The following is a 57,671-nucleotide window of genomic DNA, read 5'->3' as shown; positions in this document are numbered from 1 at the left end:
TATTGAATGAAGGTGGGATAATAGTTACAGATAACGTTTTGTATCATGGTTTTGTTTCTGATATTTCCGAAGTGAGAAGTAGAAATGTTAGACAAATGGTAAAAAAAGTACAAGAATATAATGAATGGCTTATGGCTCAACCTCATTTCACAACTAATTTCCTTAATATGGATGATGGTCTAGCTATTTCGATTAAAGGAGAATCAAAATGACAGAATTATTAGTAACACCAAAATCTGTTAAACATATTGAGACACTAATTGAAAAAGGTGCAGATGCTTTTGTAATTGGTGAGCAAAGATTCGGCTTAAGATTAGCAGGAGAATTTAAAAGAGAAGCATTGATAGAAGCAGTGGAATTAATACATAATCATGGTAAAAAAGCCTACGTAGCAGTAAATGGTATTTTTCACAATTATCATTTAAATGCACTAAAATCATATATAGATTTTTTACACGAAGTAAGCGTTGACCGCATCATATTTGGCGATCCAGCAGTAGTTATGTATGTGAATGAACAACCAAATCCGATTCCATTAAATTGGGATGCCGAAGCACTAGTCACAAATTATTTCCAGTGTAACTATTGGGGGAAAAAAGGTGCACAACGTGCGCAATTAGCTAGAGAATTAAGTTTAGATGAAATATTAAATATAAAACAAAATGCAGATGTAGAGATTGAAGTACAAGTACATGGTATGACTTGCATGTTTCAATCAAAACGTATGTTATTAGGTAACTATTTTACTTTCCAAGAAAGACAAATGAAAATTCAACGAAATAAAGAAGCGAATGAGTTGCTTTTATATGATGAAGAACGGGATAACAAATATCCTGTTTTTGAAGATTATAATGGAACGCATATAATGTCACCTAATGATATTTGTTTGATTGAAGAGTTAGATCAGCTTTTAGTAGCCAATATTGATGCATTCAAGATCGATGGTGTATTACAAACTGAAGAATATATCAATGTATGTACAGAGCAATATAGAGAAGCGATTGATTTGTTCAAAGAAGATCCTGAAACCTATGATGATGAAAAATTTATGCTTGTAGATCCGATTGAGGCCATTCAGCCTGAGCACCGTCCGTTTGATGAAGGATTCTTGTATAAACAAACAGTCTATTAAAGGAGGTTTAAGTAATGGAATTATTAGAAAAAGTTGAAAATCGTACTAATAATAAGATTAAAAAACCTGAACTACTTGCACCAGCAGGTAATTTAGAAAAACTCAAAATAGCAGTACATTATGGTGCTGATGCTGTATTTTTAGGTGGACAAGCATATGGTTTAAGATCGAATGCAGATAATTTTACGTTGGAAGAAATAAACGAAGGTGTGACATTCGCTCAGCAATATGGGGCGAAAATTTACGTTACGACGAATATTATTGCTCATGATGAAAATATTGAAGGATTGGACGAGTATTTAAAAAATATTGAGTCAGCAGGCGCCACTGGTATTATTGTTGCAGATCCACTTATTATTGAAACCTGCAAGCGTGTAGCGCCGAACTTAGAAATTCATTTATCAACACAACAATCTCTTTCGAATTATAAAGCTGTAGAATTTTGGAAAAATGAAGGTCTAGATCGTGTAGTATTAGCACGTGAAACTGGTGCTATGGAAATGAAGGAAATGAAAGACAAAGTAGATATTGAAATTGAATCATTTATACATGGTGCGATGTGTATTGCGTATTCTGGTAGATGTACATTAAGTAATCACATGACTGCTCGAGACTCTAACAGAGGCGGTTGTTGTCAAAGTTGTAGATGGGATTATGATCTTTTGGAAGTTGATGAAGATGGTGAATTAGATTTATATTATGACGAAAATGCAGTGACTCCATTTGCAATGAGTCCAAAAGATTTGAAACTTATTGAATCAATCCCTAAAATGATGGATATTGGTGTGGATTCACTTAAAGTTGAAGGACGCATGAAATCAATACACTATATTGCAACTGTAGTGTCTGTATATCGCAAAGTCATCGATGCTTATGCAGAAGATCCTGATAACTTTAAAATTAAGCCAGAATGGTTAACTGAGCTGGAAAAATGTGCTAATAGAGATACTGCTTCTGCATTTATTGAAGGCACACCTGGATATGAGGAACAAATGTTTGGGCAACAAAATAAAAAGAACTCAGCTTATGATTTTTGTGGATTGGTTCTGGCTTATGATGAAACAACTAAGCTTGCTACGATTCAACAGCGGAACAAATTTGAACCTGGAGACGAAATAGAGTTTTTTGGTCCTGAAATCGATACATTTAGACAAGTTGTTGACACTATCTATGATGAAGAAGGTAACCAACTTGATGCTGCACGACATCCATTGCAAATCGTGCAAATTAAAGTTGATCATCCAATTTATACCAACAACATGATGAGAAAGGAAATTGGATAATGAAACGTACGACTATTATTGGAATCGCTGGTGGTTCGGGTTCGGGCAAAACCTCAGTGACAAATGAAATTATGAAAAATTTAGAAGGCCATAGTGTTGCATTATTGGCACAAGACTATTATTATAAGGACCAATCGCATTTAAGTTTCGAAGAACGTTTAGAGACCAATTATGATCATCCTTTTGCTTTTGATAATGACTTATTAATAGAAAATTTAAACGATTTGAGAAATGGCAAACAAATCGAAGTACCAACATATGATTATACAAATCATACTAGAAGTGAAGAAACGATTGCATTTAAACCAAAAGATGTTATTATCGTAGAAGGCATATTTGCGCTTGAAAATAAAACGTTAAGAGATTTAATGGATGTCAAGATTTATGTTGATACAGATGCAGATTTACGAATTTTACGTCGCTTACTTCGTGATACAGAAGAAAGAGGACGAACAATGGATTCTGTAATAAGTCAATATCTAAATGTAGTTCGACCAATGCATAATCAATTTATAGAACCCACAAAAAGATATGCAGATATTATCATTCCAGAAGGTGGAAGTAATAAAGTTGCGATCGATATAATGACGACGAAAATTCAGACTTTAGTAAGTAAACAATAGTATTATAGTAAAGGAAGATGACAATATGGAAAACCAAAAACAATATCCTATGACGCAAGAAGGTTTCGAAAAACTAGAAAATGAACTTGAAGAGTTAAAAACGGTTAAGAGACCAGAAGTCGTAGAAAAAATAAAAGTAGCACGTTCATTCGGAGACTTATCTGAGAACTCTGAGTATGATGCTGCGAAAGATGAACAAGGATTTATCGAACAAGATATACAAAGAATTGAGCATATGCTACGTAATGCCCTAATAATCGAAGATACTGGTGATAACAACCAAGTACAAATTGGTAAAACTGTAACTTTTGTAGAATTACCTGGTGAAGACGAAGAGGAATACCAAATTGTTGGATCAGCTGAATCTGATGCATTTAATGGTAAAATTTCAAATGAATCACCAATGGCAAAAAGTTTAATCGGCAAAAAATTAAACGAAGAAGTTCGTGTTCCACTGCCAAATGGTGCAGAAATTAATGTCAAAATTGTAAATATTAAATAATATAAAAATCCCCTTAACACTTAATGTTAGGGGGATTTTACACTTTATAAATAAAAACATATACTTATCTTCAACTATTTGATAAATTTATATCATTGATACAATAATTGAAATATTGAGATAATTTCGGATTAATTTGTATTTAACAATAGTAGTTTATTATCGACAATTATAACTATTTTTAATTAAACATAGTCTGACAGTTAATGATACAATTATAATGTTGCACACATATTAATGTTTGAATCATAGTTTAATGTATAAAATACAAAGGGGGAAATGTGTTGGAATATAAATTGATCAATGAAGAGACAATTATGATTTACTTTGAACAACAAATCAATCCTTCGACATTTAAGGAAGTTCAAAAAGTTGAAAATTATATTAAAGATCAACAACATAAAGCAATTATTGAAGTGATACCTTCTTATCGGGCAATTATGCTACATATAGATATTACAAAACAAAGTTTAGCGGAAGTAGTTAAAGCGCTGAATCTAGAACAATTAAATCAACTGGATTTTGATGAAAATAATAATGAAGTAAAAATAATTAGTTTACCAGTTCTTTATGGTGGTGATTATGGTCCAGATATTCAAGAAGTAGCTACACATCATCAATTATCAATAGAGGACGTCATTAATTTACATACAGAAAATCGATATTTAATTTATATGCTTGGATTTATGCCAGGCTTTCCGTTTTTAGGTGGTTTAAATCCAGAGCTGGCTACACCTAGACGCGAAGAACCAAGAACGAGCATTCCTGCGGGTTCTGTAGGTATTGCGAATAATCAAACAGGTTTATATCCAAAACAATCTCCAGGTGGTTGGCAAATCATCGGACGTACACCAATTACTGTATTTGATATTTCAAAAACACCTATGTGTTTATATGAATCTGGTGACTATATAAAATTCTATCCTATCGATGAATCAACGTTCGAACAGATTATAGAAGAACAGCAAGGTGAATTTGATATTAAGAAATGGGTGAAAATTCAATATGAGTATTAAAATAATTAATCCAGGGTTATTTAGTACGATTCAAGATTTAGGAAGAATCGGCTATCAAGACCAAGGATTTTCTACTGCAGGTGTTTTAGATCGGTACGCTTATCGAACTGGACAAGCACTCATTGGCAATGAAGGGCCAGCAATTGAATGTACAATAATTGGCCCAACAATTGAATTCTTAGAAGACAATGCTTTTGTATTAATAGGTGCTGAGTTCAAAGCAACTGTTAACGAAGCAATTATTGATGAATCTACTGTAATAGCAGTAAAAAAAGGTGACGTTTTGAAAGTTGGACAGGTCACTAAAGGGGCTAGAGGGTACTTATTATTTGGTAAACCTTTGACAATTCATAAAGTAGCAAATAGTTATTCTACACACACACGAAGTCAAATTGGTGGTTTTAAAGGGCGCGCATTAAAATCTGGTGATGTAATTGAGTGCGAAAACGATTATCCATATGCACAAAATCTTGGATTGAGTGTACCAAAAGATGTTGGTGAATTTGAAGAAAAACCTATTCAAATCATCAAAGGGCCTCAATTTGATAGCTTTAGCGAAGAGGCACAACAAAAACTAGTAGCTAATGAATTTAAAATATCAGAAAAGTCAGACCGTATGGGATATCGGTTACAAGGTGAAGCGATTTCACCAAACACATCGGCTGACATAATATCAGAGCCTGTTGCCTTAGGCAGTATACAAGTGCCAAATGATGGCAATCCGATCATTTTATTAAATGATAAACAAACAGTAGGCGGTTATACAAAAATAGCAACTGTTTGCGCATCTGATTTACATAAATTAGCTCAAATGCAACCTAATGATACGATTCGTTTTGAATGGACGACAATCGAAGAAGCAGTTAAAAAATTAGAGCAACAAGAAGAAGCGTTTAAAAATACAATCAATAATATTAAAGAGCAACCAATTTTTGATATTTCACAATTGAGAAATACATCTGCTCGTATTAATCATTTATTGAAAGGGGAATTATAATGAATTTTGAAAAAGTAGAACAATTAATAAAGATGGTAAAAGATAACGGGGTTAAAAAATTTAATTATAAAGATTATGAAAATGAAATCACTATAGATTTTACCGATAATACATCTGCATCAACTGCGCAACAACAATTAGTTTCAAATAATGAATCAAGTTTAAATGAACAAAGTGCATCAAATGAAGAACAATCCGATCAAGTTGTCAAATCACCAATGGTTGGAACATTTTATTTACAAGACGAGAAGGAATTAACAAATCCCCTTATTCATGAAGGTGATGAAATTAAAAAAGGAGATACCATTGGTTATATAGAAGCGATGAAAGTCATGAATGAAGTAAAAAGTGATGTGAGTGGTGTAGTCGACACAATACATGTCAATCACGGCGCAAATGTTGAGTATGATCAAACGATTATAACTGTGAAATAAGTATAAAGGGGGTATTTGAGTTGTATCGTTGTTTAATTGCAAATAGAGGAGAAATTGCTGTAAGAATCATCCGCGCTTGTAGAGAAATGGATATTGAAACTGTAGCTATCTATGCTTTAGGGGATGAGTCTAGCCTACATGTCAGCTTAGCTGATCAAGCGATATGTATTGGTGAAGCCAATGCATTAGATAGCTATTTAAACCAAGATAGAATTATTAGTGCAGCAAAAATTAGTGGTGCAAATGCAATTCACCCAGGATATGGTTTTTTATCAGAAAGTACTTCATTCGCTAAAAATGTTGAAGAAAACGGTATTTATTTTATAGGGCCAACTGATCAAACTATGGAGATGATGGGTGATAAAATAACAGCACGACAAACAGTAGACCAAGCTAATGTGCCTATCATACCAGGATCTACTTCTGCTGTAGAGTCAATCGAAGAAGTTAAGGAAATTGCGCAAGATATTGGTTATCCACTTGTATTAAAAGCTGCCAGTGGTGGTGGCGGCAAAGGGATAAGGATTGTCAAAAAAGAAGAATCTTTAGAAAAGTCATTTAAAGAAGCCAAAAGTGAGGGGCAAAAATATTTTAATGATGATCGCGTATATGTGGAAGCGTTTATCCCAGTAGCTAAACATGTGGAAGTTCAGGTGTTAGGAGACGGTAAAGAAAATTACATACACTTAGGTGAACGTGATTGCTCAGTTCAGAGAAAAAATCAAAAATTAATTGAAGAATCGCCTTGTGCTGCATTATCTGAACATATGAGAACATCTATGTGTAATGATGCTGTGAAAGTAGCAAGAGCATCTGGTTATAGAAGTGCAGGTACTATCGAATATTTAGTGACAGAAGATGCTTATTACTTCATAGAGATGAATGCGCGTATCCAAGTAGAACATACAGTAACTGAAATGAGATCAAATCGTGATTTACTACACGCACAGCTCTATTTAATGAAACACGGTACATTACCGTTCAATCAAGACGAAGTGATATTTGATGGTCATGTCATTGAAGCAAGAATCAACGCAGAAAATCCTCAGAAAGGATTTCAGCCTTCACCAGGTAAAGTAAAAGCATTACATTTGCCTCAAGGCTTTAACGTCCGTATCGACAGTTTACTTTATCATGGCTATACGGTATCGCCAAATTACGATTCACTTGTAGCTAAAGTGATTGTAAAAGCACCAAATAGAGATTCAGCAATAAAAAAATTAAAAGTAACATTGGATGAAATGGTAATCGATGGCTTTACTACGACAGCTGATTTCTTATATGCTGTTTTATCGTATCCGCAATATGCTAATGGTGATGCAAAAGATGTAGATATTAAATTCTTAGATAGACATCAAATAATTAAGGAGGAATCATGATGAAAGTTGATTTAAACTGTGATTTAGGCGAAGCTTTTGGAAATTATTCATTCGGTGGAGACAATCAAATTATTCCGCTAATTACTTCAGCTAATATTGCATGTGGTTTTCATGCTGGTGACCAACATGTCATGAATCAAACGGTGGAATTAGCTAAAGCAAATGGTGTTGGTATAGGTGCTCATCCTGGCCTCCCAGATTTACAAGGATTTGGACGTAGAAATATGGACTTGTCACCCAAAGAAATTTATGATATCGTCATTTACCAGCTCGGTGCATTAAGCGGATTCTGTAATGTTCACCAAGTTAAAATAAATCACGTGAAACCACATGGAGCACTTTATCAAATGGGGGCGCGTGATAAAGCAATTGCTCATGCGATTGCACAAGCTGTATATGATTTTGATAAATCATTAATTTATGTTGGATTATCAAATACACTACTTGTTACAGAGACGCAAGCTGTTGGTTTAACTACTGCTGCCGAAGTGTTTGCAGATAGACGCTATGAAGATGATGGTCAATTAGTTAGTCGTAAAGAAAGTGATGCATTGATCACTGACACTGAAGAAGCTATTGAACAAGTTGTCAAAATGGTTAAGTCACAAAAAGTCGTTACGAAAAATAACAAGGAAATTGATATTCAAGCAGATACAATTTGTGTTCATGGAGATGGTGAACACGCACTAGAATTTGTTACAAAAATAAGAGACAGATTATCGAAAGAAGGCGTTTCTATATCTAAGCTGGGAGGCTAACACATGGGAGAAAAATTAAAAACAGAATCAAAGGATTTTGAATTTACAAAAAATCATAAAAGATTATTATTAGGTTCTGTATTCTTAATGGCTACATCTGCAATTGGACCCGCGTTTCTAACTCAGACAGCAGTATTTACTGCTCAGTTTACTTCAAGTTTTGCTTTTGCAATTTTATTATCAATATTGATTGATATAGGGGCGCAAATTAATATTTGGAGAGTGTTGGTAGTTACAGGTAAACGTGGACAAGAAGTAGCTAATGAAATCTTTAAAGGATTGGGTACTTTTATATCGATATTAATTGCAATAGGAGGACTTGCATTTAATATCGGTAATATTGCTGGTGCTGGATTAGGATTAAATGCAATTTTTGGCTTAGATGTAAAGATTGGTGCAGCTATTACAGCTGTATTATCAATACTTATTTTTGTAAGTAAAAGTGGTCAAAAAATTATGGATGTTGTCACGATGTTTTTAGGCGTTTTAATGATTGTAGTTGTTGCATTTGTAATGTTTAAGGCAAACCCACCATATGCAGACGCAGCTAAACATCTCGTGATGCCAGAGCAACCATTAGCGCTTGTCTTACCGATTATCACATTAGTAGGAGGAACAGTTGGTGGTTATATCACTTTTGCTGGTGCACATAGAATATTAGATTCAGGTATCAAAGGTAAACACTATTTGCCATTTGTCAATAAGGCGGCAATTTCAGGAATATTAACAACGGGTGTACTTAGAACCTTATTATTCTTAGCGGTACTCGGTGTGGTCGTTACAGGTGTAACTTTAAATGATACTAACCCACCAGCTTCTGTATTTGAACATGTATTAGGACCAGTCGGTCGAAATATTTTTGGTGTCGTTTTATTTGCTGCAGCAATGTCTTCAGTTATTGGTTCAGCATACACAAGTGCAACTTTCTTAAAAACATTGCATAAATCTATCTATAATAAAACAAACATTATTGTAATTTCATTTATAGTCATTTCAACTTTTGTTTTTCTATTTTTAGGAAAACCAGTTACATTATTAATCGTTGCAGGTGCTTTAAATGGACTTATCTTACCAATTATATTAACGACAATACTAATTGCTAGTAAACGAAAATCAATCGTCGGAGATTATCATCATCCAACATGGATGTTAGTCTTTGGAGCAATTGCTGTGATCGTTACAGTTGTTACAGGTGTTTATTCACTACAAGGATTGACAGAATTAATGGGTAGTTAACAAAACAATTATAGTGACAAATAAACCATTCTCTAGTTCTTAATGCAAAACAAGGACTTAGGGAATGGTATTTTTTATGATGATGTTTTCTATAAATAGCCTCGAATAGTTTGAAATATTAAACAACAAATTTACAGATTAATTCAATTTAAAGCAGAGAAATTATTCTTATGTTTCTTATGGAAAAGAATGAAATAATAAATTGATATAAATATCGTTCAATCGTCGAGCTATTGGTTTAAATGTGGTAGAATAACTAAGGTTAGGATTTTAAATTGAGGTGAAAAACGATGATCGGTATTATAGGAGCTATGGAAGAAGAAGTAGCAATCTTAAAAGATAAACTTGTTGACTTTGAAGAGATTAATATTGCACATGTATATTTTTATAAAGGGTATATAAATGATAAAGCAATCGTATTAACTCAAAGTGGTATTGGTAAAGTGAATGTTGCAATTTCAACAGCATTATTAATTGAAAAGTTCAAACCTGATTTAATTATAAATACTGGTTCTGCAGGAGCATTGGATAAATCATTAAACGTAGGAGATATCGTGATAAGTGATATGGTTGCTTATCATGATGCTGATGCTAGAGCATTTGGTTATCAATTAGGACAAATTCCACAAATGCCAGCGCAATTCGTAGCAGATAAATCATTGATTGATAAAGCGACACAAGTAATTACTAATCAACAGTTAACTGCAAAGACAGGCTTGATTGTAAGCGGCGATAGTTTTATTGGAACAAAAGACCAACGAATGAAAATTAAAACAAATTTCCCTCAAGCGATGGCTGCAGAAATGGAAGCAACTGCAATTGCTCAGACTTGCTATCAATTTAATTTACCATTTATTATCACGCGCGCAATTTCAGATTTAGCTGATGGCGACGCAGGTATCACATTTGATGAATTTTTAACAAAAGCAGCAAAGTCTTCTAGTACAATGGTAGAAAATTTAATAAAAAAAATATAAAAAAGGTGAATAGAAATAATGGGTATAATAAAGAAATACTTTATGCCAAATGAATATGTACAGTCAATTTTTCAAATTGATATAGATAAGCTTGCAGAATCTGGCGTAAAAGGTATCGTTACTGATTTAGACAATACACTAGTAGGATGGGATGTAGCCGATCCTACTGAAGCGGTTAAAACATGGTTTGAAGAAGCAAGACAAAAAGGGATTACAATTACAATTGTGTCTAACAATAATGAAAAAAGAGTCGGTAGTTTTTCAAAATCATTAAAAGTAGATTATATTTTTAAAGCTAAAAAACCTAGAGGACGTGCGTTTGATCGTGCAATGCATTCTATGAATTTAAATCCATCAGAGATTGTAGTGATTGGTGATCAAATGTTAACGGATGTATTTGGTGGGAATAGACGCGGTTTATTTACTATTATGGTAGTACCTGTTAAACAAACGGATGGTTTTATTACTAAATTTAATCGCCTTATTGAACGCAGATTATTACAACATTTTAGAAAAAAAGGATATATAAAATGGGAGGAAAATTGATTGAGTGAAGTGGATGTATTGAAATGTATAGGGTGTGGTGCACCATTACAATCTGAAGATTCTGATGCACCTGGTTATGTTCCGGAACATAATTTATTTCGTGAAGATGTTGTATGTAAAAGATGTTTTAGATTAAAGAATTACAACGAGGTACAAGATGTAGGTTTAGATAGTGATGACTTTTTAAATTTACTTAACGGTCTAGTAGATAAAAAAGGAATAATAGTAAATGTTGTAGATGTTTTTGATTTTGAAGGATCATTTATTAATGCAATCAAACGTATTGTTGGCAACAAAAAAATTATTCTCGTAGCTAATAAAATAGATCTACTGCCAAAACAAATAAATAAACGTCGTGTAAAAGAGTGGTTGAAGAAATCAGCCAAAAAATATGGACTTGATGCCGAAGACGTAGTACTTATTTCTGCTGACAAAAATGAAGGTATTGAAAATCTATTAACTTCTATTAACAATATTAGAAATGATGAGGATGTATATATAGTAGGAACTACAAATGTAGGTAAATCAACTCTAATTAACAAATTAATAGAACGCAGTGTAGGAGAAAAAGATGTTGTTACTACTTCAAGATTTCCTGGCACAACATTGGACATGATTGATATTCCACTTGATGAAACAACATTTATGTATGATACACCAGGAATTATTCAAGCGCACCAAATGACACATTTAGTATCTGAACATGAACTTAAAACAATTATGCCAAAAAAAGAAATTAAACAACGTGTGTACCAACTTAACGAAGGACAAACATTATTTTTCGGTGGACTCGCACGTATAGACTATATAAGTGGTGGTAAAAGACCGTTAGTCTGTTACTTTTCTAATGATTTAAATATTCATCGAACAAAAACAGAAAAGGCTAATGAATTATGGCGAAATCAATTAGGATCTGTATTAGCACCACCGCATAACCCTGAAAATTTTGATTTGAGTAATGTTAAAGCCGTAAGATTAGAAACAGGTAAGGAAAAACGTGATGTGATGATTTCGGGATTAGGTTTTATCACAATTGATGTAGGTGCAAAAGTAATTGTACGCGTGCCAAAAAATGTTGATGTTATTTTAAGAAATTCAATTATGTAAGGTGTGAAGAGTATGAAATATGCAGTAATAGGCCACCCTATCGATCATTCTTTATCTCCAGTGATGCATAATGCCAATTTTGAAACTTTAAATTGCAATGCAACATATGAAGCGATTAATATTCCTGAAGATAAATTCAACCAAATAAGAGAAATTATTTCAGATAAAGCACTCTCAGGTTTCAATGTAACAATTCCTCATAAGGAACGCATTATACCTTTTTTAGATGAAATTGACGAACAATCTGAAACTGTAGGTGCCGTGAATACAGTTAAAATAGAAGACGGCAAATGGACTGGTTATAATACAGACGGCATCGGCTACGTTAAAGGATTACAACGCGTGTACCCAGATTTAAAACAGGCTTATATTTTAATATTAGGTGCAGGCGGTGCTAGTAAAGGTATTGCGAATGAATTAACCAAATATGTACAACCGAAACTTACTATAGCCAACAGATCTTTAGACAGGTTTGATCAATGGCATTTGAATGTAAATAAAATCCGCTTATCAGATGCTGAATTAGCTTTATCTGAATTCGACATTATTATAAATACGACACCAGCAGGGATGAATACAAATCAAGAAATACCAATTAGTTTGAAAAATTTGGACCCGGAAACTTTAGTAAGTGATATTGTGTATATACCCTTTAAAACACCCATTTTAGAACAAGCTGAAGCCCAAGGTAACCCAATTTATAATGGTTTGGATATGTTTGTTTATCAAGGTGCAGAAAGTTTTAAGATTTGGACAGGTACAGAACCAGACGTGGAAGTAATGAAACGCACAGTATTAGATTATTTATAAAAGGAGCATTTTATGTTAACAGGTAAACAGAAAAGATTTTTGAGAAGTAAAGCACATAATATTGATCCAACGTTCCAAATCGGAAAAGCAGGTGTTGGTGAAAATATGATAGAACAATTAAAAGATATTTTAGAAAATAGAGAATTAATTAAAATACATGTATTACAAAACAACTTTGAAGATAAAAATGACTTAGCACAAACTTTAAGCGATGCAACTCATAGTGAAATTGTTCAAGTAATCGGGTCTATGATTGTCTTGTATAAAGAATCACATGATAATAAACAAATTCAATTACCATAATGTCTAAAACGATAGTCTTATATGGTGGGCAGTTTAACCCGATTCATACGGCTCACATGGTTGTTGCTAGTGAAGTGAATCATGTTATTAAACCAGATTTGTTTTATTTTATTCCAAGTTATATGTCGCCGCTCAAAGCGCATGATGATTACTTAGATGCAGCATATAGAATCGATATGATTCGGTGTGCAATTAACGAACTAGGGTTTGGCTTTGTTTATTTAGATGAAGTAGAACGCAAGGGACAAAGTTACACATATCTCACAATTAAACACATTTTAGAAAAGCATCCTAATGCACAACTATATTTTGTTATAGGGACCGACCAATATATACAATTGGAAAAATGGTATGAGATTGATAAATTGAAATCGATGGTAACCTTTGTAATTGTGAATCGTGGAAAAGCAAAGCAAGAAGTTTCAAATAATATGATTGCAATTAATATTCCACGCATAGATATAAGTTCAACGCTGATTAGGGATAGAGTGAAACAACAGGGAAATATTCATACGCTTGTTCCTCAAAGTGTAGAAAAATATATCAGAGAGGAAGGATTATATGAAATTTGATGAAGCAGTCTCGTTAGTAAAAGATAAATTACCGGAGAAAAGATTTAATCATTCACTAAGAGTAGCAGAAACGGCTGTTAAATTAGCTGAATTATATGATGGGGATAAAGATAAAGCTGAACTTGCAGGTATCTTACATGACTATAGTAAATATGATGATTTAGGATCTATGTATCAGATTGTTAGACAAAATGATTTAGATAGTAACTTGTTGAGCTATGGATCAGAAATCTTACACGGGCCAGTCTGTGCAGTTATAATGGAACAAAAATTCGCTGTGAATGACGAAGAAGTTTTGCTTGCCATTAAAAATCATACTACTGGTCGTGCTCAAATGACTAAAACAGAAAAATTAGTTTTTATTGCAGATTATATTGAACCTGGTCGTCAAACCCCAGGCGTTGAAGAAATTCGAGATTTAGCATACAATCAAGGTAGCTTAGATAAAACCATTTATGAAATATCTAAGCGAACTGTTTTATATTTAATCACGCAAGATATTACCGTTTATGATGCCACGATTGCCTGCTTGAATTATTACAATTATAGTAACGAAAGAGTAAAGGATGATTAAATGAAATCAGATCAATTATTAAAATTAGCTGTCAATGCAACTGAGAATAAAAAAGCAGAAGATATAATTTCTTTAAATATGCAAGGTATTAGCGATATGACCGATTATTTTATCGTATGCCACGGCAATAATGAAAGACAAGTACAATCCATCGCACGCGCAGTAAAAGATGCTGCTAACGAAGCGGAAATTGAAGTGAAACGAATGGAAGGTTTTAATGAAGCAAGATGGATTTTAATTGACTTGGCCAATGTAGTCGTACACGTATTCCATAAAGATGAACGTGATTATTATAACTTGGAGAAATTATATCGTGATGCACCTTTAGAATCTTATGGACAGGCAGTTTATTAATAATGGTTCAATATGAAGAAATGAGCTATTACTATGATCAATTAACTTTAGATCAGCCTTACGAATCATGGCTTGATATTGTAGAATTTTATGCTAAAAATAAATCAACCATCTTGGATATAGGTTGTGGTACAGGCAGTTTCACCTCGAAATTAAATGATTTTGATTATATAACTGGTATGGATTTAAGTGTTGATATGCTTTCGATAGCGATGCAAAAATCTAGTGAAGTAAATTGGATTGAAGGCGATATGACTGATTTCGACCTAAACCAACAATTTGATGTAATAACTATTTTTTGTGATTCTTTAAATTATTTAACAGAATATGAAGATGTGTTGTCCACTTTTCAGCAAGTATATCATCATTTAGAGCCGAATGAAGGTATATTTATGTTTGATGTGCATACAGAACATAAAATGAATACTTTATTCAATAATCAAAGTTATATTGATGAAACTGAAAATGTATTTTTAGCTTGGGAAGCTGTTCGCGGGGAAGAACCATTAAGTGTATGGCATGATATGACGTTTTTTATAAAACAAGATGATAAGCATTATAAGAGATTTGATGAGTCACATTATCAAAAGACTTATTCAAAAGATGTTTACACTAAAATGTTAGAATCATGTGGCTTTAAAAATATAACAACATTCGTTGATTTTGAAATCAATAACCATAATCAAAAAGGAGAGCGCTTGTTCTTCGTTGTAAAAAAATAAAAAGTAAAATCACTCCTTTATGCGTGTAAAGTATAAAGGAGTGATTTTTTGTTACCATTATGGGAATTATTCAAAGAAAGATTCAGTCGATGTAATTTAAAAATAAAGGCCTGTGTTATGCTAATTATAATAGTGATTGCAGTGCTAACACTATCATTTTTGATGAATCGTGGTGTTGATCAAATCAAGCAAAATGATGAATCTGCACTAATTGAAACATCTGACCATAATCAATCATTACCACATGTGAAAAGTGAACGGTCATCTAATAAAACTACTGCAAAAATCAATAATGATAGTAAAGATTCATTTGTTTATGTTGATATTAAAGGTGCAGTAAAACATCCTAATGTTTATAAAATGAGCAGTAATGATAGAATTAAACAGTTGATGGACAAAGCTATTGCTACAGAACGTGCTGATTTAACGAACATTAACTTATCCGAACGATTAATCGATCAAAAAATGATATATGTTCCAGAAAAAGGGGAACAAACTAATAATCCATTGAATAAAAATAAAACTGTTACAAATTTATCAGAAAATAAGGATGCTGATGTAGCAAAAGTAAATATAAATACTGCAACAGAAAGCGAACTCACAACGATACCAGGGATAGGAAAGGTTAAAGCCAAATCTATCATTGAGTATCGTGAGCAGAATGGAAATTTTAAATCTATTGATGAGTTAAAAGAAATTAATGGTTTCGGTGCTAAAACGATAGAAAAATTAAGTTCACATTTAACAATGTAAAATTTTGTTGTATTTTTCTAAAAGCGATATAATCTATAATAAACATATTAAAGAATACATAAATTGGAGGCTAAGTATCATGGATCGTATTAAATGGGAAGAATACTTTATGGCGCAAAGTCACTTATTAGCATTGCGTTCTACATGTCAAAGACTATCTGTAGGGGCAACGATTGTAAAGGATAATAGAATTATAGCAGGAGGGTATAATGGTTCTGTGTCTGGCGAAGTACATTGTATTGATGAAGGATGTCTATTGGAAGATGGTCATTGTATTCGTACGATTCACGCAGAAATGAATGCTTTATTACAATGCGCAAAACAAGGGGTGTCAACAGAGGACGCAACGATTTATGTTACTCACTTCCCTTGTTTAAATTGCACCAAGTCTATTATTCAAGCAGGTATTAAAACAATTTATTATGCTGAAGATTACCATAATCATCATTATGCTTTAGAATTGTTAAAACAATCAGGTATTGTGTATAAAAAAATTCCATTTAATCAAGAACATGTAGCACAATATTTAATAAATAAATAAAATTGATTTATTATGCTTTAGCTTATTTAGCTGGTAACTTATTACTTTTTAATAAAGTTTTATCTCTTATTTTAATATTGGGCCTATTTATTATAATGAAAAGAAAAAGATTTAATGTAATTCATTTTATAATGGTTGCCATCATATCTTTAAGTAGTTATATGATGTTTCAAAATGCTTTAAAATTAGAAAAAAATAACCATGCTTTACTTTTGAACAAAGCATTTCAAGGAGAAGCAAAGTTAATTACAAAACCAATTTTGGAGCATCATAAGCTTAAAGGTAAGATTGAAATAAATAAAAAACATTATACTTACGTTTATAATTTACAAACATCAAAAAATATAGATTTAAAAAAAGTTTCTGCTTTTTTATTACAAAAAACCTGTAAAGTCAATGGGAAGTTTAATACTATAAAAAACGAACCAAATTCTAATCTTATTTTTATGATTCAAAATATTCATCTTTCAAGTTGTAAAACTAACAATAATAACTTTACTGATATTTTAAATAAACATAAAGCATTGATTTACGAAAGAATGCAACAATGGAAAATAATTTCACCTGAAAAAACGATTGCATTTATAACGGGTGATACATCACTTATGAATAAAGATGAATTAGATAGAATAAAAGAAATTGGCATAGCGCATCTTCTGGCTATTAGCGGGACACATATTGCTATTATTATTACAATTATATGCTATATACTTAACAGATTAAAATGCCCATTGTTTTTAATTAAAATAATATTAATCATATTATTACCTATCTATTGCATGTATACAAACATGTCGGCAAGTGCCGTCAGAGCAATATTAATGAGTTTGATAATAATCATTTTTCCAAAATACATTATAAAGCATTCAATGAACGTTTTAGCTTTTTTATTTATTTGCTTAACAATTTTAACCCCCTCGTTAATTTATCATATCGGATTTCAACTTTCGTTTTTAATTACTTTTTCAATCCTTTTTGCCAGCCCATTACTAAAGAATTTAGGTATCTTTAAATCTTTATGCGCTATCACATGGATAGCACAATTAAGTTCATTTATTTTAAGTTGTATCCATTTTCACCAAATTCAATGGATTGGCTTGATATCTAATATCTTTTTTGTTCCATTTTATTCTTTCATACTATTTCCTTTTGTTATTTTTCTTACTTTTATAATACATTTACCATTCAAACCTATTATTATAACCAATTTATATAACTTATTAATTATTTTTCATGATAAAATGGTTGAACTTTTTGATAAACTCAACTTTTTTAAATGGTATATTCCTACATTAAATAATCTTCAAATAGCTATAATAACTATCGTTGCATTTTTGACCTTAGTTCTATTCGTTCATAAATGCTATAAACTAATGTCAATTACTTTAATTACTTTGTATGTTGTCTCTACAATGCTACCTCAAGTGCATGCATATCAACTTACTATGTTGGATGTAGGGCAAGGGGACTCACTTTTATTTGAAACTCAATACCACGAATCACTATTAATCGACACGGGTGGTAACTTTAATTCGAAACAAAAAGTTGCGAATCATAATATTTCTAGATATCATATCTTACCAACTTTAAAACGACATAATGTAAAAGAACTTGATTACGTTATAATTACTCATCCTCATCTAGATCATATGGGTGAACTAAGTTATTTAATTAAGCAACTCAAAATTAAAAGTATCATTATCAATGCTAATAGTTTTAAAATGAAAGAATTAAATCTTTTAAAAGTGAAATGTATAAAAAAAGGCATAAAGTTAATAGATTTTAAAAATAAATCACAATTTTTTATGAATAAAGCGAAACTTAATCTGTTAGATGCTACTATTCCTAACTCTAATAATTTAAATGAACAATCAATTATAATATTGATACAGTACAATAGTTATAAAATATTACTGATGGGTGATGCTACAAATCTTAACGAAGAGAAATTGATACATAAATATCATTTATCCAATGTTAATATTTTAAAAATTGGTCATCATGGTAGTCGTACGAGTACAAGTAACAGTTTATTGCAATCAATTAGACCAAAAATAGCTCTAATTTCGGTAGGAGAAAAAAATAAATATGGTCTTCCTAATCGTCAAATTATTGATAGATTAAGATATAATAATATTAAAGTTTTTCAAACAAATGTAAATGGAGAAGTGAACATTTTATTTAAAGATCAAATAGAAATAAAATCTCAATACCATTGAAATTTTTTAGTTAGTGAGAAACTATTAGGCGTGTTATAATTACAAAATGTGTAATAGAATTGAAAGGGTGCCGAGAATGAGTAGCAACATAATAACGATATATGGTGAAGTACCTGAATTAATTGAAAAAAAAGCTTCTGAAGTTATTGAACAATATTTAGATGCACCAAAAGATGAATTCAACTTCGTTAAATATAACTTATATGAAAATGATTTAGCTCCAATTATTGAAGAAACGCTTACCATGCCATTTTTCTCTAATAAAAAAGCTGTTCTAGTACAAAATGCATATGTTTTTACTGGTGAGAAACCGCCTAAAGAATTAAATCATAACATTGATCAACTGATAGAATTTATAGAAAAATATGATGGTGACACTTTAATATTGTTTGAAGTTAATCATTCTAAATTAGATGAGAGAAAAAAAGTTGTTAAATCATTGAAAAAACATGCGCAAATTAAAAAGATAGAACAAATGTCAGAAGAAGAAATAAAACATTGGATAAAAAGTCAACTGCATGAGAATTATAAAGATATTAAGCAAGATGCGCTTGATTTAGTTATTGAATTAACAGGAGTTAATTTTAATGTTGTTAAGCAAGAGATAGAAAAACTCATTTTATTTTTGGGTGATAGAACGACTATTAATAAAGATGATGTTCATCAAATTGTAAATAGAAGTCTAGAACAAAATGTTTTTTTGCTCACTGAATATATACAAAAAAATAAAAAATCAAAAGCCATTCAACTAGTTAAAGACTTAATAGCAATGAAAGAGGAGCCTATAAAATTATTAGCACTGATTACAAGTAATTATCGACTTTTTTATCAAAGTAAAATATTGGGACAAAAAGGCTATAGTGGCCAACAAATTGCTAAAACAATCAACGTTCATCCCTATAGGGTGAAGTTAGCTTTAAACCAAGCAAGGCATTATGAATTAGAAAGTTTATTAAATATTATTGATAATTGTGCAGAAACAGATTATAAATTAAAGTCATCTTATATGGATAAACACCTTATCCTCGAATTGTTTATTTTGTCCTTATAAATGTGAAGCTTTTTGTTTTCGTCTAGTCATTTCACTGGATAGATTTCTGTAGATGAATTATAAAGCATGTTGATAGTTATGATGCTAAAACTAATAAATATTAAAGTTGTAAAAAAGCCCAGAAATGATTTCTCTTATTATAAATCATTTCTGGGCTAAACTTATGTAGCAGGTCGCATGAAATATTGAAATAAAAAAAGTTCAAGCGTAGGCTTGAACTTTAGTTTATTTAGCAGCTGTCATTAAAGAAGATTTAATTCTAGCAGCTTTGTTAGAATGTATTAAGTTGCGTTGCGCAGCTTTATCTACTTTTTTCAATGCAAAGCTAATTAATTCAGCTTTGTTGTCAGCGTTAGTGTCAATTGCTGTATGAGCTCTTTTCACAGCTGTACGCATTGCATTTTTTTGTGAAATATTACGTTCCTCAGTTACACGAGTAGTATTAACACGTTTAATTGCAGATTTAATGTTTGGCATGTCTGTCACCTCCTAAAAGTGTGATCTTCGCTATCAAAAATTAATTTGATTACAACAAGAAATATTTTATCAAAACAACCAAGTTTCTGCAATCATTTATTTATAATAAGGCGCGTAAACTCGCGATAAATGATACAATAATAATTATAACAAGAAAAGATATTAGTAAAAATAGTAACATAGCGACGAAAGATAAACATAAATTCAAATTTTACTATTAATTTTATCAAGTTTGCAATTAGTAGATAAAAACGTTATTATATCAAAGAATGTCATACATATTACGGGCTAGAATTATGAAAGTGAGACTGATAATACATGGATAAAGAAAATCGTTTAAACAAGCGTGAAAATATAAGAAACTTTTCTATTATTGCACATATTGATCATGGAAAATCTACATTAGCAGATAGAATTTTGGAAAATACTAAATCTGTTGAATCACGTGAAATGCAATCACAGTTATTGGATTCCATGGATTTAGAGAGAGAACGTGGTATAACAATAAAATTAAATGCGGTACGTTTAAAATATGATGCAAAAGATGGTGAGACTTATACGTTTCATTTAATTGATACACCTGGACACGTAGATTTTACATATGAAGTTTCAAGATCATTAGCTGCATGTGAAGGCGCTATATTAGTAGTAGATGCTGCACAAGGCATAGAGGCCCAAACATTAGCCAATGTTTATTTGGCATTAGACAACGATTTAGAGTTATTACCAGTTGTGAATAAAATAGATTTACCAGCAGCGGAACCTGAACGTGTAAAGCAAGAAGTAGAAGATGTCATAGGACTAGATAAAGATGATGTTGTATTAGCTAGTGCAAAATCAAATATTGGTATTGATGATATATTAGAAAAAATTGTAGAAGTCGTGCCACCACCACAAGGAGATCCAGACGAACCATTAAAAGCATTGATTTTCGATTCAGAATATGATCCCTACAGAGGGGTTATTTCATCAATTAGAATTGTTGAAGGTACTTTGAAAACGGGTGATGAAATAAAAATGATGGCTACAGGAAAATCTTTTGAAGTTACAGAAGTAGGCATCAATACACCAAAACAATTACCAGTTAGCGAGCTAACTGTTGGAGATGTTGGTTATGTCATTGCTAGTATCAAAAATGTAGATGATTCACGTGTCGGGGATACAATTACCCATCTACACCGTCCAGCAGCTGAGCCGTTAAAAGGATATAAGAAAATGAACCCAATGGTTTTCTGCGGTTTATTCCCTATAGACAATAAAGACTATAACGATTTACGTGAAGCATTAGAGAAGTTACAGTTGAATGATGCTTCATTAGAATTTGAACCTGAGTCTTCTCAAGCATTAGGTTTTGGATACAGAACAGGGTTTTTAGGCATGTTGCACATGGAAATTATCCAAGAACGTATTGAACGTGAATTTGGAATAGAATTAATTGCTACAGCCCCATCTGTAATTTATGAATGTATTCTTAAAAATGGTGATGAAATCTCAGTCGATAATCCAGCGCATATGCCTGAAAGAGATCAAATTGATACGATTTATGAACCTTTTGTAAGAGCGACAATGATGGTACCAAACGATTATGTGGGTGCAGTTATGGAATTGTGTCAACGTAAGCGTGGCCAATTTATTAATATGGAGTATTTAGATGATATACGCGTCAATATTATCTATGAACTGCCTTTATCTGAAGTAGTGTTTGATTTCTTTGATCAGCTAAAATCAAATACAAAAGGTTATGCTTCTTTTGACTATGAATTTATTGATAATAAAGAAAGCGACTTAGTTAAAATGGATATATTACTAAATGGAGAGAAAGTAGATGCACTTAGTTTTATAGTTCATAAAGACTTCGCATATGAAAGAGGGAAAGCGTTAGTTGAAAAGCTTAAAACGCTAATACCTAGACAACAGTTCGAAGTACCGGTACAAGCAGCAGTTGGACAAAAAATAGTTGCTCGTACAAATATAAAATCAATGGGTAAAAACGTTTTATCTAAGTGTTATGGTGGCGATATTAGTCGTAAAAGAAAATTATTAGAAAAGCAAAAAGCTGGTAAGGCAAAAATGAAAGCAGTGGGTAATGTTGAAATACCACAAGATGCTTTCCTTGCAGTGCTTAAGATGGACGAAGATTAATATGATTTTTTAAACATTGGGGCCTTAAATCCATTCGATTTATGGCCCAGTTTTTGTTATATGAATCTATTTTATTTAACGAAAGAAGGTCATTTCAAAAATGGAAGTGAAAAGTGCTTATATCCATATCCCTTTCTGTGTCAAAATTTGTACTTATTGCGATTTCAATAAATACTTTATACAAAATCAACCAGTGGATCAATATTTAGATTGCTTAATTAACGAAATGAAACAGAGCGAAGTTAGATCTTTAGAAACCGTTTTTGTGGGTGGTGGGACACCTACCGCTTTATCTTATGAGCAACTGGAAAAACTATTAACTGCAATTACAGATATTTTTGAAATTAAAGGTGAATTTAGTTTTGAAGCCAATCCGGACGAACTAACTTTAGCCAAAGTACAACTTTTAAGAGATTATGGTGTAAATAGATTATCGATGGGCGTTCAAACATTCAAACCCGAATTACTAGCGATATTAGGACGTTCTCATAAGACAGAGGACATTTATAGAGCAGTGAACAATGCAAGGAAAGTTGGTATACCTTCTATAAGTTTAGATTTAATGTATCATCTACCCCAGCAAAGCCTAGAAGATTTTCAAGAAAGTTTAGAAAAAGCGTTAGCGATGGATATTGATCATATTTCAAGTTATGGATTGATTTTAGAGCCAAAAACTCAATTCTATAATATGTACCGTAAAGGTCAATTGAAAATTCCAAACGAAGATGTTGGTGAAGAAATGTACGAATATTTATTAAAGCGAATGCACGAGACTGAATTACACCAATATGAGATTTCAAATTTTGGTAAAAAAGGACATGAATCAGAGCATAATAAAGTATATTGGAAAAACGAAGGCTATTATGGATTTGGCGCAGGGGCAAGTGGTTATGTAAATGGCGAGCGATATAATAATGTAAACCCTGTGAATCATTATATAAATAAGATACAAAATAAGGAAAGGCCCGTTCTTGACTCAGTTTATCCAACAGAAAGTGAACAAATGGAAGAGGAAATGTTTCTAGGTTTAAGAATGAATCAAGGCGTTAGTAGAAAACGGTTCGAACAAAAATTTAATAAAACAATTGATGATGTTTATAACGACACAATCAAAGATTTAAAGCAACGAGAATTAATTAATGATACTGGCGGATATATTTCTTTAACAGAGAGAGGTAAAGTAATTGGAAATCTAGTATTTGAGTCGTTTTTACTAAATGTTTAATTTTTTTCAAAAACTAGGGCTTTAACATTGACTTACTTTGACCAATTTGATAAATTATAATTAGCACTTGAAACAAAAGAGTGCTAATGAGGTGAAAACATGATTAGTGATAGACAATTGAGCATTTTAAATGCAATTGTTGAAGATTATGTTGATTTAGGTCAACCGATTGGTTCCAAAACACTGATTGAAAGACATAATTTAAATGTTAGTCCTGCTACTATTAGAAATGAAATGAAACAACTAGAAGAACTACAGTTAATAGAGAAGACACATACTTCATCAGGACGTTCGCCGTCAGAGTCAGGCATCAGATATTATGTGAATCAATTATTGCAACAAACATCTCATCAACAACACAAAAAAATACAACGTTTAAGAGACTTACTGGTTGAAAATCATTATGATATCTCCTCAGCTTTGAGTGAGTTCGCAAATGAACTTTCAATCGCTTCTCAGTATACAACGTTGGTAATGCGTCCAAATCACAAAAAAGATATTATTAATAACATTCACTTGATTCGAGCGAATGCATATTTAGTAATCATGGTTGTTGTTTTTACTTCTGGCCATGTTGAGCATTTACATTTAGTATCCAAAGCGCGTTTATCGAGTGATGAATTGACTAAAATAGCTAACTTTGTGACTGCAAGATACAATGCATTAAATCAACAACGCTTAGAAAATGAACTTAATGCTTTTGCGAAGTCGGATTTTGAAAAAGACTTTATAAAAGAAATGTTAGATACGATAGATGTTCATTTTGATAATCAAAGTAATGGCATTTACATGGGTGGAAAGGTTAAACTAATTGATGCACTTAATGAATCAAATGTTTCTTCTATTCAACCTATCTTGCAGTATATTGAATCAAACAAAATTACTCAGCTACTTGATGAAATGTCAAATTCATCAATTAATGTTAAGATTGGACAGGAAATCGAATCAAGCTTGAGCGATATTTCTATCGTCACTACAGAATATCATATTGATGATAGACTTAAAGGTCAAATTGCGGTTATCGGACCAACGGCAATGAACTATCAGAATGTAATACAATTACTAAATACGATTTGGTAATTAAGAATTGTATTGGAGGGCAGAAAATGACAGAAAAAAATGAATCAGTATTCGATGAAAACGAAAAAACTGAAGATATTATTCAAGAATCACAGAACGACCAAACTACTTCAGTTGAAGATGCTGATGAAATGAATAATGAATCACAAGATAATCTGCAAGAAGAAAATTCTGAAGATACTGAGGCAGATATCGATCCTAAAGATGAAGAAATTCAACAATTAAAAAATAATGTTCAAGAAGAAGAAGAAAAATATTTAAGATTATACGCAGAATTTGAAAATTATAAGCGTAGAATCCAAAAAGAAAATCAAACGATGAAAGCATATAAAGCTCAGGATGTTTTAAATGACATTTTACCGACTATAGACAATATAGAACGAGCTTTACAAATCGAAGGCGAAGATGAGCAATTTAAAGCATTACAAAAAGGTGTGGAAATGGTTTATGAAAGCTTATTGAACGCATTGAAAAATAACGGTTTAGAAAAAATTGAGGCTGAAGGTCAACAGTTTGATCCAAATATACATCAAGCTGTAGTACAAGACGACAATCCTGATTATGAATCAGGTCAGGTCACTCAAGAACTACAAACTGGTTATAAATTGAAGGAACGTGTTTTAAGACCTTCAATGGTTAAAGTAAATCAATAGTTATATTGATGAAAATACCAAATTTTCAAAACAAACAGGAGGAATTTAGTTATGAGTAAAGTAATAGGTATTGACTTAGGTACAACAAATTCATGTGTAGCAATTTTAGAAGGTGACGAACCAAAAGTTGTTCAAAATCCAGAAGGTGCTAGAACAACACCATCTGTTGTTGCATTTAAAAATGGTGAAACTCAAGTAGGTGAAGTTGCTAAGCGTCAAGCAATTACTAACCCTAATACGATTCAATCTATCAAACGTCATATGGGTACTGAACATAAAGTAGATGTAGAAGGTAAATCATATACACCACAAGAAATATCTGCGATGGTATTACAAAACCTTAAAAGTACAGCAGAAGATTATTTAGGTGAAAAAGTAGAAAAAGCAGTTATCACTGTTCCTGCATACTTTAATGACAGTGAACGTCAAGCTACAAAAGATGCTGGTAAAATAGCTGGCTTAGAAGTTGAACGTATCATTAACGAACCAACAGCAGCAGCATTAGCTTATGGTTTAGATAAAACTGAACAAGACCAAAAAGTCCTAGTATTTGACTTAGGTGGCGGTACATTCGACGTATCTATTCTTGAATTAGGTGACGGTGTATTTGAAGTACTTTCTACTGCAGGTGATAATAAACTAGGTGGAGATGACTTTGACCAAGTTATTATCGATTATTTAGTAGCAGAATTTAAAAAAGAAAATGGCGTAGATTTATCACAAGACAAAATGGCATTACAACGTCTAAAAGATGCAGCTGAAAAAGCTAAAAAAGATTTATCAGGTGTTTCTCAAACACAAATCTCATTACCATTTATTTCTGCAGGTGAAAATGGTCCATTGCACTTAGAATTAAGTTTAACACGTTCAAAATTTGAAGAATTAGCTGATTCATTAATCAGAAGAACAATGGAACCAACACGTCAAGCTATGAAAGATGCTGGTATTAGTAGTTCTGATATCGATGAAGTTATTTTAGTTGGTGGTTCAACAAGAATCCCTGCTGTTCAAGAAGCTGTGAAAAAAGAAGTGGGTAAAGATCCTCACAAAGGTGTTAACCCAGACGAAGTAGTAGCAATGGGTGCTGCTATCCAAGGTGGCGTTATCACTGGTGACGTTAAGGATGTAGTATTATTAGACGTAACACCTCTATCATTAGGTATTGAGATTATGGGTGGACGTATGAATACATTGATTGAAAGAAATACTACTATTCCGACATCTAAATCACAAGTGTATTCAACAGCAGCAGATAATCAACCAGCAGTTGATATTCACGTATTACAAGGTGAACGCCCAATGGCTTCTGACAACAAAACACTTGGCAGATTCCAATTGACTGATATTCCACCAGCTCCACGTGGCGTACCACAAATCGAAGTAACTTTTGATATCGATAAAAATGGTATCGTTAATGTTACTGCAAAAGATTTAGGTACTAATAAAGAGCAAAATATCACTATTCAATCAAGCTCTTCACTTTCTGACGAAGAAATCGATCGTATGGTTAAAGATGCTGAGGAAAATGCTGAAGCAGATAAACAACGTCGTGAAGAAAGTGATTTAAGAAACGAAGCAGATAGCTTAGTATTCCAAGTTGAAAAAACAATTACTGATTTAGATGAAAACATCAGTGAAGATGATAAAAATAATGCAGAAGAGAAAAAAGAAGCTTTAAAATCTGCGCTTGAAGGCGAAGATATTGATGATATTAAAGCTAAAAAAGAAGAATTAGAAAAAGTAGTTCAAGACTTATCTGCTAAAGTTTACGAACAAGCTGCTCAAGCACAACAACAAGCACAAGGTGAACAAGCAAATGGTTCAGATGATAGCAATGTTGAAGATGCTGATTTCACAGAAGTGAACGAAGACGATAACAAAGACGATAAAAAATAAGTTTAGTTATTAATTGCTATTAAAAGCAAAATATGACACAATTGCTTAGCCAAATTAAGTCAAAGTCAATTGAACATTGGCTTTGACTTTTTCCTTTTTAATAAGTAATTTAATCCATCGTAAAAGGAGAGATAAAAGTGGCCAAAAGAGATTATTATGATATCTTAGGTGTCAGTAAAGACGCTTCTAAAGATGAAATAAAAAAGGCTTACCGTAAATTATCAAAAAAATATCATCCTGACATCAATAAAGAAGAAGGCGCAGACGAAAAATTTAAAGAAATCTCAGAAGCATATGAAACATTGAGTGATGAAAACAAACGTGCAAATTATGATCAATTTGGTCATGATGGACCACAAGGTGGTTTTGGCGGCCAAGGATTTGGTGGTCAAGACTTTAGCGGTTTCGGTGGTGGCTTCGAAGATATATTCAGTTCATTCTTTGGTGGTGGACGTCAAAGAGACCCAAATGCACCTAGAAAAGGTGATGACCTACAATATACAATGACTGTTAACTTTGAAGAAGCCGTATTCGGTACAAACAAAGAAATTTCAATTCGCAAAGATGTAACTTGTCATACCTGTGATGGCGAAGGTGCTAAACCGGGTACTAAGAAAAAAACGTGTCATTACTGTAATGGTTCAGGACATGTTGCAGTAGAACAAAATACGATTTTAGGTAGAGTTAGAACTGAAAAAGTTTGTCCAGTATGTAGTGGTTCTGGTCAAGAATTTGAAGAACCTTGTCCAACATGTCATGGTAAAGGTACTGAAAATAAAACAGTTAAAATTAATGTGACAGTACCTGAAGGTGTAGATAATGAACAACAAATAAGATTAGCAGGTGAAGGTGCACCAGGAGAAAACGGTGGACCACAAGGTGATTTATACGTTGTATTTAGAGTTAAACCATCTGAAACTTTTGAAAGAGACGGCGACGATATTTACTTTTCACAAGATATTAGTATTGCGCAAGCAACGCTTGGTGATGAAGTCAAGGTTCCAACCTTAAAAGGTCATGTAATGTTAACAATTCCTGGCGGAACACAATCAGGTAAACAATTCCGTCTTAAAGAAAAAGGCGTTAAAAATGTTCATGGATATGGTTATGGTGACTTGTTTATCAATGTAAAAGTTGTTACACCTACTAAGATAAATGAACGTCAAAAAGAATTGTTAAGAGAATTTGCTGATATTGATGGTGAATCATTAACTGAACAACCATCAAATTTTAAGGACAAAGCAAAAAGATTCTTTAAAGGAGAATAAAAAAATGAACTGGACTGAAATATCAATCACTGCAAATCATGATACGATACCTATTATTTCTAATATTTTAGAAGAATTCGGGTCAAACGGGGTTGTTATCGAAGATTCATTAGATCTTCAAAATGGTTTTGCTGATAAGTTTGGTGAAATTTATGAGTTAAACCCTGATGATTACCCAGTTAACGGCGTAAGGGTTAAAGCTTATTTTAATGAAATGAAATATACTCAAGACTTTAAAAAAGATCTGATTCATGAAATTAAAAGCATTGAATCTTTGGATACAAACATATTTGAATATCAACAACAAACGATTCAAGAACATGACTGGGAAAATGAATGGAAAAATTATTTTCATCCTTTTAGAGCTTCTGAAAAATTTACGATTGTTCCAAGTTGGGAAACCTATCAAAAAGAAGACGAAGCAGAAATGTGTATTGAATTGGATCCGGGAATGGCTTTTGGTACAGGAGACCACCCAACCACTAGCATGTGTTTGAAAGCGATTGAACACTTTGTAAAGCCAGATGATTCAGTGATTGATGTTGGTACAGGTTCAGGTATACTTAGCATTGCATCATATTTATTAGGAGTAGAACGCATAAAAGCGATTGATGTAGATGAAATGGCTATTAAAGTTGCGAAGGAAAACTTCGAAAAAAATAATTGTGTTAAAGCAATTGAAGCTGTGCCAGGTAATTTACTAACAGAAGAAACTGAAAAATTTGATGTCGTTATTGCGAATATTTTAGCTCATATTATTGAAGAAATGATTGAAGATGCTTATAATACTTTAAATAAAGATGGTTATTTTATAACTTCTGGTATTATAACAGAAAAGCATGAAACAATTTTAGCACAGATGAAGCGTGTTGGGTTTAAAATCATTTCTATTAATCATGAAAACGGTTGGGTATGTATCGTTGGACAGAAAGTGAGCGATTAAGCAATGCAGAGATATTTTATTGACCAAAACGCTGATGTAAATCAGCGTTTTTTTATTACTGATCAAAGTGATATACATCACATTACAAATGTAATGCGATATCAAAATGACGATCAAATTATTATTACTTTTTCAGATCAAAAGGTTTATAAATGTAAAATTGAAAATATAACTATGGATCAAATCGAAATTGTATTAATAGAAAAAATGGATATCAATACAGAGTTACCACAACATGTAACAATTTGCAGTGGTTTAATTAAAGCAGATAAGTATGAATGGATGATACAAAAATCAACAGAGTTAGGCGCAAGCCAATTTATTGCTGTTGGTATGCAAAGGTCAGTTGTAAAACTTAATGAAAATAAAGTAACTAAAAAATTAGAACGTTGGCAAAAGATTATAAAAGAAGCTGCTGAACAAAGTTATAGGCTAATTATTCCAGAGATAGAGTATAAGTCGAATTTAAAGGAAATCTATGATATTATTGATGAATATGATTATGTATTGATTGCTTATGAAGAATCTGCTAAGTGTGGGGAAAAAAGTACTTTTAAAGCAGTTGTTCAAAAATTTGAACCTGGTGATCGTGTGTTAATCATTTTTGGACCAGAAGGTGGTTTGTCTGAATCAGAAATTAAGTTATTTGGAAGTTCAGCATATCAAGTCGGTCTAGGTCCTAGGATATTAAGAGCTGAAACTGCACCTTTATACACATTAAGTGCTGTAAGCTTTCAAAAAGATTTATTGGGGTGATATTTATGTCAACGGTTGCATTTCATACATTAGGATGTAAAGTGAATCATTATGAAACCGAAGCAATTTGGCAATTATTTAAAGAAGCAGAATACGAGCGTGTTGACTTTGAAACAAATGCTGATGTATTTGTTATCAATACATGTACGGTTACGAATACAGGTGATAAAAAAAGTAGACAAGTTATCAGACGTGCTATAAGACAAAATCCAGACGCAGTTGTATGTGTTACAGGTTGTTATGCACAAACATCTCCTGCTGAAATTATGGAAATACCTGGTGTAGACATAGTAGTCGGCACACAAGATCGAACGAAGTTAATCGGTTATATCAATGAGTTTAAAAAAGAAAGACAACCAATCAATGGTGTAGGAAACATCATGAAAAATCGTACATATGAAGAATTAGAGGTTCCATACTTTACAGACAGAACAAGAGCTTCATTGAAGATACAAGAAGGATGTAATAATTTTTGTACTTTCTGTATTATTCCTTGGGCACGTGGATTAATGCGTTCCAGAGATCCTGAAAAAGTGATAGAACAAGCAACAACACTTGTAAATTCAGGATATAAAGAAATTGTTTTAACTGGTATCCATACAGGTGGATATGGCCAGGATTTAAAGAATTATAATTTAGCACAATTACTACGTGATTTAGAAACGATAGATGGATTAGAACGTATCAGAATTTCATCAATTGAAGCCAGTCAATTAACGGATGAAGTCATTAGTGTAATTGAACAGTCAAACAAAGTTGTGCGTCATCTGCATATTCCTTTACAATCTGGATCTGATTCAGTATTGAAGAGAATGAGAAGAAAATATACTATGGCTCATTTTTCAGAGCGATTGACGCGTTTACATGAAGCGCTACCTGGATTGGCAGTTACAAGTGATGTCATTGTTGGCTTCCCAGGTGAAACAGAAGAAGAATTCCAAGAAACATATGATTTTATTGTTGAACATCAATTTTCAGAACTACATGTATTTCCGTATTCTTCTAGAATTGGTACACCAGCTGCAAGAATGGATGACCAAGTGGACGAAAATATTAAAAATGAACGTGTACATCGTTTAATTCATTTAAGTGATCAACTGGCTAAATCATATGCATCTAAATTTGACCAAGAGGTACTTGAAGTCATTCCAGAAGAAGTTGGCAGTGAGCAAGGGACTTTAATAGGTTTTGCGGATAATTATATGAAAGTTCAATTTGAAGGTGATGAATCACTGATTGGGGAGCTTGTAAAAATTAAAATTACTCAACCTGATTACCCAATCAATCATGGGGAGTTACTAAGAGTAGTGGATCATGCTACCAATACAACAGAACATTCAATTACTGTTTAAATTTTAATGAACAATGATTTAACTGCAAACATCTTTTGATGGTGTAAAATGAATCATGAAATTAAAATTTTACTAATTGACCACATTAATCAGATATATTATACTAATTAATACATGGTAATTACCGTGTAATGATTATAAAGTTTCGTTGATATTTGGAGGGAGGGAAATACACATGTCTAAAACAGTAGTCAAAAAGAACGAATCACTTGAAGATGCGTTACGTCGTTTCAAACGTACAGTTTCTAAAAGCGGTACAATTCAAGAAGTACGTAAACGTGAATTTTACGAAAAACCTAGCGTTAAACGTAAAAAGAAATCAGAAGCTGCACGTAAACGTAAATTCAAATAATTAATTGTTTCGTTGACTCCCTCAACACCAACATTAATTATAAACCATAATAGCCTTAGTTGTTTATTCAGCTAAGGCTATTATTTTTATATGTTAAGAAAGTGACTATCTATAATCCTTCTCCCTATACAATGATGTCATAAACATTGAAATAACATGATACATATTTAAGAAAACAACCACGTTTACATTATGAACAAATATTAATGTTTGCTTCTTTTACAGTAGATTGAAAAAGACTATATTTATATTTCTAGCATTTAATTAAAAATGAATAACATTATGAATTTTATTGTGTAAACGGTATAATCATATATTTATTTCATGTATAATTAAATTGAGAGTGAGGTGATATAGTGATTCCTTCGATAAGTAATATACATACAATCTTTTCAACTAGACTTGTTGAAAACGGAAACTGGATAGACAACGTTTCTAACTTTATTGTTAGTCCAATAGGTGCTTTGATATTAACTTGTATTATCTTCTTAGGCTTTTTGTATCAGTTATATTCAAATAGGATAAATATTATCGGAATTATATCAACATTAGCGTTATTCATCTTCTTTTTAGGATTTTTTATAAAAGGCGATGTTAACTTTTATTCAGTTGTCTTATTTGCTATTGGTGTGATATTCGTCATTATTGAATTATTTGTAGTAGGTGCAATTATAGGCATTATAGGTATGGCATTAATCGTTTTTAGTATTGTTACTTTAGGTGACAATTTAGTGTACATGATTGCTAATGTTGTCGTTGCCTTAATATTATCAATCATAGAGTGGGTGATACTTGTGAAATTTTTCAAACGTAAAATACCGTTTTTAGATAAAGTTGTATTGAAGGATTCTACAAATGCAGAAGCAGGTTATACATCACATGAAGATCGCTCTCATTTAGTTGGAGAAGTTGCAGTTACATCTACAGATTTAAGACCAGCAGGAATTATTATTTATAACGATGAACGTATCGATGCAGTTTCAGACGGTTCTTTTATATTACGCAATAAAAAAGTAACTATTCTTGAAGTTGAAGGTACCCGAGTTGTTGTGAGAGAAATAGAAACATAAAGGAGAATGAGTATGATTGGAATTTTAATTATAGCAGTTATAGTCGTAATTGCATTATTGTTATTATTTTCATTTGTACCTGTTGGATTGTGGATTTCAGCAATCGCAGCGGGTGTAAAAGTAGGCATTGGTACCCTAGTAGGAATGAGATTACGTAGAGTTTCTCCACGTAAAGTAATATCACCTTTAATTAAAGCTCATAAAGCAGGATTAAACTTGACAACAAATCAACTTGAATCACATTATTTAGCAGGTGGTAATGTTGATCGTGTTGTTGATGCAAATATCGCTGCACAAAGAGCAGATATTAATTTACCTTTTGAGCGTGGTGCAGCTATAGACTTAGCTGGCCGTGATGTGTTAGAAGCTGTTCAAATGTCTGTAAACCCTAAAGTAATTGAGACACCATTTATCGCTGGTGTAGCTATGAATGGTATCGAAGTTAAAGCAAAAGCAAGAATTACAGTACGCGCAAATATTGCAAGATTGGTCGGTGGTGCTGGAGAAGAAACAATTATTGCACGTGTTGGTGAAGGTATTGTATCTACAATTGGTTCTAGTGAACATCACACACAAGTGCTTGAAAACCCTGATAATATTTCTAAAACAGTTTTAAGTAAAGGTTTAGATTCAGGCACAGCTTTCGAAATCCTATCGATTGATATTGCAGACGTAGACATTAGCAAAAACATCGGTGCAGACTTACAAACTGAGCAAGCGCTTGCTGATAAAAATATCGCACAAGCAAAAGCCGAAGAACGTCGTGCAATGGCAGTAGCACAAGAACAAGAAATGAAAGCAAAAGTACAAGAAATGCGCTCTAAAGTTGTTGAAGCGGAAGCAGAAGTTCCACTAGCTATGGCCGAAGCATTGCGTTCAGGAAATCTTGGTGTGAAAGATTATTATAATCTGAAAAATGTTGAAGCAGATACTGGTATGAGAAATTCTATTAACCAACGTACAAAAAAAGAAGATGATGAATCACCGGAATAATAAATAGGGGTGATTAAATGAATATAGGTATTATTATCTTTGTAGTATCTGTCATTTTTACAATAATTGGAGCTATTAACGATGATAGTCATAAAAAACGAAAAAAACAACAACCGCCATCTAACAAACAGCCAAATCAATCTGAAGCACCACCACAAAAACGTGGTTTCCTTGAAGAAATCGGTAAAACATTTTCTGAGTTAGAAAAACAATTTAATGATGGTACTTTTTCTCAAGAAGAACATACACCAAAGCAGAATAAACCTGCTGAGACACGAGCTGAAAAGATGGAAACTGAGACACCTCAACAAGAATCATCATCAGCTCCTAAACATAAGGAAACAGAAGCTGAAAAAGTAAAACGTGAGCAAAAGCAACAAGATGATAAACTTCAAAAAGAGCTTGAAGCTGATTTAATGGGTCAAATAGAAGACGTGCGTAATGAGATTGATCGTGAAACTGAGAAAAAAATACAAAGAACTGAGAAAAAAGCACGAGATATTATTTCTGATAAATATTTATCAGAGAGAACTAAGCGTTATCGTTTAAAACAGTTAATGAATGCGCATTCTGTTCAAAGCTCTGGCACAAATGCTCAATATAGATTTGCAGATGATGAAGTTGTTAATGGCATTATTTGGTCTGAAGTTTTAGAACGACCAAAACAATTATAAATTTATTTAAACTCAACTTATAAAGTTAGAATCTTGACTTTGTGAGTTGAGTTATTTTTAATTTCAAAGTATTTAATGCTTGATAAATTTCACGCAGTCTATCACAATGCTTTGCTTTACATAAAAATAACAATTAATGTCAATTTTTAATTCACTTTGAAATAATATGAGATTATTTCATGATATAATAATATTGAAGTTGCAGTATGATTTATTCAAATTATTATTTTTATAATAATGCTTATTTCATATCATGCATCATAATTATTTTTTGTAACTTAAAATCTAATAGGATAAAATAATAGAAACGAATATATTTGTAAAGGAGCAACTATATGCCTGGAATTATTCAAATAGATGACATCAATGAAGCACAAGCACTCATTGGTAACAATGATGAAAATCTAAAATCAATAGAAGAGGGATTTGATGTCATAATACATGCTCGAGGACAAGAAATAGCCGTTAAAGGTGAAAAAGTTGAGCATGTAGAACAAGCAGAATCAGTACTAATTAATTTATTGAAAGTCATACAGCAAGGCGTTACAATATCGCTCAAAGATGTAGAAGCTGCTGTTAAAATGGCAAAAAATGGTACGATTCATTACTTATTAGATTTATATGAGGACGAAATTACTAAAGATGCGTTTGGTAAAACAATAAGGGCTAAAACTATGGGGCAAAGACTTTACGTCAATGCTATGTATCATAATGACTTGGTATTTGGTGTTGGACCAGCAGGTACTGGGAAAACATTTTTAGCTGTTGTTTATGCTGCCAAGCAATTACGAAAGGGTAATGTTAAACGTATCGTCTTGACTAGACCTGCAGTAGAAGCTGGGGAATCATTAGGATTCTTACCTGGTGATTTGAAGGAGAAAGTTGATCCTTATTTACGTCCATTATATGATGGTTTAAATACCGTTTTAGGAAGAGAACAAACTGCTAGATTTATCGAGCGTGGTGTTATAGAAATAGCACCGTTAGCATATATGCGAGGGAGAACGCTTGATGATGCATTTGTTATTTTAGATGAAGCACAAAACACTACACATGCTCAAATGAAAATGTTCTTAACAAGGTTAGGTTTTGGATCGAAAATGGTTGTTACCGGTGATAAGACACAGATTGATTTACCTAAAGGTGTTAAAAGTGGTCTTAAAGAAGCAATAGCAAAGTTACACAATGTAAAAGGTCTAAGTATCCATCATTTAGACCAAAACGATGTTGTGCGTCATCCACTTGTAAGTAAAATAATTGATCGCTATGAGGGAGAAGAATAAATGTTCACAATAGATTTTAATGATCATACTGAATTAGTCGATAAAAAATGGTTTAAGCAAATAGACGACCTTCTTTCTTTTGCAAAAGAACAAGAAGGCATAGAAAATGATGCCGAATTATCTGTGACATTTGTAGATAAAGTGGAAATTCAACAAATTAATAAAATGTATCGAGATAAAGATAAGGCGACAGATGTAATATCCTTTGCATTAGAGGAAGATGAACCTGAAATCAGTGGGTTAGATATACCAAGAGTACTCGGAGATATTATCATATGCACTGAAGTTGCTCAATCACAAGCAGATGCATATGGGCACTCTTTTGAAAGAGAACTTGGTTTTCTCGCGCTTCATGGCTTTTTACATTTATTGGGTTATGATCATATAAATGAAGCTGATGAAAAGGTAATGTTTGGTCGACAAGATGAAATTTTAAATGCTTATGGATTGCCAAGAGATTAGAGATAGTTATGAAACGTTTTAAGTACGCTTTTCAAGGTTTACTGGTCCTCTTTAACAAAGATAAAAAGTTTTTAATCCACATTATTTTTGCATGTTTTGCAATTTTACTGAGTTTTTATTTTAAAATAAATATAGTTGAATGGTTTTTAATCATCATCGCTATAGGATTTGTGTTAACTTTTGAAGCCATGAATACAGCACTAGAATATGTAGTGGATTTGATTACAGATGAATATCATGAACTTGCAAAGAAAGCTAAAGACACTGCAGCTGCTAGTGTTATGCTTGCTTCGATAATTGCGTTGGTAATAGGACTTATTGTTTTTTTACCATATTTTATAAAATAGAAAATACGATTTTTAATCTATCTATATATTAAGCAACATTTAGTTTGGAAAAATACTATAATAATTAAAAATTGAATAGGAGTGTTAAATTATGGCTTACCAACCCGATTATTTCAAGGAAGTAAGAACAGCACAAAGCAAAGCTTATGCGCCATACAGTAATTTTAAAGTAGGTGCGTACTTAATTACGAAAGATGGTAAAACTTATCACGGCGCAAATGTAGAAAATGCCGCTTATCCATTAGGTATATGTGCAGAAAGATCAAGTCTGGTTGCAGCTATTGCTGATGGATATCGACCTGGCGATTTTGAATCAATCACTGTAACCGTTGATGCAGAAACACCTTCTTCGCCATGTGGTTCTTGTAGACAGGTTTTAAAAGAACTTTGTGATGACGAAATGCCTGTATATATGACTAATCACAAAGGTGACATGATTCAATCTACAGTTAGTGATTTATTACCTCTAGGATTTTCTGGAAAGGATTTAAAATAATGACAGCACATAAATCAGGATTTGTAACAATAATTGGTAGACCTAATGTAGGTAAATCTACCTTTGTTAATCGCGTCATCGGACATAAAATTGCTATTATGTCTGATAAAGCACAAACGACAAGAAATAAAATTCAAGGTGTCATGACTCAAGAAGATGCACAAATTATTTTTTTAGATACACCGGGTATACACAAACCTAAACATAAATTAGGCGACTATATGATGCGTGTTGCAACAAACACACTATCTGAAATTGATGCCATTATGTTTATGGTTAATGTTAATGAAGATATTGGTCGAGGCGATGAATACATAATGGAAATGTTGAAATCAGTCAAGACACCAGTGTTTTTAGTGTTAAATAAGATTGACCTCGTCCATCCGGATGAGCTCATGCCAAGAATAGAAAAATATAAAAAATATATGAATTTCACCGAAATTGTCCCTATATCTGCTTTAGAAGGATTAAATGTTGAGCATTTTATCAATGTTATTAAATCATATTTACCTGAAGGGCCAAAATACTATCCGGATAATCAAATTTCTGATCACCCAGAACAGTTTGTAGTGAGCGAACTCATTCGTGAAAAAATATTACACCTAACGAATGAAGAAATTCCACATGCGATAGGCGTCAATGTTGATCGTATGATTAAAGAAGATGAAGAACGTGTGAGGATTGAAGCAACGATTTTTGTAGAACGTGATTCACAAAAAGGAATAGTGATTGGTAAAGGTGGTAAAAAACTTAAAGAAGTAGGGAAAAGAGCACGTCAAGATATTGAAGGCTTGTTGGGGTCTAAAGTGTACTTAGAACTATGGGTAAAAGTTCAAAAAGATTGGCGAAATAAAGTAAACTTTATTCGTCAAATGGGCTATTTAGAAGATCAAGATTAAGTTGAGAGTCGGTGAGCTAAAATGTTAATCAAACAAAAAGGTATCATTATTAAAACGGTTGATTATGGCGAATCCGATAAAATTATTACAATTTTAAATGAATACGGTGCAAAAATTCCACTTATGGTTCGCCGTGCCAAAAAGAGCAAGAGTGGTTTGCAAGCTAATACGCAATTATTTGTTTATGGCTTGTTTATTTATTCTAAGTGGAAAGGCATGGGAACTTTAAGTTCAGTAGATGTCATCGATCAAAATTATCATCTTCGATTAGATATTTATGAGAGTAGTTATGCTAGTTTATGTACTGAAACGATAGATCGATCTATTGATAATGATGAACTGTCACAGTTTAGCTACGAATTATTACATTTTGTATTAGATAAAATTAAAAGTGGTGTATCCGCACAGTTGATGTCGGTAATTGTATTAATTAAATCAATGTCAAAGTTTGGGTTTAGCGCAATTTTCAATCATTGTGTAGTCACTGGTGATGATGACCAAGCTAAACTCATTGGCTATAGTTTTAAATTTGATGGTGCAATTTCAAATCATGCAAAATCTCAAGATCCAAATGCTTTACTACTATCCAATAAAACGCTTTACTTATTAGATGTGCTACAAAATTTACCTATCAGTAAAATGAACGCCTTGAGTATACATCAAGATATTATTAATGAAATGTCGCAATTAATGATAATGTTATATAGTGAATATGCAGGTATGTATTTCAAAAGTCAAAAGCTTATTAATCAATTACAAAGATTAGATCATTCAAATTAATATAGTCAAAATTAATGAGAAATAAATTTTTATAAGTAAAAAACGTCAATTTCTATAAATTATATAGAAATCGACGTTTTCATTTTGTACTATTATTTTCAAAGTATAACTTGAAAAAGTAAAATTAAAATTTCACTTTTTCAGTTAAGAAACTTTCTAATTCAGCAATCGGCATACGTACTTGTTCCATCGTATCTCTGTCACGTACAGTTACTTGTTGATCTTCTAGTGAATCAAAGTCAAATGTTATACAGTATGGTGTACCGATTTCATCTTGACGGCGGTAACGTTTACCAATTGATTGTGATTCATCAAAATCAATTGCAAAGTTAGCACTTAATTGTTCAAATATTTTAATTGCATCACCAGATAATTTTTTACTTAATGGTAAAACAGCAGCTTTATAAGGTGCTAATGCAGGGTGGAAGTGTAATACAGTTCTTGAATCCTTACTACCTTCAACACCTTCTTCAGCATACGCATCACAAAGGAATGCTAATGTAACACGGTCTGCACCAAGTGATGGTTCAATACAATATGGAAGGTATTTTTCACCAGTTTCTTGATCATGATATTGGAAATCTTCACCAGAATGTTCGCTGTGTTGTTTTAAATCATAATCTGTTCTACTTGCAATACCCCATAATTCTCCCCAACCGAATGGGAAACGATATTCTATATCAGTTGTTGCATTTGAGTAGTGGGATAATTCATCTGCATCATGGTCACGTAAACGTGTTGCCGATTCACTTAAATTTAAGTCTTTTAACCATTGGCTAGCAAAAGTTTTCCAATAATTTTGCCATTCTATTTCTTCACCAGGTTTACAGAAAAATTCTAATTCCATCTGTTCAAATTCACGTGTTCTAAAGATGAAGTTACCAGGTGTAATTTCATTACGGAATGATTTACCGATTTGACCAATCCCGAATGGCAATTTTTTACGCATTGTACGTTGAACATTTTTGTAATTGACAAAAATACCTTGCGCAGTTTCAGGACGTAGGAAAATTTCATTTGTAGAATCTTCCGTCACACCTTGGAAAGTTTTGAACATTAAGTTAAATTGACGAATATCTGTCCAATTAGCAGTTCCACTTACAGGACAAACAATACCTTCTTCATCAATAATACGTTTCATTTCATCGAAACTTAAACCATCGGCTACGAAATTTTCGTCTCCTTTTTCATTCGCCATGTAGTCTTCTATTATTTTATCTGCACGATAACGAATTTTACTATCTTTATTGTCTATCATTGGATCGTTAAAGTTTCCTAAATGACCAGATGCTTCCCAAGTTTTTGGATTCATTAAAATAGCTGCATCAATCCCTACATTATATGGAGATTGCGTGATAAATTTTTGCCACCATGCTTTTTTAATATTATTTTTTAATTCTACACCTAATGGGCCATAGTCCCATGTATTTGATAAACCACCATAAATATCACTGCCAGGGAATACAAATCCTCTGTGTTTTGCTAACTGAACAATTGTTTCCATATCTTTTGCCAAAAAAAAACACTCCTTTTAACATAAAAACGCCCCAAGACAAAGAAAAAGAAAAAAACTTAATCATTGCCTTGGGACGAGTTAATTATTTTTAATCACATATAATTATGTGTTTTTAATAAAATATTATTAACCCGCGGTTCCACCCAATTTAGTGAGTACACTCGCCTTTGAAACTTCTTTTTAAATTTTTAGCCAATTGTTATGTTAAGCTTTCACCACCCTTAACTCGCTTTAAATATAATTTTAATGTATTGGTTGATTATTAGCAAGTAAATATATGTATTTGTAGCAATTTATAATTCAATGTATAATTAAATGTAATGAGTAAAGGGGTGAAGTCTTATAGAACTGAATAAAAGACAACAACAAATTGTTGATATTGTCAAAAATAATGGACCTATTACTGGTGAACATATAGCAGAACATCTTAGTCTTACAAGAGCGACCTTGAGACCAGATTTAGCAATACTTACAATGTCTGGTATTTTAGAAGCACGCCCACGCGTAGGCTACTACTATTCTGGAAAACCCAAAAATAAATTAATTGCTGATCAATTAAAACAATATATTGTTAAAGATTATGCGTCACACCCTGTAGTAGTGAAAAGTGAAATGTCAGTTTACGATGCGATTTGTACTATATTTCTAGAGGATGTTAGTACGTTATTTGTTATAAATAATGAAGGAGATTTTATAGGCGTTTGTTCTCGGAAGGATTTATTACGTGCTTCGATGATAGGTAAGGATATACATACTATGCCTGTTAATATTATAATGACTCGTATGCCTAATTTAAGCTTTGTATTGGAAGACGAACGTGTCATATTTGCTGCAAACCTAATGATTGAAAAGGAAATTGATTCTTTACCAATTGTGAATAAAAAAGAAAATGGAAAATATGAAGTGAAGGGCCGTATTTCTAAAACAACAATTACTAAAATTTTTGTCTCTTTACTAAATGAATAGGTGGTATGTATTAAATGGAAAATATTAAAATTATTGTTGCTTCTGACTCAGTAGGTGAAACTGCTGAACTTGTAGCAAGAGCATGTATTTCACAATTTAACCCAAATCAATGTGAAAGTGAAATTAGTAGGTATCCGTATATAGAAGCTTTAGAAAACGTAGATGAGGTAATCTCAGTTGCTAAAGATACTGAAGCGATAGTTGTTTATACATTAGTTAAACCAGAAATAAGAAAGTATATGGAAGCAAAAATTAAAGAATTTCAAATTAAATCTGTAGATATTATGGGCCCATTGATGAATATATTATTAGATAAAATAGATGAGCAACCATATTTTGAACCCGGACTCGTGCACCAATTAGATGAAGCATATTTTAAAAAAATTGACGCTATAGAATTTGCAGTAAAATACGATGACGGTAAAGACCCAAAAGGTTTAGATAAAGCTGATATCGTTCTATTGGGCATATCTAGAACTTCAAAAACGCCTCTTTCACAGTATCTTGCACATAAAAGTTATAAGGTGATGAATATTCCTATTGTGCCAGAAGTCACACCCCCAGATAATTTATTTAATGTTGATACTTCAAAATGCATTGCCTTAAAGATAAGTGAGGATAAATTAAATCGCATCAGAAAAGAAAGATTAAAGCAATTAGGCTTAGGTGATAGTGCAAGATATGCTACCGAGCAACGTATTGAAGAAGAATTAAATTATTTCAATGAATTAGTTGAAAAAATTGGATGTCCTGTTATAGACGTAACTGATAAAGCGATTGAAGAAACTGCAAATGACATCATTAGTATTATTGAGCAAAACAGTTTCTTAAAATAAGAATTTCTATTATAATATTATAACTACTGTCTAATAGGTGATAATTTTGCGAATTGAACAAGCAACCATTAATGAAATAAAAGAGAAAACAGATATTCTCGATTTAGTAAGTGAATACGTTAAATTAGAAAAAAGAGGGCGCAATTACATTGGGTTGTGTCCTTTTCATGATGAAAAAACACCGTCATTTACTGTTTCTGAAGATAAACAAATTTGCCATTGCTTTGGTTGTAAAAAAGGAGGAAACGTCTTTCAATTCACTCAAGAAATTAAAGACGTTTCTTTTACTGAAGCTGTAAAGTTATTAGGTGAACGTGTAAATATTGAAGTGGAAACACCTCAAGCAACGTCAGAACAGCATACTAATCATCAAATTGCTTCTGAAGATTTGCAAATGATTGAGATGCATGAATTAATGCAAGATTACTATCATTATGCATTAAAAAAAACCGTTGAAGGAGAAGCAGCGTTAAACTATTTAAAAGAACGTGGGTTTACAGATGAACTCATAGATCGTCGGAAAATAGGTTATTCACCTAAAAATGCACATTTTTGCCATGACTTTTTACAGAAAAAAGGTTATGATATTCAATTAGCATATGAAGCGGGTTTATTGTCTAGGAATGAAGAGAATTTCAGCTATTATGATCGTTTCAGGGATCGAATTATGTTTCCATTATCAAATGCACAAGGTCGAACAGTTGGTTATTCAGGAAGAACATATACAAATCAAGAGCCTAAATATCTCAATAGTCCTGAAACACCGATATTTCAAAAAAGAAGATTGTTATACAACGTTGATCAAGCTAGAAAAGCAATTCGTAAAAATGATGAAATTATACTACTTGAAGGTTTTATGGATGTGATAAAAGCTGATTACGCAGGTTTGCATCAAGTTGTGGCAAGTATGGGAACTCAGATTTCTCAAGAACATATCGCATTTATGAAAAAACTCACTTCAAATGTGACATTAATGTTTGATGGTGATTTTGCGGGTAGTGAGGCCACTTTAAAATCTGGGCAAATATTATTGCAACAAGGATTTAATGTTTTTGTAGTTCAACTACCAAAAAACATGGACCCGGATGAGTATATTGGAAAACACGGTGCAGATGCGTTTAATTATTTTGTGGAACATGAAAAAAAAGCATTTATTCTTTATAAAGTCCATATGCATCAAGAAGAAATAGAAAATAATGATTTAGCATATGAAAGGTATTTAAAAGAAATCACAAATGATATTTCATTAATGAAGTCATCGATTTTACGCAAAAAGATATTGCAAGACGTGTCAGAATTGTTTAAAGTAAGCATGGATAGTTTAAATAATGAAGTAGGACTACGTGAAGATTATTATCAACCACAGTCGTATCAAATGCCTAGTGTGCCACAATTCACTCATTTAAATAAGCAAGAAAAAGCAGAACGTGCATTATTAAAACATTTTATGAATGATAAGGATATTTTTTTAAATTATCATAAATTACTTCAAACAGAAGACTTTACAAATCAGTATTTTAAGCGTATATTTAATGTTTTACATGAGTTTTATTCTGAGAATGATACGTTTAATATTAGTGATGTTTTACAATATATCGATACAAATGACATTAAAGAAGCATTTATATCATTGGATAACTATTTGATAAATGAAGAACCATATGAACATGAAATCGATGATTATTTAGACACACTTTTAACAAATAGAAATGAAGAAACGATTGAATCGCTTAATCAAAAGTTACGGGAGGCTTCTAGATTAGGTGATTTAGAGTTGCAGAAATATTACCTAGAAAAAATTGTAAACTTCAATAAAAATAGAATGAATTAAATTAAAAATGAATATATCTGTAGATTATTGGGTTTAACAACTTGAATAAACCGTATGATTTATGGGTAGATAGTATTAAGATTATCTATCAAATGATATCATGGTTTCAAGTTGATATTATATTCGGGAGGCCTTTTCATGTCTGGAAATAAAGTTACACTTAAAAAGCAAACAATAGACCCATCTCTAACTTTAGAAGATGTAAAAAAACACTTAATTGAAAAAGGTAAAAAAGAAGGGCATCTTAGCCATGAAGAAATTGCAGAGAAATTGCAAAACTTCGAGATGGATTCTGATCAAATGGATGAACTATTTGATCAATTAACAGATAACGATATCAGTTTGGTAAACGAAAAAGATAGTTCTGACAAAGATGCAAAATTAAATCCTAATGATTTAAGTGCTCCTCCAGGTGTTAAAATTAATGACCCTGTTCGTATGTATCTTAAAGAAATCGGACGTGTCGATTTATTAAATGCGCAAGAAGAAATAGAATTGGCGAAAAGAATTGAACAAGGTGACGAAGTTGCTAAGTCAAGATTAGCTGAAGCAAACTTGCGTTTAGTAGTCAGTATAGCCAAAAGATATGTTGGCCGTGGCATGCTTTTCTTAGATTTAATTCAAGAAGGTAATATGGGCTTAATAAAAGCAGTTGAAAAGTTCGATTTTAATAAAGGATTTAAATTTTCAACATATGCGACATGGTGGATACGTCAAGCAATAACACGTGCTATTGCAGACCAAGCTCGTACAATACGTATTCCAGTGCATATGGTAGAAACAATTAATAAATTAATCCGTGTACAAAGACAATTATTACAAGATTTAGGTCGTGATCCAGCACCAGAAGAAATTGGTGAGGAAATGGATTTACCACCAGAAAAAGTAAGAGAAATATTAAAAATAGCTCAAGAGCCAGTTTCATTAGAAACACCAATTGGTGAAGAAGATGACAGTCACTTAGGTGATTTTATTGAAGACCAAGAAGCCCAAAGTCCATCTGATCATGCAGCTTATGAATTATTAAAAGAACAACTGGAAGATGTATTAGATACATTAACAGATAGAGAAGAAAATGTACTGCGCTTACGTTTTGGACTTGATGATGGAAGAACACGTACACTAGAAGAAGTAGGCAAAGTCTTCGGCGTTACGAGAGAACGTATTCGTCAAATTGAAGCTAAAGCATTGAGAAAATTAAGACATCCGAGTAGAAGTAAACGTCTTAAAGACTTTATGGACTAATTTTTCAGCTCTTTTGTACCTAGTCGTACAAAAGAGCTTTTTACATTTACATAGAGGAGCGCTTTTATGGTTATATTAAATCAAAGATTAAAAAAAGTAAGTACATATATAATAGGGGATTGTTTAGCGGATATTGGTTCAGACCATGCATACCTTCCGATTTATGCGATTGAAAACAATTTAGTCAAAAATGCAATTGCTGGAGAAGTTATCCAAGGACCGTTTGAAGCTTCGAAAAAAAATGTTGTGGAACATGAGTTAAGTAATCATGTCGATGTTAGACTAGGTGATGGATTGTCGATATTACAGTCAAATGATCAAGTTAATTCCATCACTATATGTGGTATGGGTGGACCGTTAATAGCTAAAATCCTTGAAGAAGGTAAAGAGAAATTAACTGCCCATCCGAGGCTTATTTTACAAAGTAATATACAATCTAGTGCGATTAGAAATTTGTTAGATTCCATGCATTACAAGATTATTGAAGAAGTTATTTTAGAAGAAAAAGGGCATATATATGAAATAATAGTGGCAGATTATTTTGAACAACAATCACAAAAACTTACTAAATCAGAAATAAAGTTTGGACCGATTTTATTAAAAAAGAAACATGAATTATTTTTTAAAAAATGGGAAAGAGAACGACAGGCATTGCAAAAAATCAAAGATCAATTGAACACTGAAAAACATCGTGAACGGCTAAATGAAATTAACAACGAAATCAATTTAATTAATGAGGTGTTGTAAATGAAAATTAAAACGTTACTCCAAGTAATAAATCAGCATGTACCATTTGAAACTGCAGAGTCATGGGATAATGTTGGCTTGTTAATCGGAGATGAATCTGCTGAAATTTCAGGTGTTTTAACCGCGCTAGATTGTACTAATGAAATTGTTGATGAAGCAATAAACCAAGGTTTCAATACAATTATTTGTCATCATCCACTCATATTTAAAGGTGTTAATAATATCATTCAACAAGAAGGCTATGGTGCTATCTTACGAAAATTAATTAAAAATGATATTAATTTAATTGCTTTACATACAAATTTGGATGTTTATCCAAAAGGTGTTAATGCAATGTTAGCAGAAAAGCTTCAATTGAAGAACCAACATATTTTAAATCCAGAAACTTTAAAATACTATAAGGTACAAGTGTTTATACCTGAAGAGAATCTTAAAACATTTAAAGATGCATTGAGTGATGCAGGTTTAGCTGAAGAAGGAAATTATAAATATTGTTTCTTTGAAAGTTCAGGGAATGGACAATTCAAGCCTACTGGTAGTGCCAACCCACATATTGGCTCAATAGATAAAATTGAAGAAGTAAAAGAATTTAAATTAGAATTTATGATTGAAGCATATCAAAAAGATTTAGCAGAACAATTAATTAAAAATAATCATCCATACGAAACACCAGTTTTTGATTTTATAAAAATGGAAAAAGAAGCGAATTATGGTTTAGGTATGATTGGTGATTTAGAATCCGAGATGGATATATCTACATTTGTGAAGCATGTCAAAGCGAATTTGGCAATGCCAAGTGTAAGATATGTTGGTAATTTAGATCAAATTATTAAGAAGGTTGCGATTATTGGTGGTTCCGGTATTGGATTTGAGACTCAAGCCGCTCAACAAGGTGCAGATATCTTTATCACTGGTGATATTAAACATCATGATGCATTAGATGCAAAAACTGCTGGTATTAACTTATTAGATATTAACCATTATAGTGAATATGTAATGAAAGATGGTTTGTGTAATTTATTAATAGATTGGTTTAACCCAGATGATATTACTTTTGAAATTAAGTCATCTAACCTCAACACAGATCCATTTAATTATTTATAATTGCCATGCATGTTTACTATCAAGAAATAAAATTTATTTTAGTCAATGACTAGTAATCTTTTTCTAGGCTGTGCATCCTTATGTTCCAGCTACACTTACATTTAAATTATATTTGATGACTGCCAATTTAGTATAAAATAATTAGTTCAAAATCGTTTGCGAATGCTTTATAATAGAAAAGATGAAGATTTAAGGAGGCCAAATCATGGCAAATCACCCATTCGATAAGTTTAATTTAGACCCAAGTTTAATTGACGCGGTACGAAATTTGAACTTTAATCAACCTACAGAAGTACAAAATAGAGTTATTCCAAAAATATTAAAACAAGTAAACTTAATTGGACAATCTCAGACAGGCACTGGAAAATCCCATGCCTTTTTATTACCACTGATACATTTAATAAATGTCGATATTAAAGAACCACAGGCAATCATCGTTGCTCCAACAAGGGAATTAGCGCAACAGCTATTTGATGTCGCTAGTCATTTAGCTGATTACAAAGGTGATTTATCTGTTAAACTTTTTATTGGTGGCACAGATATAGAAAAAGATAGACAACGCGCTAAGAATCAACCGCAACTTATTATAGGAACACCAACTCGGATAAACGATTTAGCTAAACATGGAGATTTGCATGTGCATTTGGCTTCTTATTTAGTTGTGGACGAAGCTGATTTAATGATTGATTTAGGATTAATAGAAGAGGTAGACCACATTGCTACACGTTTAGATGAATACTCCCATATAGCTGTGTTTAGCGCTACTATTCCTAAATCATTACATCCATTTTTAAATAAATATTTAGAAAATCCTGAATACGTCGAAATTGAAAATGTTCAAAAAAATAAAAAAAATATTGAATTCTATTTAATTCCGACAAAGGGTGAAGCAAAGATAGAAAAAACAATAAAACTCATTGATATTTTAAATCCATATCTATGTATTATATTTTGTAATAGTCGTGATAATGCAAACGAACTTGCAGACCAGTTAAATACTGCCGGTTTAAAATTAGGTATGATACATGGTGGTTTAACGCCAAGAGAGCGTAAACAACAAATGAAGCGTATTCGTAACTTAGAATTTCAATATGTTATTGCAAGTGACTTAGCATCGCGTGGAATAGATATTGAAGGCGTAAGCCATGTGATTAACTTTGATGTACCAAATGATATCGATTTCTTCACGCATCGTGTTGGCCGTACAGGTAGAGGGCAATACAAGGGCGTGGCGATTACCTTATATAGCCCTGAAGAAGAAGAAAACATAGCGTTAATAGAACAACGAGGTTATCAATTTGAAAATGTTGATATAAAAAATGATGAGTTATCGCCAATTAAAGCACACAATACACGTCAATCACGTAAGAATAAAGATGATCATTTAACAAATGAATTAAAAAATAAAGTGAAGAGAAATAAGAAAAAAGTAAAACCTGGCTATAAGAAAAAATTCCAACGTGATCTTGAACATTTAAAACGTCAAGAGCGTAAAAAATACAGTAAGAAACAAAATCGTCAAGCCAGAAAAAATTAATAAAGGATTGGTGACTACTATGTTATTAGGATCTCATGTATCTATGAATGGTAAAAAAATGTTGGCAGGTTCAGCTGAAGAAGCACATAAATTCGGTGAATCTACTTTTATGATTTATACAGGTGCACCACAAAATACAAGAAGAAAGCCAATAGAAGAGCTAAATATTGATCAAGGACAAGAATTAATGCAAACGTACGGTCTTTCAAATATTGTAGTACATGCACCTTATATAATAAATATTGCAAACACTGTCAAACCACATGTGTTTAATCTAGGCGTAGAATTTCTACAAAGTGAAATTGAAAGAACGCAAGCCATTGGTGCTAAAGACATAGTATTGCACCCTGGCTCACATGTGGGAGAAGGTGCGGACGCTGGTATTAATAAAATCATAGAAGGTCTAAATGAAGTACTGACGAATGACAATAATGTACGCATTGCACTTGAAACAATGGCTGGCAAAGGTTCAGAAATTGGGAGGAATTTTGAAGAAATCGCTCGAATTATAGATGGTGTCAATCATAATGAACGTTTATCTGTGTGTTTCGATACATGTCATACTCATGATGCAGGCTATAATGTAAAAGAAGATTTTGATGGTGTGTTGAATGAATTTGATAAGATAATAGGCATAGATAGAATACAAGTTGTTCATGTAAATGATAGTAAAAATGATATTGGTGCTCATAAAGATAGACACGAAAATATAGGTTTTGGTTATATCGGATTTGATGCCTTAAATTATATCGTTCATCATGATACGTTTAAAAACATTCCCAAAATACTTGAAACACCCTATGTTGGTGAAGATAAAAAGAATAAAAAACCACCTTATAAATTTGAAATTGAAATGCTTAAACAACAACAATTTGATCCAAGTTTAAAGGATAAAATTTTAATGCAATAATACTAAAAAAATGAATTATAATCAAAAATGTGAAAAAATAGATAAATGTATTTAAAGGATGACATAGCGAACTCAATTCAAAATGAGTTTCTAGATCATCCTTTTTTTGTTAATTCGTAAACATTACTATTTACATAATTGTTTGCAAGTTGTATAGTATAGAACGAGGTGAAAAGATGACTACTCCAGTGTTCGAATTAAAAAACATCGATTATTATTTTGAAAACAAAAAAGTATTAGAAAATATTAATATTAAAATTAATAAAGGACAATTTTTGGCTATAGTTGGACCTAATGGTGCCGGTAAATCAACTTTGCTAAAAATTATTTTAGGATTGTTACCGTTGCAAAAAGGTGAAATACTTGTAGATGATAATGTATATAATGGAAAACAATCTTTATACAAGATTAGTTATGTTTCACAAAAAGCTCAAGCTTTTAAAGCAGGTTTTCCTGCAAGTGTTAAAGAAGTCGTGATGAGTGGGCTGACGAAACGTAAAAAGTTATTTCAGTGGTTTAATAAAAAGGATGAAAATAAAGTGGAAGCCGTATTAAATCGATTGAATATAGGCCATTTAATTAATAAAAATATTGCCGAATTATCTGGTGGGCAACAACAACGTGTATTAATTGCACGAGCGTTGATCAGTAACCCTTCAGTCCTTATATTAGATGAACCAACTAACGGTATAGATGCAAAACACGTTAGTGAATTCTATGAAACACTAGAAACTTTAAAAAATGAAGGCGTAACTATCATTTTGGTTACGCATGATATAGGTGTCGTGGCTGATACTGCTACAGAAGTAGCATGTTTAAACAAGCATCTGCATTTTCATGGCACGACAGAGGATTTTAAATCGTTAGATGAGGTAGAAATATCTAAAATATACGGTCATCCTATACAATTTGTAGATCACCAACATAATAGGGAGTGTTGTTCATCATGATTGAGGCATTATTAAATTTTGATTTTATGAGATACTCTCTATTAAGTGGTATTTTGATTGGTTTTATTGCCCCATTAATTGGTGCATTTATTGTTGTACGAAGGCTATCATTAATTGCAGATGCTTTAAGTCACGTTACACTTGGTGGTATCTCATTCGGGATGTTTTTCGTGACTATTGCACCCGCACTAACTTTTATTAATCCAATGTGGTTTGGGATATTGTTCGCAGTCATTGGTGCGTTATTGATTGAAAAACTTAGAACATCGTATAGTAATTATCAAGAAATTGCGATCCCTATTATAATGAGTGCAGGCATAGCATTAAGTGCCATTTTTATTTCACTTGCAGATGGTTTTAATCAAGAAATTGTTGGATTATTATTTGGATCAATCAGTGCTGTAACTATCAGTGATTTATCAACTATTATCGCAATCGTTATTATTGTATTAGCATTTATATTGTTATTTTATAAGGAATTATTCATTCTTTCATTCGATGAAGAATATAGTAAAGTGATAGGTATTCCGAAATGGATACAATTTTTATTTATTATTATCGTCGCGATGGTCATATCTGCTTCTATGAGAGTCGTAGGTATTTTATTGGTAAGTGCATTAATTACATTACCGATAGCTATAGCAATGCGTATGACAAAAGGATTCAAACAACTTATTATATTAAGCGTGTTAATTGGTGAATTTTCAGTTATAGCAGGGCTAGTATTAGCATTTTATATGAATATTTCCCCTGGAGGCGTAATTGTCGTATTACTTGTACTTTTATTAGCAATGATGATGTCATATCAAAAGTTTAAATTTAAAACTGTGAAAGGGGCTATTAATAATGAAAACAGATGAAGCAATTAATATTCTAAAAGCAGAAGGACACAAGTATACAAATAAAAGAAAAGATATGATAAATGTTTTTATAGAAGAAGATAAATACATTAACGCAAAACATATACAGCAAAAATTAGACAAAGATTATCCAGGTATCTCATTTGATACAATATATCGAAATTTACATTTATTTAAAGATTTAGGCATCGTTGAGGGTACCGAACTCGACGGTGAAATGAAGTTTAGAATAGCATGTACAGATCACCACCATCATCACTTTATTTGTGAATCATGTGGTGATACAAAAATTATTGATTTCTGTCCAATTGAACAGATAAAGGCTTTTTTACCAAAAGTCGATATTCACACACACAAATTAGAAGTATATGGCATATGTGAAGCTTGTCAGCATGCTTAAAATTTTTAGCGTGTATCTAATGTAAAATAGCACCTATCGACGCTTATTACTAAAAAGTTCCCTTCTAAATATAGGTCATTAGTCTGAATTTTATTGAATTTTTAAAATACTTTGTCCTTTATGTTTAAAATCCACTATTTTGAGATATAATAGTAAAGGAACTAAAGATAACAAATATAATTTTATGACTTTTGAATAAGTTTGTAAGCATATTCATTGTTGTAATCATTTTTAGTTGTTATGCTTTATTTACAGATTAATTAGGAGGATGATTATTTATGGCTTTTGAATTACCAAATTTACCTTATGGTTCTGACGCATTAGAACCACATATTGATCAACAAACAATGGAAATCCACCATGACAAACATCATAACACTTATGTTACTAAATTAAATGCAGCAATTGAAGGTACTGATTTAGAATCTAAATCAATTGAAGAAATTGTAGCAAATTTAGACAGTGTACCAGAAAATATTCAAACAGCTGTTAGAAATAATGGTGGTGGACACTTAAACCATTCATTATTCTGGGAATTATTAACTCCAAACTCTGAAGAAAAAGGAACTGTAGTTGATAAAATTAAAGAACAATGGGGTTCTTTAGATGCATTTAAAGAAGAATTTGCAGATAAAGCTGCAGCTCGTTTTGGTTCAGGTTGGGCTTGGCTAGTTGTTAATAATGGCAATTTAGAAATTGTTACAACTCCAAACCAAGATAACCCATTAACTGAAGGTAAAACACCTATCTTAGGCTTAGACGTTTGGGAACATGCTTATTATCTTAAATACCAAAACAAACGTCCAGAATATATTAGTGCTTTCTGGAACGTTGTAAATTGGGAAAAAGTTGATGAATTATATAACGCTGCTAAATAATTAAGTTTCTATTTTTGACGGCCTTACACAGGTCGTCATTTTTTTATTTAAAATAATAGAAATCTGTATCAATTTCATATATCATTTAAAGTGATCACTTTTGAATAGAGGTATGTTGTTTTGCTAAAAAGATTAAAGGAAAAATCAAACGATGAGAAAATAAGAAATACGATGAATAAAAGAATAAGCTTTGTGTTTGGTCTAATTGTATTTATTTTTGCAATAATTGTCTTACGATTAGGCTATTTGCAAATTGCACAAGGCTCTCATTATAAACAATTAATTAAAAATAGTGAGAATTTAACTGTTAATGAAGCTGTTCCGAGAGGAAGAATTCTCGATAGAAATGGTAAAGTTCTAGTAGATAATGCATCAAAAAAAGCCATCACTTTTTCTCGGGGAAGAAAAACTTCTCAATCAGAAGTTTTAAAAATAGCTACTGATTTATCGAAACTTATAAAAATGGATACCGATAAAATCACAGATCGAGATAAACAAGATTTTTGGATTTTGAAACACCCTAATCAAGCTGACAAATTAATGAAAAAAGAACAAGCATTGTTAGATGATGGGAGTATTTCTCAAGAACAATATGATGAAACGTTACATAAAAAAATTGGAAAGCAACAATTTGATTCATTTTCAGACAAAGATTTACAAGTATTAGCGATATTTAGAGAGATGATGTCAGGTTCTGCATTAGATCCTCAAATGATTAAAAATGAAGATGTTACTGATGAAGAATATGCTGCAGTGTCACAAAAACTTTCTGATTTACCAGGGGTTAATACAACAATGGACTGGGATCGAAAGTATCCATATGATGATACATTACGTGGTATTTTTGGTGATGTCTCTACGACACAAGAAGGTATTCCAAAAGAATTAACAGAACAATATTTGTCAAAAGGTTATTCAAGAAATGATCGTGTAGGAAAATCTTATTTGGAATATCAGTATGATGATATTCTCAAAGGTAAAAAGAAAGAAATGAAATATACAACAGATAAATCGGGAGAAGTTATTGACTCACAAGTGATTCATAAGGGGTCACGCGGAGATGATCTTGTTTTAAGTATTGATATTGATTTGCAAAAGAAAACTGAAGAATATTTAGAAAAACAAATAAGCAAATTACGTAGTGAAGGTGCTAAAGATATGGACAATGCTTTAGTGGTTGTTCAAAATCCGAATAATGGCGATATTTTAGCAATGGCTGGTAAACAAATTGATAAAAATGGTGATTTAACCGATTATGATATCGGAACTTTCACATCACAATACGCTGTTGGATCGTCTGTTAAAGGCGGAACATTACTTGCTGGTTATCAAAACAATGCAATTAATGTGGGCGAAAAAATGGTTGATGAACCATTGAAATTTTCTGGTGGTCTTTCTAAACGTTCATACTTTAACCAAGACGGTAAAGTAACTATAGATGATAAAGAAGCTTTAATGCATTCATCAAACGTATATATGTTTAAAACAGCATTAAAAATTGCAGGTTCACCATACGCGCCAAACATGTCACTACCAACTGATATCTCAGAAGCAGGTCAAAAATTACGAAAAGGACTAAATCAAGTTGGTTTAGGTGTTAAAACAGGTATCGATTTACCAAATGAGACTGGCGGACAAATAGAACCGCTAACAGATAATCCAGGTAATTATTTAGATTTGGCAATTGGACAATATGACACTTATTCACCGTTACAGTTATCACAATATGCTTCCACGATTGCGAACAGTGGTTATAGAATTCAACCACATATTGGTTTAGAAATCAGAAAAGCAACAAATAAAGATTCATTAGGACCCGTGAAACAAAAAGTAAAAGGCGACGTATTAAATAAAGTTAACAATACATCAGATCAAGTTAAGCAAGTACAAGAAGGTTTCAAAATGGCATATAATGAAAAAGAAGGTACAGGTTATCAAAGTTTCAATGATACTGTTGTGCCTTCAGCTGGTAAAACTGGTACAGCAGAAGTATTCCAGGACGGTAAACCAAAAGTAAATTCAACTTATGTAGGTTATGCACCAAGTAATAATCCGAAATTAGCATTTTCAATTGTATATACAAATCAACCTGTTCCAGAACCTTGGCTTAATGGTGGTGACTTAGGTAGAGACATCATTAACTATTATTTTAAGGAAAAAGATAAAAAATAAAATTCATATAACTCATTTTTAAGTTAAAAACCTATGGGTATGGTATATATGAAAAATAATACTTTTCAATTTTATAACTAAATGGTATGATAAATAAGTCGTATTTTGAAAAGGTAAGGAGGAATTAGCATGCGCGTAAACGTAACACTAGCTTGCACAGAATGTGGGGAAAGAAACTACATCACAACAAAAAATAAACGTACTAATCCTGAACGTATCGAAATGAAAAAACACTGTGCTCGTGATAACAAACATACATTGCACCGTGAAACAAAATAATTAAATTTTTAACCAGATTCTAATTTTAGAATCTGGTTATTTTTTATTAAAAATATTGAAATGACAGTTTGATGACATAATATATTATTATCGTTATAATAAAAGAGGATATAAAATGGGAAGGTGTCATATATGAGTAAACATAAGTTAAGAAAAGAAACCATAAATAAAATGAAACAATTTTCGGATCAAGATCAAAAATTATCTGCTGATCAATACTTAACACAACAATTAATGAATACATCTGAATATAAATCGGCATATCGTATTGGAGTTGTCCTCTCAATGCAACATGAAGTAGATACTTATCCCATCATTTCGAAAATATTAAATGATGATAAAAAAGTATTTGTACCAGAAACTAATTATAAAAATAAAACAATGTCATTTAAGGAGTTAGATAATTTATCAAATATTGCACCTGACGATAAAGGAATTAATTATGTTACAAGTGACACAGAAATAACAAATGATTTAGACCTATTAATCGTGCCTGGTGTAGTATTTAATAATAAAGGTTATAGAATCGGCTATGGTGGCGGCTATTTTGATAAATTTTTATCACAACATCTGCAGCCAACAATAAGTTTAATTTATGACTTTCAAATAAATGATTTTGAAATAGAAGCACATGATCAACCAGTGCAAAAACTAATTATAGCGACTACAAATTAATGGAGGGAAAAATGATTACAGAAAAGCATTTTTGGAAGTCAATTTACACTTGGATAAAATATTTGAATTATCAAGTTGTGCATCGTAATCAAGATGATACTGAAGTTTGGCTTGCAAATAAAAGAAAGCAATCCGTTGCAATATTTAAATTTGGTGCTAATTCTACACAAGAAGTAAGATTTGATAAAAGTAGAATCCAAGACCATGAAGAAGATATAATTACATTTTTAGGTTTCAAACCCCATAATTATAATTTATATATTTATACCGATAAAACATTTACAAATGAAAATTTAGATGAGCTAAAATCAGTTAAATTCAAAGTGAAAATTTTACGTCAAAAAGAGCATATAGATCAAATAATGCCTAACTTTTTTGTGAAGTTTGTCTTTAATCGCGATTCAAACCATACAAAAGGTTTTTATAAACAAAGAGCATTAAATAATAATCCTATTGAAAAACATATGCTAAAATTTGCCCCAGTTACATATTTATTAATAATAATTAATATTATTATCTGGCTTTCGATGGTATTATTGTTAAATCGATTTTCTGATTTAAAACTTTTAGATGTTGGGGGTCTTGTACATTTTAATGTCGTCCACGGAGAATGGTACAGACTCATTACATCCATATTTTTACATTATAACTTTGAACATATATTAATGAATATGTTAAGTTTATTTATTTTTGGAAAAATAGTAGAATCTATCGTTGGGCATTGGAGATTTTTAATTATTTATTTTGTTTCTGGTTTGTTTGGTAATTTTGCTTCATTATCTTTTAATACAGACACCGTTTCCGTTGGTGCAAGCGGTGCTATATTTGGTCTGATAGGTGCCATTTTTGCTTTTATGTATATTGGTAAACAATTTAACCAAAAGTTGATTGGTCAATTGCTAATTGTTCTTTTCGTCCTAATTGGCGTTTCATTACTAATGCAAAATGTAAATATTGTAGCACATGTTGGTGGATTTATTGGTGGTTTATTGATAACACTTATAGGATATTATTTTAGAATTAATCAAAATAAATTCTGGTTTTTTCTAATTGTAATGATTATTTTATTTATTGCAGCACAAATTAGGATTTTTACGATTCAAGAAGATAATATTTATAATACAATCATTGAAAAAGAAATGAAAAATGGCAATTATAAAAGTGCTGAAGATATGGTACAACATACGGTGAATAAAAGTTATGCTGATGATGAAACATACTACCTAAAAGGACTAATTAATGCGACAACTGATTCAAAATCAGAGGGTATGGCAACATGGGAAAGAGGTTTAAGAAACTTCCCAGATTCTGCATTATTAAATTACCAACTAGCGGTTGCAAATAGATCCATCGATAACAAAGATAAAGCAAGAAAATACATTAAGTCCGCTTTGAAATTAGATCCAACAAATAATGATTATATAAATTTAAATAAAGAATTGAGCGATGACAGTGATTCATGAGATTAATACTTTTTATGATGTTCAACAACTTTTAAAAAAATTTGGTTTTATTATATATTTTAAGGATAAAAATGATGTTTATGAAATGATGGAACAAGAGCTTCATTCACTATATTCCTATAATTTAATTTCTAAAGATGATTATATTAAGTCCAAATTAGTGATTAGTCAAAGAAAAAATGAACACTGATTTTATGAAAGTTTTATGAAAATGTAGTTACTGACATTATAGATATCTACCAAAATAAATTGATAAAATATTGAA

General features: G+C 31.8%; 62 protein-coding genes (1 of these 62 cut by a window edge). 60 read left to right on the top strand and 2 right to left on the bottom strand.

The genetic code is table 11. The features are described from left to right. From AB1J10_RS03095 to holA, 24 genes are all read left to right on the top strand, one after another. A protein-coding gene (locus tag AB1J10_RS03095; RefSeq protein WP_046208111.1) for an O-methyltransferase crosses the window boundary here: on the top strand, nucleotides 1-212 show its final stretch. The gene continues 430 nt to the left of window position 1, outside the view; only the last 212 of its 642 coding nucleotides appear in the window; its start codon lies off the left edge, out of view; the stop codon is at nucleotides 210-212. Then, on the top strand, nucleotides 209-1,132 hold the full coding sequence (locus AB1J10_RS03090; protein WP_278669796.1) for a peptidase U32 family protein: 924 nt from the start codon (nucleotides 209-211) through the stop codon (nucleotides 1,130-1,132). Before AB1J10_RS03095 ends, AB1J10_RS03090 begins: the two co-directional genes overlap by 4 nt. Nucleotides 1,133-1,146: 14 nt before the next feature. Beyond that, nucleotides 1,147-2,415 (top strand): peptidase U32 family protein, encoded by a 1,269-nt coding sequence (locus AB1J10_RS03085; protein ID WP_064208881.1) that lies wholly within the window; start codon nucleotides 1,147-1,149, stop codon nucleotides 2,413-2,415. Continuing rightward, the gene (gene udk, locus AB1J10_RS03080) at nucleotides 2,415-3,038 is read left to right on the top strand and encodes a uridine kinase (protein ID WP_046208114.1); all 624 of its coding nucleotides are present in this window, start codon (nucleotides 2,415-2,417) and stop codon (nucleotides 3,036-3,038) included. The genes AB1J10_RS03085 and udk overlap by 1 nt, the downstream gene beginning before the upstream one ends. A 25-nt stretch (nucleotides 3,039-3,063) precedes the next feature. After that, nucleotides 3,064-3,540: a transcription elongation factor GreA gene (gene greA / locus AB1J10_RS03075; RefSeq protein WP_019469406.1), complete on the top strand. Its 477-nt coding sequence runs from the start codon at nucleotides 3,064-3,066 to the stop codon at nucleotides 3,538-3,540. A gap of 284 nt (nucleotides 3,541-3,824) precedes the next feature. Further along, a complete protein-coding gene (gene pxpB, locus AB1J10_RS03070) occupies nucleotides 3,825-4,556 on the top strand; it encodes a 5-oxoprolinase subunit PxpB (RefSeq protein WP_064208883.1) in 732 nt (243 codons plus the stop codon). After that, nucleotides 4,546-5,553, top strand: coding sequence for a biotin-dependent carboxyltransferase family protein (locus AB1J10_RS03065; RefSeq protein WP_369003000.1), 1,008 nt, complete (start codon nucleotides 4,546-4,548; stop codon nucleotides 5,551-5,553). The genes pxpB and AB1J10_RS03065 overlap by 11 nt, the downstream gene beginning before the upstream one ends. Beyond that, the gene (locus tag AB1J10_RS03060; protein WP_046208117.1) at nucleotides 5,553-5,987 is read left to right on the top strand and encodes an acetyl-CoA carboxylase biotin carboxyl carrier protein; all 435 of its coding nucleotides are present in this window, start codon (nucleotides 5,553-5,555) and stop codon (nucleotides 5,985-5,987) included. Before AB1J10_RS03065 ends, AB1J10_RS03060 begins: the two co-directional genes overlap by 1 nt. 20 nt (nucleotides 5,988-6,007) lie before the next feature. Continuing rightward, a complete protein-coding gene (locus AB1J10_RS03055) occupies nucleotides 6,008-7,366 on the top strand; it encodes an acetyl-CoA carboxylase biotin carboxylase subunit (protein ID WP_046208118.1) in 1,359 nt (452 codons plus the stop codon). After that, complete coding sequence (gene pxpA, locus AB1J10_RS03050; protein ID WP_278669533.1) at nucleotides 7,366-8,124, top strand: 5-oxoprolinase subunit PxpA; 759 nt, start codon at nucleotides 7,366-7,368, stop codon at nucleotides 8,122-8,124. The genes AB1J10_RS03055 and pxpA overlap by 1 nt, the downstream gene beginning before the upstream one ends. A gap of 3 nt (nucleotides 8,125-8,127) precedes the next feature. Next, entirely contained in the window at nucleotides 8,128-9,360 is a 1,233-nt protein-coding gene (locus tag AB1J10_RS03045; protein ID WP_046208120.1) for an NRAMP family divalent metal transporter, read from the top strand. Nucleotides 9,361-9,650: 290 nt separating this feature from the next. After that, nucleotides 9,651-10,337: a 5'-methylthioadenosine/adenosylhomocysteine nucleosidase gene (locus tag AB1J10_RS03040; RefSeq protein ID WP_046208121.1), complete on the top strand. Its 687-nt coding sequence runs from the start codon at nucleotides 9,651-9,653 to the stop codon at nucleotides 10,335-10,337. A gap of 18 nt (nucleotides 10,338-10,355) precedes the next feature. Next, a complete protein-coding gene (locus AB1J10_RS03035; protein ID WP_046208122.1) occupies nucleotides 10,356-10,883 on the top strand; it encodes a YqeG family HAD IIIA-type phosphatase in 528 nt (175 codons plus the stop codon). Nucleotides 10,884-10,892: 9 nt separating this feature from the next. Next, nucleotides 10,893-11,990 (top strand): ribosome biogenesis GTPase YqeH, encoded by a 1,098-nt coding sequence (yqeH, locus tag AB1J10_RS03030; protein ID WP_439959258.1) that lies wholly within the window; start codon nucleotides 10,893-10,895, stop codon nucleotides 11,988-11,990. A gap of 12 nt (nucleotides 11,991-12,002) precedes the next feature. After that, nucleotides 12,003-12,800 carry a shikimate dehydrogenase gene (gene aroE / locus AB1J10_RS03025; RefSeq protein WP_107365393.1) on the top strand — a complete coding sequence of 266 codons (798 nt, stop codon included), beginning with the start codon at nucleotides 12,003-12,005 and terminating at the stop codon, nucleotides 12,798-12,800. A gap of 12 nt (nucleotides 12,801-12,812) precedes the next feature. After that, nucleotides 12,813-13,103: a ribosome assembly RNA-binding protein YhbY gene (gene yhbY / locus AB1J10_RS03020; RefSeq protein WP_046208125.1), complete on the top strand. Its 291-nt coding sequence runs from the start codon at nucleotides 12,813-12,815 to the stop codon at nucleotides 13,101-13,103. Further along, a complete protein-coding gene (nadD, locus tag AB1J10_RS03015; protein ID WP_046208126.1) occupies nucleotides 13,103-13,675 on the top strand; it encodes a nicotinate (nicotinamide) nucleotide adenylyltransferase in 573 nt (190 codons plus the stop codon). The genes yhbY and nadD overlap by 1 nt, the downstream gene beginning before the upstream one ends. Beyond that, nucleotides 13,665-14,249 carry a bis(5'-nucleosyl)-tetraphosphatase (symmetrical) YqeK gene (gene yqeK, locus AB1J10_RS03010; protein WP_046208127.1) on the top strand — a complete coding sequence of 195 codons (585 nt, stop codon included), beginning with the start codon at nucleotides 13,665-13,667 and terminating at the stop codon, nucleotides 14,247-14,249. The genes nadD and yqeK overlap by 11 nt, the downstream gene beginning before the upstream one ends. Beyond that, nucleotides 14,250-14,603 (top strand): ribosome silencing factor, encoded by a 354-nt coding sequence (rsfS, locus tag AB1J10_RS03005; protein ID WP_073341865.1) that lies wholly within the window; start codon nucleotides 14,250-14,252, stop codon nucleotides 14,601-14,603. 2 nt (nucleotides 14,604-14,605) lie between these two features. After that, a complete protein-coding gene (locus tag AB1J10_RS03000) occupies nucleotides 14,606-15,325 on the top strand; it encodes a class I SAM-dependent DNA methyltransferase (RefSeq protein ID WP_107365392.1) in 720 nt (239 codons plus the stop codon). 48 nt (nucleotides 15,326-15,373) lie between these two features. Continuing rightward, nucleotides 15,374-16,078, top strand: a complete 705-nt coding sequence (locus tag AB1J10_RS02995) for a helix-hairpin-helix domain-containing protein (protein ID WP_239991589.1) — start codon at nucleotides 15,374-15,376, stop codon at nucleotides 16,076-16,078. Between the two features lie 79 nt (nucleotides 16,079-16,157). Beyond that, the gene (locus AB1J10_RS02990) at nucleotides 16,158-16,619 is read left to right on the top strand and encodes a ComE operon protein 2 (RefSeq protein ID WP_046208130.1); all 462 of its coding nucleotides are present in this window, start codon (nucleotides 16,158-16,160) and stop codon (nucleotides 16,617-16,619) included. Between the two features lie 95 nt (nucleotides 16,620-16,714). Further along, complete coding sequence (locus AB1J10_RS02985; protein ID WP_369002998.1) at nucleotides 16,715-18,838, top strand: DNA internalization-related competence protein ComEC/Rec2; 2,124 nt, start codon at nucleotides 16,715-16,717, stop codon at nucleotides 18,836-18,838. A gap of 76 nt (nucleotides 18,839-18,914) precedes the next feature. Continuing rightward, nucleotides 18,915-19,889: a DNA polymerase III subunit delta gene (holA, locus tag AB1J10_RS02980; RefSeq protein WP_046208131.1), complete on the top strand. Its 975-nt coding sequence runs from the start codon at nucleotides 18,915-18,917 to the stop codon at nucleotides 19,887-19,889. A 225-nt stretch (nucleotides 19,890-20,114) separates the two neighbouring features. Here holA and rpsT read toward each other — a convergent pair whose 3' ends face one another. Next, the gene (gene rpsT, locus AB1J10_RS02975) at nucleotides 20,115-20,366 is read right to left on the bottom strand and encodes a 30S ribosomal protein S20 (protein ID WP_046208132.1); all 252 of its coding nucleotides are present in this window, start codon (nucleotides 20,364-20,366) and stop codon (nucleotides 20,115-20,117) included. 318 nt (nucleotides 20,367-20,684) lie between these two features. On the opposite strand from rpsT, the gene lepA reads away from it, so the two are divergent. The 19 genes from lepA to recO all read left to right on the top strand — a co-directional run bounded on the left by lepA (nucleotide 20,685) and on the right by recO (nucleotide 39,037). Then, complete coding sequence (gene lepA, locus AB1J10_RS02970) at nucleotides 20,685-22,508, top strand: translation elongation factor 4 (RefSeq protein WP_046208133.1); 1,824 nt, start codon at nucleotides 20,685-20,687, stop codon at nucleotides 22,506-22,508. A 100-nt stretch (nucleotides 22,509-22,608) separates the two neighbouring features. Continuing rightward, nucleotides 22,609-23,733: a radical SAM family heme chaperone HemW gene (gene hemW / locus AB1J10_RS02965; protein WP_070039392.1), complete on the top strand. Its 1,125-nt coding sequence runs from the start codon at nucleotides 22,609-22,611 to the stop codon at nucleotides 23,731-23,733. Between the two features lie 99 nt (nucleotides 23,734-23,832). Then, nucleotides 23,833-24,813, top strand: coding sequence for a heat-inducible transcriptional repressor HrcA (hrcA, locus tag AB1J10_RS02960; RefSeq protein ID WP_046208135.1), 981 nt, complete (start codon nucleotides 23,833-23,835; stop codon nucleotides 24,811-24,813). A gap of 26 nt (nucleotides 24,814-24,839) precedes the next feature. After that, nucleotides 24,840-25,466: a nucleotide exchange factor GrpE gene (gene grpE, locus AB1J10_RS02955; protein ID WP_107365301.1), complete on the top strand. Its 627-nt coding sequence runs from the start codon at nucleotides 24,840-24,842 to the stop codon at nucleotides 25,464-25,466. 51 nt (nucleotides 25,467-25,517) lie between these two features. Next, nucleotides 25,518-27,362: a molecular chaperone DnaK gene (gene dnaK, locus AB1J10_RS02950; RefSeq protein ID WP_369002997.1), complete on the top strand. Its 1,845-nt coding sequence runs from the start codon at nucleotides 25,518-25,520 to the stop codon at nucleotides 27,360-27,362. A 137-nt stretch (nucleotides 27,363-27,499) separates the two neighbouring features. Continuing rightward, nucleotides 27,500-28,630, top strand: a complete 1,131-nt coding sequence (gene dnaJ / locus AB1J10_RS02945; protein ID WP_107365300.1) for a molecular chaperone DnaJ — start codon at nucleotides 27,500-27,502, stop codon at nucleotides 28,628-28,630. Nucleotides 28,631-28,634: 4 nt separating this feature from the next. Further along, nucleotides 28,635-29,573: a 50S ribosomal protein L11 methyltransferase gene (prmA, locus tag AB1J10_RS02940; protein WP_046208139.1), complete on the top strand. Its 939-nt coding sequence runs from the start codon at nucleotides 28,635-28,637 to the stop codon at nucleotides 29,571-29,573. Between the two features lie 3 nt (nucleotides 29,574-29,576). Then, on the top strand, nucleotides 29,577-30,329 hold the full coding sequence (locus AB1J10_RS02935; protein WP_070039387.1) for a 16S rRNA (uracil(1498)-N(3))-methyltransferase: 753 nt from the start codon (nucleotides 29,577-29,579) through the stop codon (nucleotides 30,327-30,329). Nucleotides 30,330-30,334: 5 nt separating this feature from the next. Beyond that, nucleotides 30,335-31,681 (top strand): tRNA (N(6)-L-threonylcarbamoyladenosine(37)-C(2))-methylthiotransferase MtaB, encoded by a 1,347-nt coding sequence (mtaB, locus tag AB1J10_RS02930; protein WP_046208141.1) that lies wholly within the window; start codon nucleotides 30,335-30,337, stop codon nucleotides 31,679-31,681. A gap of 175 nt (nucleotides 31,682-31,856) precedes the next feature. Continuing rightward, entirely contained in the window at nucleotides 31,857-32,033 is a 177-nt protein-coding gene (gene rpsU / locus AB1J10_RS02925) for a 30S ribosomal protein S21 (protein WP_002483157.1), read from the top strand. 377 nt (nucleotides 32,034-32,410) lie between these two features. After that, nucleotides 32,411-33,103 (top strand): NfeD family protein, encoded by a 693-nt coding sequence (locus tag AB1J10_RS02920; RefSeq protein WP_371090943.1) that lies wholly within the window; start codon nucleotides 32,411-32,413, stop codon nucleotides 33,101-33,103. 6 nt (nucleotides 33,104-33,109) lie between these two features. Beyond that, nucleotides 33,110-34,096, top strand: coding sequence for a flotillin-like protein FloA (gene floA / locus AB1J10_RS02915; RefSeq protein WP_026034799.1), 987 nt, complete (start codon nucleotides 33,110-33,112; stop codon nucleotides 34,094-34,096). A 17-nt stretch (nucleotides 34,097-34,113) separates the two neighbouring features. After that, complete coding sequence (locus AB1J10_RS02910; RefSeq protein WP_369002996.1) at nucleotides 34,114-34,770, top strand: hypothetical protein; 657 nt, start codon at nucleotides 34,114-34,116, stop codon at nucleotides 34,768-34,770. 335 nt (nucleotides 34,771-35,105) lie between these two features. Beyond that, a complete protein-coding gene (locus AB1J10_RS02905; RefSeq protein ID WP_046208145.1) occupies nucleotides 35,106-36,053 on the top strand; it encodes a PhoH family protein in 948 nt (315 codons plus the stop codon). Then, the gene (gene ybeY / locus AB1J10_RS02900) at nucleotides 36,054-36,515 is read left to right on the top strand and encodes an rRNA maturation RNase YbeY (protein ID WP_070039383.1); all 462 of its coding nucleotides are present in this window, start codon (nucleotides 36,054-36,056) and stop codon (nucleotides 36,513-36,515) included. Between the two features lie 8 nt (nucleotides 36,516-36,523). Beyond that, the gene (locus AB1J10_RS02895; protein WP_046208147.1) at nucleotides 36,524-36,862 is read left to right on the top strand and encodes a diacylglycerol kinase family protein; all 339 of its coding nucleotides are present in this window, start codon (nucleotides 36,524-36,526) and stop codon (nucleotides 36,860-36,862) included. Between the two features lie 91 nt (nucleotides 36,863-36,953). Next, the gene (gene cdd / locus AB1J10_RS02890; protein ID WP_046208148.1) at nucleotides 36,954-37,358 is read left to right on the top strand and encodes a cytidine deaminase; all 405 of its coding nucleotides are present in this window, start codon (nucleotides 36,954-36,956) and stop codon (nucleotides 37,356-37,358) included. Further along, entirely contained in the window at nucleotides 37,358-38,257 is a 900-nt protein-coding gene (era, locus tag AB1J10_RS02885) for a GTPase Era (RefSeq protein ID WP_046208149.1), read from the top strand. The genes cdd and era overlap by 1 nt, the downstream gene beginning before the upstream one ends. A 21-nt stretch (nucleotides 38,258-38,278) precedes the next feature. Beyond that, nucleotides 38,279-39,037: a DNA repair protein RecO gene (gene recO / locus AB1J10_RS02880; RefSeq protein ID WP_046208150.1), complete on the top strand. Its 759-nt coding sequence runs from the start codon at nucleotides 38,279-38,281 to the stop codon at nucleotides 39,035-39,037. 124 nt (nucleotides 39,038-39,161) lie between these two features. On the opposite strand, the gene AB1J10_RS02875 is transcribed toward recO, so the two are convergent. Then, complete coding sequence (locus AB1J10_RS02875) at nucleotides 39,162-40,553, bottom strand: glycine--tRNA ligase (RefSeq protein WP_040030033.1); 1,392 nt, start codon at nucleotides 40,551-40,553, stop codon at nucleotides 39,162-39,164. A 342-nt stretch (nucleotides 40,554-40,895) separates the two neighbouring features. Here AB1J10_RS02875 and AB1J10_RS02870 point away from each other — a divergent pair, with 342 nt between their 5' ends. From AB1J10_RS02870 to AB1J10_RS02790, 17 genes are all read left to right on the top strand, one after another. Beyond that, the gene (locus AB1J10_RS02870) at nucleotides 40,896-41,519 is read left to right on the top strand and encodes a helix-turn-helix transcriptional regulator (protein ID WP_075100076.1); all 624 of its coding nucleotides are present in this window, start codon (nucleotides 40,896-40,898) and stop codon (nucleotides 41,517-41,519) included. Between the two features lie 14 nt (nucleotides 41,520-41,533). Continuing rightward, nucleotides 41,534-42,355 (top strand): pyruvate, water dikinase regulatory protein, encoded by an 822-nt coding sequence (locus tag AB1J10_RS02865; RefSeq protein ID WP_046208151.1) that lies wholly within the window; start codon nucleotides 41,534-41,536, stop codon nucleotides 42,353-42,355. A 46-nt stretch (nucleotides 42,356-42,401) separates the two neighbouring features. Continuing rightward, entirely contained in the window at nucleotides 42,402-44,186 is a 1,785-nt protein-coding gene (gene dnaG / locus AB1J10_RS02860) for a DNA primase (RefSeq protein ID WP_046208152.1), read from the top strand. A gap of 138 nt (nucleotides 44,187-44,324) precedes the next feature. Continuing rightward, the gene (gene rpoD / locus AB1J10_RS02855; RefSeq protein WP_046208153.1) at nucleotides 44,325-45,431 is read left to right on the top strand and encodes an RNA polymerase sigma factor RpoD; all 1,107 of its coding nucleotides are present in this window, start codon (nucleotides 44,325-44,327) and stop codon (nucleotides 45,429-45,431) included. A 66-nt stretch (nucleotides 45,432-45,497) separates the two neighbouring features. Next, the gene (locus AB1J10_RS02850) at nucleotides 45,498-46,178 is read left to right on the top strand and encodes a tRNA (adenine(22)-N(1))-methyltransferase (protein WP_107365700.1); all 681 of its coding nucleotides are present in this window, start codon (nucleotides 45,498-45,500) and stop codon (nucleotides 46,176-46,178) included. Then, nucleotides 46,179-47,282, top strand: coding sequence for a Nif3-like dinuclear metal center hexameric protein (locus tag AB1J10_RS02845; RefSeq protein ID WP_046208155.1), 1,104 nt, complete (start codon nucleotides 46,179-46,181; stop codon nucleotides 47,280-47,282). Between the two features lie 205 nt (nucleotides 47,283-47,487). Then, entirely contained in the window at nucleotides 47,488-48,819 is a 1,332-nt protein-coding gene (locus tag AB1J10_RS02840; RefSeq protein ID WP_107365789.1) for a DEAD/DEAH box helicase, read from the top strand. A gap of 19 nt (nucleotides 48,820-48,838) precedes the next feature. Then, nucleotides 48,839-49,729: a deoxyribonuclease IV gene (locus tag AB1J10_RS02835; RefSeq protein WP_107365791.1), complete on the top strand. Its 891-nt coding sequence runs from the start codon at nucleotides 48,839-48,841 to the stop codon at nucleotides 49,727-49,729. Between the two features lie 176 nt (nucleotides 49,730-49,905). Next, nucleotides 49,906-50,679, top strand: a complete 774-nt coding sequence (locus AB1J10_RS02830; protein ID WP_107365793.1) for a metal ABC transporter ATP-binding protein — start codon at nucleotides 49,906-49,908, stop codon at nucleotides 50,677-50,679. Further along, entirely contained in the window at nucleotides 50,676-51,539 is an 864-nt protein-coding gene (locus AB1J10_RS02825) for a metal ABC transporter permease (RefSeq protein ID WP_046208159.1), read from the top strand. Before AB1J10_RS02830 ends, AB1J10_RS02825 begins: the two co-directional genes overlap by 4 nt. Continuing rightward, nucleotides 51,526-51,939: a Fur family transcriptional regulator gene (locus AB1J10_RS02820; protein ID WP_107365798.1), complete on the top strand. Its 414-nt coding sequence runs from the start codon at nucleotides 51,526-51,528 to the stop codon at nucleotides 51,937-51,939. The genes AB1J10_RS02825 and AB1J10_RS02820 overlap by 14 nt, the downstream gene beginning before the upstream one ends. A 278-nt stretch (nucleotides 51,940-52,217) precedes the next feature. Then, complete coding sequence (locus AB1J10_RS02815) at nucleotides 52,218-52,817, top strand: superoxide dismutase (RefSeq protein ID WP_046208161.1); 600 nt, start codon at nucleotides 52,218-52,220, stop codon at nucleotides 52,815-52,817. A 120-nt stretch (nucleotides 52,818-52,937) separates the two neighbouring features. Then, entirely contained in the window at nucleotides 52,938-54,989 is a 2,052-nt protein-coding gene (locus AB1J10_RS02810; RefSeq protein WP_070812736.1) for a peptidoglycan D,D-transpeptidase FtsI family protein, read from the top strand. Between the two features lie 129 nt (nucleotides 54,990-55,118). Next, entirely contained in the window at nucleotides 55,119-55,268 is a 150-nt protein-coding gene (gene rpmG, locus AB1J10_RS02805; RefSeq protein WP_019469354.1) for a 50S ribosomal protein L33, read from the top strand. 132 nt (nucleotides 55,269-55,400) lie between these two features. Next, a complete protein-coding gene (locus AB1J10_RS02800; RefSeq protein ID WP_107391370.1) occupies nucleotides 55,401-55,943 on the top strand; it encodes a 5-formyltetrahydrofolate cyclo-ligase in 543 nt (180 codons plus the stop codon). An 11-nt stretch (nucleotides 55,944-55,954) separates the two neighbouring features. Then, nucleotides 55,955-57,406 carry a rhomboid family intramembrane serine protease gene (locus AB1J10_RS02795; protein WP_107365962.1) on the top strand — a complete coding sequence of 484 codons (1,452 nt, stop codon included), beginning with the start codon at nucleotides 55,955-55,957 and terminating at the stop codon, nucleotides 57,404-57,406. After that, on the top strand, nucleotides 57,390-57,596 hold the full coding sequence (locus AB1J10_RS02790) for a YqgQ family protein (RefSeq protein ID WP_064208907.1): 207 nt from the start codon (nucleotides 57,390-57,392) through the stop codon (nucleotides 57,594-57,596). Before AB1J10_RS02795 ends, AB1J10_RS02790 begins: the two co-directional genes overlap by 17 nt. Nucleotides 57,597-57,671: the final 75 nt, after the last annotated feature.

Source organism: Staphylococcus cohnii species complex 1663, from assembly GCF_041008415.1.
Classification (GTDB): Bacteria; Bacillota; Bacilli; order Staphylococcales; family Staphylococcaceae; genus Staphylococcus; species Staphylococcus ureilyticus.
Note: the sequence above shows the minus strand (reverse complement) of the source record. Positions and strands in the feature narration are given on the sequence as shown.

Bases quoted from the DNA above. Each gene is read 5' to 3' on its own strand.
- AB1J10_RS03090 (WP_278669796.1), top strand. From the start codon at position 209: ATGACAGAATTATTAGTAACACCAAAATCTGTTAAACATATTGAGACA.
- AB1J10_RS03085 (WP_064208881.1), top strand. From the start codon at position 1,147: ATGGAATTATTAGAAAAAGTTGAAAATCGTACTAATAATAAGATTAAA.
- udk (WP_046208114.1), top strand. From the start codon at position 2,415: ATGAAACGTACGACTATTATTGGAATCGCTGGTGGTTCGGGTTCGGGC.
- greA (WP_019469406.1), top strand. From the start codon at position 3,064: ATGGAAAACCAAAAACAATATCCTATGACGCAAGAAGGTTTCGAAAAA.
- AB1J10_RS03065 (WP_369003000.1), top strand. From the start codon at position 4,546: ATGAGTATTAAAATAATTAATCCAGGGTTATTTAGTACGATTCAAGAT.
- AB1J10_RS03060 (WP_046208117.1), top strand. From the start codon at position 5,553: ATGAATTTTGAAAAAGTAGAACAATTAATAAAGATGGTAAAAGATAAC.
- pxpA (WP_278669533.1), top strand. From the start codon at position 7,366: ATGAAAGTTGATTTAAACTGTGATTTAGGCGAAGCTTTTGGAAATTAT.
- AB1J10_RS03045 (WP_046208120.1), top strand. From the start codon at position 8,128: ATGGGAGAAAAATTAAAAACAGAATCAAAGGATTTTGAATTTACAAAA.
- AB1J10_RS03040 (WP_046208121.1), top strand. From the start codon at position 9,651: ATGATCGGTATTATAGGAGCTATGGAAGAAGAAGTAGCAATCTTAAAA.
- AB1J10_RS03035 (WP_046208122.1), top strand. From the start codon at position 10,356: ATGGGTATAATAAAGAAATACTTTATGCCAAATGAATATGTACAGTCA.
- aroE (WP_107365393.1), top strand. From the start codon at position 12,003: ATGAAATATGCAGTAATAGGCCACCCTATCGATCATTCTTTATCTCCA.
- yhbY (WP_046208125.1), top strand. From the start codon at position 12,813: ATGTTAACAGGTAAACAGAAAAGATTTTTGAGAAGTAAAGCACATAAT.
- nadD (WP_046208126.1), top strand. From the start codon at position 13,103: ATGTCTAAAACGATAGTCTTATATGGTGGGCAGTTTAACCCGATTCAT.
- yqeK (WP_046208127.1), top strand. From the start codon at position 13,665: ATGAAATTTGATGAAGCAGTCTCGTTAGTAAAAGATAAATTACCGGAG.
- rsfS (WP_073341865.1), top strand. From the start codon at position 14,250: ATGAAATCAGATCAATTATTAAAATTAGCTGTCAATGCAACTGAGAAT.
- AB1J10_RS03000 (WP_107365392.1), top strand. From the start codon at position 14,606: ATGGTTCAATATGAAGAAATGAGCTATTACTATGATCAATTAACTTTA.
- AB1J10_RS02990 (WP_046208130.1), top strand. From the start codon at position 16,158: ATGGATCGTATTAAATGGGAAGAATACTTTATGGCGCAAAGTCACTTA.
- AB1J10_RS02985 (WP_369002998.1), top strand. From the start codon at position 16,715: ATGAAAAGAAAAAGATTTAATGTAATTCATTTTATAATGGTTGCCATC.
- holA (WP_046208131.1), top strand. From the start codon at position 18,915: ATGAGTAGCAACATAATAACGATATATGGTGAAGTACCTGAATTAATT.
- rpsT (WP_046208132.1), bottom strand. From the start codon at position 20,366: ATGCCAAACATTAAATCTGCAATTAAACGTGTTAATACTACTCGTGTA.
- lepA (WP_046208133.1), top strand. From the start codon at position 20,685: ATGGATAAAGAAAATCGTTTAAACAAGCGTGAAAATATAAGAAACTTT.
- hemW (WP_070039392.1), top strand. From the start codon at position 22,609: ATGGAAGTGAAAAGTGCTTATATCCATATCCCTTTCTGTGTCAAAATT.
- hrcA (WP_046208135.1), top strand. From the start codon at position 23,833: ATGATTAGTGATAGACAATTGAGCATTTTAAATGCAATTGTTGAAGAT.
- grpE (WP_107365301.1), top strand. From the start codon at position 24,840: ATGACAGAAAAAAATGAATCAGTATTCGATGAAAACGAAAAAACTGAA.
- dnaK (WP_369002997.1), top strand. From the start codon at position 25,518: ATGAGTAAAGTAATAGGTATTGACTTAGGTACAACAAATTCATGTGTA.
- prmA (WP_046208139.1), top strand. From the start codon at position 28,635: ATGAACTGGACTGAAATATCAATCACTGCAAATCATGATACGATACCT.
- AB1J10_RS02935 (WP_070039387.1), top strand. From the start codon at position 29,577: ATGCAGAGATATTTTATTGACCAAAACGCTGATGTAAATCAGCGTTTT.
- mtaB (WP_046208141.1), top strand. From the start codon at position 30,335: ATGTCAACGGTTGCATTTCATACATTAGGATGTAAAGTGAATCATTAT.
- rpsU (WP_002483157.1), top strand. From the start codon at position 31,857: ATGTCTAAAACAGTAGTCAAAAAGAACGAATCACTTGAAGATGCGTTA.
- floA (WP_026034799.1), top strand. From the start codon at position 33,110: ATGAGTATGATTGGAATTTTAATTATAGCAGTTATAGTCGTAATTGCA.
- AB1J10_RS02910 (WP_369002996.1), top strand. From the start codon at position 34,114: ATGAATATAGGTATTATTATCTTTGTAGTATCTGTCATTTTTACAATA.
- AB1J10_RS02905 (WP_046208145.1), top strand. From the start codon at position 35,106: ATGCCTGGAATTATTCAAATAGATGACATCAATGAAGCACAAGCACTC.
- ybeY (WP_070039383.1), top strand. From the start codon at position 36,054: ATGTTCACAATAGATTTTAATGATCATACTGAATTAGTCGATAAAAAA.
- AB1J10_RS02895 (WP_046208147.1), top strand. From the start codon at position 36,524: ATGAAACGTTTTAAGTACGCTTTTCAAGGTTTACTGGTCCTCTTTAAC.
- cdd (WP_046208148.1), top strand. From the start codon at position 36,954: ATGGCTTACCAACCCGATTATTTCAAGGAAGTAAGAACAGCACAAAGC.
- era (WP_046208149.1), top strand. From the start codon at position 37,358: ATGACAGCACATAAATCAGGATTTGTAACAATAATTGGTAGACCTAAT.
- recO (WP_046208150.1), top strand. From the start codon at position 38,279: ATGTTAATCAAACAAAAAGGTATCATTATTAAAACGGTTGATTATGGC.
- AB1J10_RS02865 (WP_046208151.1), top strand. From the start codon at position 41,534: ATGGAAAATATTAAAATTATTGTTGCTTCTGACTCAGTAGGTGAAACT.
- rpoD (WP_046208153.1), top strand. From the start codon at position 44,325: ATGTCTGGAAATAAAGTTACACTTAAAAAGCAAACAATAGACCCATCT.
- AB1J10_RS02850 (WP_107365700.1), top strand. From the start codon at position 45,498: ATGGTTATATTAAATCAAAGATTAAAAAAAGTAAGTACATATATAATA.
- AB1J10_RS02845 (WP_046208155.1), top strand. From the start codon at position 46,179: ATGAAAATTAAAACGTTACTCCAAGTAATAAATCAGCATGTACCATTT.
- AB1J10_RS02840 (WP_107365789.1), top strand. From the start codon at position 47,488: ATGGCAAATCACCCATTCGATAAGTTTAATTTAGACCCAAGTTTAATT.
- AB1J10_RS02835 (WP_107365791.1), top strand. From the start codon at position 48,839: ATGTTATTAGGATCTCATGTATCTATGAATGGTAAAAAAATGTTGGCA.
- AB1J10_RS02830 (WP_107365793.1), top strand. From the start codon at position 49,906: ATGACTACTCCAGTGTTCGAATTAAAAAACATCGATTATTATTTTGAA.
- AB1J10_RS02825 (WP_046208159.1), top strand. From the start codon at position 50,676: ATGATTGAGGCATTATTAAATTTTGATTTTATGAGATACTCTCTATTA.
- AB1J10_RS02820 (WP_107365798.1), top strand. From the start codon at position 51,526: ATGAAAACAGATGAAGCAATTAATATTCTAAAAGCAGAAGGACACAAG.
- AB1J10_RS02815 (WP_046208161.1), top strand. From the start codon at position 52,218: ATGGCTTTTGAATTACCAAATTTACCTTATGGTTCTGACGCATTAGAA.
- rpmG (WP_019469354.1), top strand. From the start codon at position 55,119: ATGCGCGTAAACGTAACACTAGCTTGCACAGAATGTGGGGAAAGAAAC.
- AB1J10_RS02800 (WP_107391370.1), top strand. From the start codon at position 55,401: ATGAGTAAACATAAGTTAAGAAAAGAAACCATAAATAAAATGAAACAA.
- AB1J10_RS02795 (WP_107365962.1), top strand. From the start codon at position 55,955: ATGATTACAGAAAAGCATTTTTGGAAGTCAATTTACACTTGGATAAAA.
- AB1J10_RS02790 (WP_064208907.1), top strand. From the start codon at position 57,390: ATGACAGTGATTCATGAGATTAATACTTTTTATGATGTTCAACAACTT.